General features: G+C 58.2%; 59 protein-coding genes, 2 tRNA genes and 2 pseudogenes (2 of these 63 only partly in view). 34 read left to right on the forward strand and 29 right to left on the reverse strand.

The window, feature by feature from the left end:
* Positions 1–348, forward strand: partial view of a cytochrome c oxidase subunit 3 gene (locus LIX15_RS18010; protein ID WP_227774773.1) — the final stretch only. 489 nt of this gene lie to the left of the window's left edge; only the last 348 of its 837 coding nucleotides appear in the window; its start codon lies beyond the left edge, outside the window; the stop codon is at positions 346–348.
* 9 nt (positions 349–357) lie between these two features.
* Here LIX15_RS18010 and LIX15_RS18015 read toward each other — a convergent pair whose 3' ends face one another.
* Together LIX15_RS18015 and LIX15_RS18020 are read right to left on the reverse strand one after the other, a co-directional pair.
* A complete protein-coding gene (locus tag LIX15_RS18015; protein WP_227774774.1) occupies positions 358–921 on the reverse strand; it encodes a DUF7979 domain-containing protein in 564 nt (187 codons plus the stop codon).
* Positions 918–3,182: a DUF6789 family protein gene (locus LIX15_RS18020; protein WP_227774775.1), complete on the reverse strand. Its 2,265-nt coding sequence runs from the start codon at positions 3,180–3,182 to the stop codon at positions 918–920. Before LIX15_RS18020 ends, LIX15_RS18015 begins: the two co-directional genes overlap by 4 nt.
* Positions 3,183–3,390: 208 nt before the next feature.
* Between LIX15_RS18020 and coxB the strand changes: the two genes are divergently transcribed.
* Positions 3,391–4,209: a cytochrome c oxidase subunit II gene (gene coxB, locus LIX15_RS18025; protein WP_227774776.1), complete on the forward strand. Its 819-nt coding sequence runs from the start codon at positions 3,391–3,393 to the stop codon at positions 4,207–4,209.
* A gap of 7 nt (positions 4,210–4,216) precedes the next feature.
* Here coxB and LIX15_RS18030 read toward each other — a convergent pair whose 3' ends face one another.
* From LIX15_RS18030 to LIX15_RS18050, 5 genes are all read right to left on the reverse strand, one after another.
* Complete coding sequence (locus LIX15_RS18030; RefSeq protein ID WP_227774777.1) at positions 4,217–4,576, reverse strand: hypothetical protein; 360 nt, start codon at positions 4,574–4,576, stop codon at positions 4,217–4,219.
* A gap of 265 nt (positions 4,577–4,841) precedes the next feature.
* Positions 4,842–5,555, reverse strand: a complete 714-nt coding sequence (locus LIX15_RS18035) for a DUF2270 domain-containing protein (RefSeq protein WP_227774778.1) — start codon at positions 5,553–5,555, stop codon at positions 4,842–4,844.
* 136 nt (positions 5,556–5,691) lie between these two features.
* A complete protein-coding gene (locus LIX15_RS18040) occupies positions 5,692–5,937 on the reverse strand; it encodes a hypothetical protein (RefSeq protein ID WP_227774779.1) in 246 nt (81 codons plus the stop codon).
* Positions 5,938–6,136: 199 nt separating this feature from the next.
* Positions 6,137–6,211: transfer RNA gene (locus LIX15_RS18045), tRNA-Thr, on the reverse strand.
* Positions 6,212–6,302: 91 nt separating this feature from the next.
* Positions 6,303–7,283, reverse strand: coding sequence for a class I SAM-dependent methyltransferase (locus tag LIX15_RS18050; RefSeq protein WP_227774780.1), 981 nt, complete (start codon positions 7,281–7,283; stop codon positions 6,303–6,305).
* 81 nt (positions 7,284–7,364) lie between these two features.
* Here LIX15_RS18050 and dph5 point away from each other — a divergent pair, with 81 nt between their 5' ends.
* Positions 7,365–8,171: a diphthine synthase gene (gene dph5, locus LIX15_RS18055; RefSeq protein WP_227774781.1), complete on the forward strand. Its 807-nt coding sequence runs from the start codon at positions 7,365–7,367 to the stop codon at positions 8,169–8,171.
* 198 nt (positions 8,172–8,369) lie between these two features.
* Here the strand turns inward: dph5 and LIX15_RS18060 are convergent, their stop codons facing one another.
* From LIX15_RS18060 to LIX15_RS18075, 4 genes are all read right to left on the reverse strand, one after another.
* Positions 8,370–10,310 (reverse strand): BGTF surface domain-containing protein, encoded by a 1,941-nt coding sequence (locus LIX15_RS18060; RefSeq protein ID WP_227774782.1) that lies wholly within the window; start codon positions 10,308–10,310, stop codon positions 8,370–8,372.
* 498 nt (positions 10,311–10,808) lie between these two features.
* A complete protein-coding gene (locus tag LIX15_RS18065; RefSeq protein ID WP_227774785.1) occupies positions 10,809–11,567 on the reverse strand; it encodes a VOC family protein in 759 nt (252 codons plus the stop codon).
* 165 nt (positions 11,568–11,732) lie between these two features.
* Entirely contained in the window at positions 11,733–12,170 is a 438-nt protein-coding gene (locus LIX15_RS18070) for a TIGR04206 family protein (RefSeq protein ID WP_227774787.1), read from the reverse strand.
* Positions 12,167–13,276, reverse strand: coding sequence for an OBG GTPase family GTP-binding protein (locus LIX15_RS18075; RefSeq protein WP_227774789.1), 1,110 nt, complete (start codon positions 13,274–13,276; stop codon positions 12,167–12,169). Before LIX15_RS18075 ends, LIX15_RS18070 begins: the two co-directional genes overlap by 4 nt.
* Positions 13,277–13,387: 111 nt before the next feature.
* Here LIX15_RS18075 and LIX15_RS18080 point away from each other — a divergent pair, with 111 nt between their 5' ends.
* Both LIX15_RS18080 and LIX15_RS18085 read left to right on the forward strand, forming a co-directional pair.
* Positions 13,388–13,591, forward strand: a complete 204-nt coding sequence (locus tag LIX15_RS18080) for a VNG_1110C family protein (protein WP_227774791.1) — start codon at positions 13,388–13,390, stop codon at positions 13,589–13,591.
* A gap of 124 nt (positions 13,592–13,715) precedes the next feature.
* Complete coding sequence (locus LIX15_RS18085) at positions 13,716–14,192, forward strand: 50S ribosomal protein L11 (RefSeq protein ID WP_227774793.1); 477 nt, start codon at positions 13,716–13,718, stop codon at positions 14,190–14,192.
* Between the two features lie 21 nt (positions 14,193–14,213).
* On the opposite strand, the gene LIX15_RS18090 is transcribed toward LIX15_RS18085, so the two are convergent.
* Positions 14,214–14,921 carry a hypothetical protein gene (locus LIX15_RS18090; RefSeq protein WP_227774795.1) on the reverse strand — a complete coding sequence of 236 codons (708 nt, stop codon included), beginning with the start codon at positions 14,919–14,921 and terminating at the stop codon, positions 14,214–14,216.
* Between the two features lie 165 nt (positions 14,922–15,086).
* On the opposite strand from LIX15_RS18090, the gene LIX15_RS18095 reads away from it, so the two are divergent.
* From LIX15_RS18095 to LIX15_RS18115, 5 genes and pseudogenes are all read left to right on the forward strand, one after another.
* The gene (locus LIX15_RS18095) at positions 15,087–15,725 is read left to right on the forward strand and encodes a 50S ribosomal protein L1 (RefSeq protein ID WP_227774797.1); all 639 of its coding nucleotides are present in this window, start codon (positions 15,087–15,089) and stop codon (positions 15,723–15,725) included.
* 1 nt (position 15,726) lies between these two features.
* Positions 15,727–16,749, forward strand: coding sequence for a 50S ribosomal protein L10 (locus LIX15_RS18100; protein ID WP_227774798.1), 1,023 nt, complete (start codon positions 15,727–15,729; stop codon positions 16,747–16,749).
* A gap of 6 nt (positions 16,750–16,755) precedes the next feature.
* On the forward strand, positions 16,756–17,097 hold the full coding sequence (gene rpl12p / locus LIX15_RS18105; RefSeq protein WP_227774799.1) for a 50S ribosomal protein P1: 342 nt from the start codon (positions 16,756–16,758) through the stop codon (positions 17,095–17,097).
* Positions 17,098–17,230: 133 nt separating this feature from the next.
* Positions 17,231–18,440 (forward strand): annotated as a pseudogene (locus LIX15_RS18110) (tripartite tricarboxylate transporter permease).
* A 59-nt stretch (positions 18,441–18,499) separates the two neighbouring features.
* Entirely contained in the window at positions 18,500–18,721 is a 222-nt protein-coding gene (locus tag LIX15_RS18115) for a hypothetical protein (RefSeq protein ID WP_227774800.1), read from the forward strand.
* 27 nt (positions 18,722–18,748) lie between these two features.
* On the opposite strand, the gene LIX15_RS18120 is transcribed toward LIX15_RS18115, so the two are convergent.
* The 4 genes from LIX15_RS18120 to LIX15_RS18135 all read right to left on the reverse strand — a co-directional run bounded on the left by LIX15_RS18120 (position 18,749) and on the right by LIX15_RS18135 (position 22,896).
* On the reverse strand, positions 18,749–19,117 hold the full coding sequence (locus tag LIX15_RS18120) for a DUF7522 family protein (RefSeq protein ID WP_227774801.1): 369 nt from the start codon (positions 19,115–19,117) through the stop codon (positions 18,749–18,751).
* Between the two features lie 69 nt (positions 19,118–19,186).
* Entirely contained in the window at positions 19,187–20,941 is a 1,755-nt protein-coding gene (gene menD, locus LIX15_RS18125) for a 2-succinyl-5-enolpyruvyl-6-hydroxy-3-cyclohexene-1-carboxylic-acid synthase (RefSeq protein WP_227774804.1), read from the reverse strand.
* Complete coding sequence (locus LIX15_RS18130; RefSeq protein ID WP_227774805.1) at positions 20,938–22,266, reverse strand: isochorismate synthase; 1,329 nt, start codon at positions 22,264–22,266, stop codon at positions 20,938–20,940. Before LIX15_RS18130 ends, menD begins: the two co-directional genes overlap by 4 nt.
* A 33-nt stretch (positions 22,267–22,299) precedes the next feature.
* Positions 22,300–22,896 carry a sulfite oxidase-like oxidoreductase gene (locus tag LIX15_RS18135; RefSeq protein WP_227774807.1) on the reverse strand — a complete coding sequence of 199 codons (597 nt, stop codon included), beginning with the start codon at positions 22,894–22,896 and terminating at the stop codon, positions 22,300–22,302.
* A gap of 238 nt (positions 22,897–23,134) precedes the next feature.
* Here LIX15_RS18135 and LIX15_RS18140 point away from each other — a divergent pair, with 238 nt between their 5' ends.
* The 4 genes from LIX15_RS18140 (at position 23,135) to LIX15_RS18155 (ending at position 26,343) form a co-directional block, all read left to right on the forward strand.
* Positions 23,135–23,425, forward strand: a complete 291-nt coding sequence (locus tag LIX15_RS18140) for a hypothetical protein (RefSeq protein WP_227774809.1) — start codon at positions 23,135–23,137, stop codon at positions 23,423–23,425.
* A gap of 181 nt (positions 23,426–23,606) precedes the next feature.
* Complete coding sequence (locus LIX15_RS18145; RefSeq protein WP_066142210.1) at positions 23,607–23,822, forward strand: ribbon-helix-helix domain-containing protein; 216 nt, start codon at positions 23,607–23,609, stop codon at positions 23,820–23,822.
* Positions 23,823–23,892: 70 nt separating this feature from the next.
* Positions 23,893–24,171, forward strand: coding sequence for a UPF0058 family protein (locus LIX15_RS18150; RefSeq protein WP_227774811.1), 279 nt, complete (start codon positions 23,893–23,895; stop codon positions 24,169–24,171).
* A 222-nt stretch (positions 24,172–24,393) separates the two neighbouring features.
* Entirely contained in the window at positions 24,394–26,343 is a 1,950-nt protein-coding gene (locus tag LIX15_RS18155; RefSeq protein ID WP_227774812.1) for a DUF7527 domain-containing protein, read from the forward strand.
* Here the strand turns inward: LIX15_RS18155 and LIX15_RS18160 are convergent.
* Positions 26,340–26,639 (reverse strand): hypothetical protein, encoded by a 300-nt coding sequence (locus LIX15_RS18160; protein WP_049970978.1) that lies wholly within the window; start codon positions 26,637–26,639, stop codon positions 26,340–26,342. The genes LIX15_RS18155 and LIX15_RS18160 overlap by 4 nt on opposite strands.
* A gap of 376 nt (positions 26,640–27,015) precedes the next feature.
* Entirely contained in the window at positions 27,016–27,432 is a 417-nt protein-coding gene (locus tag LIX15_RS18165) for an EamA family transporter (protein WP_227774814.1), read from the reverse strand.
* Between the two features lie 101 nt (positions 27,433–27,533).
* On the opposite strand from LIX15_RS18165, the gene LIX15_RS18170 reads away from it, so the two are divergent.
* The 8 genes and pseudogenes from LIX15_RS18170 (at position 27,534) to LIX15_RS18205 (ending at position 33,420) form a co-directional block, all read left to right on the forward strand.
* Complete coding sequence (locus LIX15_RS18170) at positions 27,534–27,719, forward strand: methytransferase partner Trm112 (RefSeq protein ID WP_227774816.1); 186 nt, start codon at positions 27,534–27,536, stop codon at positions 27,717–27,719.
* 33 nt (positions 27,720–27,752) lie between these two features.
* Positions 27,753–28,307: a DUF7524 family protein gene (locus tag LIX15_RS18175; protein ID WP_227774818.1), complete on the forward strand. Its 555-nt coding sequence runs from the start codon at positions 27,753–27,755 to the stop codon at positions 28,305–28,307.
* Positions 28,308–28,383: 76 nt separating this feature from the next.
* Positions 28,384–28,881, forward strand: a complete 498-nt coding sequence (locus tag LIX15_RS18180) for a DUF7523 family protein (protein ID WP_227774820.1) — start codon at positions 28,384–28,386, stop codon at positions 28,879–28,881.
* Between the two features lie 43 nt (positions 28,882–28,924).
* Positions 28,925–30,415: a cysteine--tRNA ligase gene (gene cysS / locus LIX15_RS18185; RefSeq protein WP_227774821.1), complete on the forward strand. Its 1,491-nt coding sequence runs from the start codon at positions 28,925–28,927 to the stop codon at positions 30,413–30,415.
* A gap of 53 nt (positions 30,416–30,468) precedes the next feature.
* The gene (locus LIX15_RS18190) at positions 30,469–31,104 is read left to right on the forward strand and encodes a DUF6517 family protein (protein ID WP_227774822.1); all 636 of its coding nucleotides are present in this window, start codon (positions 30,469–30,471) and stop codon (positions 31,102–31,104) included.
* Between the two features lie 51 nt (positions 31,105–31,155).
* On the forward strand, positions 31,156–31,326 hold the full coding sequence (locus LIX15_RS18195) for a hypothetical protein (RefSeq protein WP_227774824.1): 171 nt from the start codon (positions 31,156–31,158) through the stop codon (positions 31,324–31,326).
* A pseudogene (gene corA, locus LIX15_RS18200) lies at positions 31,323–32,290 on the forward strand (magnesium/cobalt transporter CorA). Before LIX15_RS18195 ends, corA begins: the two are co-directional and overlap by 4 nt.
* Before the next feature lie 122 nt (positions 32,291–32,412).
* Positions 32,413–33,420, forward strand: a complete 1,008-nt coding sequence (locus LIX15_RS18205; RefSeq protein ID WP_227774827.1) for a DUF4349 domain-containing protein — start codon at positions 32,413–32,415, stop codon at positions 33,418–33,420.
* Positions 33,421–33,533: 113 nt separating this feature from the next.
* Here LIX15_RS18205 and LIX15_RS18210 read toward each other — a convergent pair whose 3' ends face one another.
* From LIX15_RS18210 to LIX15_RS18220, 3 genes are all read right to left on the reverse strand, one after another.
* Positions 33,534–33,968, reverse strand: coding sequence for a DUF7313 family protein (locus tag LIX15_RS18210; protein ID WP_227774829.1), 435 nt, complete (start codon positions 33,966–33,968; stop codon positions 33,534–33,536).
* Positions 33,969–34,021: 53 nt separating this feature from the next.
* Positions 34,022–34,765 (reverse strand): NAD(+)/NADH kinase, encoded by a 744-nt coding sequence (locus LIX15_RS18215; RefSeq protein ID WP_227774831.1) that lies wholly within the window; start codon positions 34,763–34,765, stop codon positions 34,022–34,024.
* A gap of 138 nt (positions 34,766–34,903) precedes the next feature.
* Positions 34,904–36,214: a M28 family peptidase gene (locus LIX15_RS18220; RefSeq protein ID WP_227774832.1), complete on the reverse strand. Its 1,311-nt coding sequence runs from the start codon at positions 36,212–36,214 to the stop codon at positions 34,904–34,906.
* Positions 36,215–36,446: 232 nt separating this feature from the next.
* On the opposite strand from LIX15_RS18220, the gene pdhA reads away from it, so the two are divergent.
* Entirely contained in the window at positions 36,447–37,487 is a 1,041-nt protein-coding gene (gene pdhA, locus LIX15_RS18225) for a pyruvate dehydrogenase (acetyl-transferring) E1 component subunit alpha (RefSeq protein WP_390184533.1), read from the forward strand.
* Positions 37,488–37,548: 61 nt separating this feature from the next.
* The gene (locus LIX15_RS18230) at positions 37,549–37,785 is read left to right on the forward strand and encodes a hypothetical protein (RefSeq protein ID WP_227774834.1); all 237 of its coding nucleotides are present in this window, start codon (positions 37,549–37,551) and stop codon (positions 37,783–37,785) included.
* Here LIX15_RS18230 and LIX15_RS18235 read toward each other — a convergent pair whose 3' ends face one another.
* Positions 37,786–38,040 carry an MTH865 family protein gene (locus LIX15_RS18235; protein ID WP_227774835.1) on the reverse strand — a complete coding sequence of 85 codons (255 nt, stop codon included), beginning with the start codon at positions 38,038–38,040 and terminating at the stop codon, positions 37,786–37,788.
* 204 nt (positions 38,041–38,244) lie between these two features.
* Here LIX15_RS18235 and LIX15_RS18240 point away from each other — a divergent pair, with 204 nt between their 5' ends.
* Complete coding sequence (locus LIX15_RS18240; protein WP_227774836.1) at positions 38,245–39,294, forward strand: M42 family metallopeptidase; 1,050 nt, start codon at positions 38,245–38,247, stop codon at positions 39,292–39,294.
* A 365-nt stretch (positions 39,295–39,659) separates the two neighbouring features.
* On the forward strand, positions 39,660–40,322 hold the full coding sequence (locus LIX15_RS18245; RefSeq protein WP_227774838.1) for a plastocyanin/azurin family copper-binding protein: 663 nt from the start codon (positions 39,660–39,662) through the stop codon (positions 40,320–40,322).
* Here the strand turns inward: LIX15_RS18245 and LIX15_RS18250 are convergent, their stop codons facing one another.
* Together LIX15_RS18250 and LIX15_RS18255 are read right to left on the reverse strand one after the other, a co-directional pair.
* Complete coding sequence (locus LIX15_RS18250; RefSeq protein WP_227774840.1) at positions 40,323–40,895, reverse strand: FAD-dependent oxidoreductase; 573 nt, start codon at positions 40,893–40,895, stop codon at positions 40,323–40,325.
* A gap of 37 nt (positions 40,896–40,932) precedes the next feature.
* A complete protein-coding gene (locus tag LIX15_RS18255) occupies positions 40,933–41,406 on the reverse strand; it encodes an SRPBCC family protein (protein ID WP_227774842.1) in 474 nt (157 codons plus the stop codon).
* An 85-nt stretch (positions 41,407–41,491) separates the two neighbouring features.
* On the opposite strand from LIX15_RS18255, the gene LIX15_RS18260 reads away from it, so the two are divergent.
* On the forward strand, positions 41,492–42,157 hold the full coding sequence (locus LIX15_RS18260) for an arsinothricin resistance N-acetyltransferase ArsN1 family B (RefSeq protein ID WP_227774843.1): 666 nt from the start codon (positions 41,492–41,494) through the stop codon (positions 42,155–42,157).
* 6 nt (positions 42,158–42,163) lie between these two features.
* Here LIX15_RS18260 and lrpA1 read toward each other — a convergent pair whose 3' ends face one another.
* The 3 genes from lrpA1 to LIX15_RS18275 form a co-directional block, all read right to left on the reverse strand.
* Positions 42,164–42,592 (reverse strand): HTH-type transcriptional regulator LrpA1, encoded by a 429-nt coding sequence (gene lrpA1 / locus LIX15_RS18265; RefSeq protein ID WP_227774844.1) that lies wholly within the window; start codon positions 42,590–42,592, stop codon positions 42,164–42,166.
* A gap of 104 nt (positions 42,593–42,696) precedes the next feature.
* A complete protein-coding gene (locus tag LIX15_RS18270) occupies positions 42,697–43,632 on the reverse strand; it encodes a thiamine pyrophosphate-dependent enzyme (protein ID WP_227774845.1) in 936 nt (311 codons plus the stop codon).
* 1 nt (position 43,633) lies between these two features.
* Entirely contained in the window at positions 43,634–45,523 is a 1,890-nt protein-coding gene (locus LIX15_RS18275) for a 2-oxoacid:acceptor oxidoreductase subunit alpha (RefSeq protein WP_227774847.1), read from the reverse strand.
* A gap of 374 nt (positions 45,524–45,897) precedes the next feature.
* On the opposite strand from LIX15_RS18275, the gene LIX15_RS18280 reads away from it, so the two are divergent.
* Together LIX15_RS18280 and LIX15_RS18285 are read left to right on the forward strand one after the other, a co-directional pair.
* Positions 45,898–49,254 carry a PKD domain-containing protein gene (locus LIX15_RS18280; protein WP_227774849.1) on the forward strand — a complete coding sequence of 1,119 codons (3,357 nt, stop codon included), beginning with the start codon at positions 45,898–45,900 and terminating at the stop codon, positions 49,252–49,254.
* A 475-nt stretch (positions 49,255–49,729) separates the two neighbouring features.
* A complete protein-coding gene (locus LIX15_RS18285) occupies positions 49,730–50,242 on the forward strand; it encodes a hypothetical protein (protein ID WP_227774851.1) in 513 nt (170 codons plus the stop codon).
* 19 nt (positions 50,243–50,261) lie between these two features.
* Here the strand turns inward: LIX15_RS18285 and LIX15_RS18290 are convergent, their stop codons facing one another.
* The gene (locus LIX15_RS18290) at positions 50,262–50,489 is read right to left on the reverse strand and encodes a DUF7976 family protein (protein WP_227774853.1); all 228 of its coding nucleotides are present in this window, start codon (positions 50,487–50,489) and stop codon (positions 50,262–50,264) included.
* Positions 50,490–50,492: 3 nt separating this feature from the next.
* Complete coding sequence (locus tag LIX15_RS18295; RefSeq protein WP_227774855.1) at positions 50,493–51,527, reverse strand: Mrp/NBP35 family ATP-binding protein; 1,035 nt, start codon at positions 51,525–51,527, stop codon at positions 50,493–50,495.
* Positions 51,528–51,717: 190 nt separating this feature from the next.
* On the opposite strand from LIX15_RS18295, the gene moaA reads away from it, so the two are divergent.
* The 5 genes from moaA to LIX15_RS18320 form a co-directional block, all read left to right on the forward strand.
* Positions 51,718–52,677, forward strand: coding sequence for a GTP 3',8-cyclase MoaA (gene moaA / locus LIX15_RS18300; protein ID WP_227774857.1), 960 nt, complete (start codon positions 51,718–51,720; stop codon positions 52,675–52,677).
* 96 nt (positions 52,678–52,773) lie between these two features.
* Positions 52,774–53,556, forward strand: coding sequence for a M99 family carboxypeptidase catalytic domain-containing protein (locus LIX15_RS18305; protein WP_227774858.1), 783 nt, complete (start codon positions 52,774–52,776; stop codon positions 53,554–53,556).
* Positions 53,553–53,834, forward strand: coding sequence for a hypothetical protein (locus LIX15_RS18310; RefSeq protein WP_227774860.1), 282 nt, complete (start codon positions 53,553–53,555; stop codon positions 53,832–53,834). Before LIX15_RS18305 ends, LIX15_RS18310 begins: the two co-directional genes overlap by 4 nt.
* A 78-nt stretch (positions 53,835–53,912) precedes the next feature.
* A tRNA-Ser gene (locus LIX15_RS18315) sits at positions 53,913–53,997 on the forward strand.
* Positions 53,998–54,013: 16 nt separating this feature from the next.
* Positions 54,014–54,487: the 5' portion of a 30S ribosomal protein S13 gene (locus tag LIX15_RS18320; protein ID WP_227774862.1), read on the forward strand. The gene runs 30 nt beyond the window's last position; 474 of the gene's 504 nt are visible here — the first part of the coding sequence; it begins with the start codon at positions 54,014–54,016; the stop codon falls past the right edge of the window.

Below are 54,487 nucleotides of genomic sequence, written 5' to 3' on the forward strand. Positions count from 1 at the left end.
GACCGCCGGAACCGGTTTCTCGCGTTGTTGGGGCTGACGATTCTCCTCGGAGTCGCGTTCGTCGCGGGGCAGATTTTCGAATACTACGAATTCGCCGTTGGTGAAGGATTCACACTCACCTCCGGGATTTTCGCGAGCGCCTTTTATGGTCTCACCGGGCTCCACGGTCTGCACGTCGCACTCGGCGTCCTCCTGCTGGGAATCGTCTTCTGGCGGGGTAGACGCGGCCAGTACGATTCCGATCGGGACACGTCGATTACCACGGTTTCGTACTACTGGCATTTCGTCGATGTTGTCTGGATATTCCTCGTTCTCGTGCTGTACGTGGGTGCCGAGATAACGGTGTGAGTTCGAGAACTATCGGGACGTTCGACCGGCCCGCTCCTCGCGTTCGAGCAATTTTCGATAGAGCGGCGGCGTCAGAATCCCGAGAATTCCGAGCAGGATTGAGACGACACCCAACGGGAACAAAAGCGGGTCGACCGAGAGACACGAGTTCGCCGATGAAATCGTCGCATACCGCACGATTCCGTCTGATGTGACGAGGACGCCGCGTCGGAAGACGTCACGGTGGGCGAACCGCCCGCGCACGTCGGCGACACCTCTGGGGCTTTGGACGGCCTCCTCGAACGCCCGTCGCTCCGCCGGAGTCAGTTCTGCGACGGCGAATCTATCGAGCGCCGGTTGTTCCGGACTCGCCCCTGTGTACTGACCCGTTTCCGCAGGCGAGTAGACGACGATGGTCGGATTTCCGCACAGTCCCAACTCGGATTGCGCAACGGCGTATCCGCCGAGGGTGCCGCCAGCGATGCCGACCGCGACGAGGAGGGTTCCGAGGAACGGCGCGCCGTACGTTAGGATGACCGAACCGTCGGTTCGGTCGTCCGGCAAGGGACTGGTGTATCGTTCGTCCCCGCTCATCCTTCGACCTGCCAGCGTGTACTAAGGTATTCGAACGTGACAGCCAACCCGAACCCGTAGAACCAGTGGGCGATGAGGACGAACACGACGTAGGCGACGAATTGCAAGTCCGTCTGCCCCGTGTAGAACGCGAGCGCGAACCCGACCGAAATGATGGTCGCGAAGGTCAGTCCGGTGATGATTCGCGGACGTCCCGGCAGGTATTCCGCGAAGACGGCGAACAGGAGCGCCCACGTCGTCATGCCCCCCGCGAGAAAGAGGAGATACCCGACGGCGACACCCCTCATGCCGACGAGTTCCGCGAGTTCGGAAAACGACGAGAGGTCGAACGCGCCCAAAACGGTGGCTGTGAACAGAACGCCGGACATGAGCATCGTTCCGACCAGTCCGCCGGTTCCGGCGGCGAGGGCGACGCGCGGAATCGTGGTTAGCAGCGGTTCGACGGTTCGGAGAACCGTCGGACTCCCCTCGCCGGGAACGGTCGTCGAGGACGCGCGCGTCGTTTCGGGTTCGGTCGGCTCGATGCCGTACCGTTCTTCCAATCGTCGTTCGAACCACTGCCATTCGCGGGTAAACTGCTGCGTTCGTTTCAAGCCCCACACGTCCGCGGCCTGTACCGGCGTTCCGCTCCAGAACGACCAGAGCATGTTGTAGAGCCACAACAGGACGCTCAGGCCAATGAGAAACGCGCCGACGGTTGCGATTCGCTGGAACGAAGCGAACTCGGGCGGGTAGAGTGCAAGGCGTCGCGGCAGGGTTAGCAACCCCATAAGAATCAACGCTCCGAAGGTCAGCACGGAGCCAAACACCAACAGGACGGATTGAAACAGCGCGAGTTGGCGGTCGTACAGCCGTCCAGTCAGAATCGGATACCAGTAGTAACTCGCCGCAATCATCATGAACGGGATGATGCCCATGACGATGAAATGGAAGTGACCGACGACGTAGTACGTCCCGTGATAGTAGATGTCCACCGGAATCGTCGCGAGAAATACGCCCGTCACTCCGCCGATGACGAAGGTGCCGATACTGCTGACACAGAGCACCATCGGGGCGGTCAGTCTGACGTTCCCCGACCAGATGGTCGTTATCCAGTTAAACACCTTGATAGCGCTCGGAACGGCGATGGCGATGGAAACGGCCATGAAACTCGCACGGAGTCGCGGGTCGATGCCGGTGGCGAACATGTGGTGGGCCCAGACGCCGAACGAGAGGACGCCGATGGCGAGCGTAGAGTAGACGATGAATTTAAATCCGAACAGCTTTCGCCCCGCGAATTTCGGGAGAATAAAGCTCATCAGCCCCGCCGCCGGGAGGAAGATGATGTACACCTCGGGGTGGCCGAAAAACCAGAACAGGTGTTGCCAGAGTATCGGATCACCGCCCTCCGGCGTGAAAAACGTCGTTCCGAAGTTACGGTCGAGTAGAAGCATGACGAGCGCGCTTCCCAGCAAGGGAAACGCGAACAGGATGAGGCCGCTCGTCGTAAGGATGTTCCAGACGAAGATGTCCAAGTTTTCCCATCCGACGTTCTCCCCGCGTTCGTAGACGATGGTGACGATGAAGTTGATTGCGCCGAGCGTCGTCGCGATTCCGGAGAGGTGTAAGCCGAGGATGAGGAAGTTGACCTGCGGGTTCGGCGATTGTATCGAAAGCGGGGTGTAGAGCGTCCAACCGAGTTCGGGTTCCCTGAGCGTCCAAAAGAACTGAAAGAGGTCGCCCTGAACGCCGAAGAGATGAAACAGTTGGCCGATGACCTGCGCGGGAAGTCCCCCCCGAGCGAGAAGCAGGGAGGGCGGGAGGAGCCAAAATCCGATGGCGTTGAGTCGTGGAAACGCCATGTCGTCGGCGTCGATGAGGAGCGGCACGAAGTAGTTCGCGATGCCGAAGAAAACCGGCGTTACGAAGAAAAACAGCATCGTGACGCCGTGGGCCGTAAAGAGCGCGTTGTAGGTTTCAGAAGACCAGATGTCCGCGTTCGGCGTGAGCAGTTCGGTGCGCATCATCATCGCGTCCGTCCCGCCCCAGAGCGCTGCGAAGGTTCCGAACAGGATGTAGAGTATCCCGATTTCCCGGTGATTCGTGGTGGTCGTCCAATGGATGACGGTTCGTTTGAGCGTCCCGAAATCCACGTTCAACTCGCGCCGCGACCGGTAGCCGCCGTCCGGTGTCGTAGCGTGTTTTCGGGAGAGCCAGAAGACGAACCAACAGGCACAGAGTACCGACCCGAGAACGGTCAGTTCGACCACTGCCCGGTTCACGAATGGTATCCTCCAGTCATCGACGGTGCTCCAGCGATGCGCTCGAACCCGTTCACTCCCCGTTTCACTCCCCGCCCCTCGTACATGCGTACATACTCGCGTCGGGAGCCATCACGATAAAGCCGCAGGCCGAGCTGAATGAATTCCCTTCTGACACGTAATCCAGCGTGCGATAAACTATATCCGACCGTCAGTTGACTCCGGTACAATGCGACTTCGTCGCGGATGGGCGTTCGCCTTTTGCGTGGTCGGAATCGCCGCCATCGAACCAGCGACGGCACAGTCGGTCAACAAACGTCTCATCGACCAGCTGAACTTCCAACTCATCTACGTGGCGCTCCCGCTGACGCTGTTCGTCGAAGTCATCCTCATCTACGCGGTCGTCCGATTTCGGAACAACGACGACCCGCTTCCGACGGCCGAAGATCCGGCCCTCGAAATCACGTGGACGATTGCGACCGCCATCATCCTCCTGTTCGTGGGGCTCGCGGCGTACACGGTTCTCACCAGTCCGTACATCACGCCGAACCAACCCGGCGGCCAAATGAACCAGATGGCCGCAGGCAGCGCTGACAATTCATCTGCGTCGAACACGGTGACCGTGGACGCGCTCGCCTATCAGTGGGGATGGCAGTTCCGGTATTCGGCGACGAATCGAACCACGCAGGACGAACTCGTGATTCCGGCGAACACCGAGGTGTACGTCCAGATGACATCGGCCGATGTCATCCACTCATTGTTCGTCCCGGAACTGGGCGTCAAACAGGACGTGTTTCCCAGTCGAACGACGGTCATCCACACGCGAGTGTACGAACCCGGAACGTATCGCGGCTACTGCACCGAGTTCTGTGGCACAGGCCACGCGCGGATGAAAACGACGATACGGGTACTTCCGCGGGCCGAATATCGACAGTGGCTTCAAGGGAACGCGACCGCGCGGACTGGTAGTGAAACCCGAGGCAGTAACGTCAATTCGGCCGTCCAGGAGAGTTCGGCCCTACGGACGAGTGCGAGCGTCGAAAAGTAAAATTCGTTTAGTTGCCGTTCGAGAGTTCGACGTTCTCCAAGGTGAGTCCGACCTCATCGACGGTGATCTCGATTCGGCAGATTTCGTAGGTTTTCCCGTCTATCGACAGCGTCAGTCCCTCGATGGTCGTCGTGGACTCTTCTACGGTGTAACTCCGGTCTTCGATGGTCATATCCGGTAGCCCCGGCCCTTCGAGGGTCGTGTCGGAGACGGTTATCGTCGCGTCCTGGATGGTTATCTCTTGACTGCCGATTTCGTGAGTGCCGTCCGACGCCTGTCCGTCTGCGAGCGCTACGCTCGTCCCGCCAGCGAGGAGCAGGACGGTGATCAGTATGCTTGCGGTGAGCTGTCTGGGTGTTAGTCGCATTTTACACGTATTCCATTCGTCGGAGAGGGGAAAAACAGCAGAGATAGTTGAAGGTGGTTCGTCCGAATTGTCGTTAGTTTATTTCGTGCTAAAATAATATATGGAAACCCACAAATACCGTTGGAATTGTTTTTCCGCTCCCTGATACGGTTTCAATTTTTGTAAAAATAGGGGTTTGGCTGTGTTAGTTGTCGAACCGTTTCTCTTCGTCGTAGGGCGGCCCAGACGTGCAGTAGGCGGTACCTACACCACTGTTTCCCGTCGATTACTCATCTTCCTTCCACTCTCCCGGTTCCGCACCGTGAAACTCCCCTTTGGCCTCCCGACTTTGCCGCCAGAACGTGAGAAGCATGATGGCGCAGTAGAAGATGCCGACCGCGACAACGACCGTTTCTCCCGGTACGCCGGGCACCGACGCCGTTTCGTGCCACGTTTCTTCCGGAACGAAGACGGTTATCCGAAACAGCCACGCCACGCCGAGGAGGGAAAAGAGGGGAAAGTAAACTCGCTTGAGCCGCCGTGAGAGCGCCTCTCTGTACGATACTTTGAGCATCGGATTTCGAAGGTCGTCGCCGATTTCTTTGCGCCAGTGCTTGAGTGGCGTCTCCGTCGGATCGAACGCGTTCGCGTACACGTTCTCCTCGATGAGGCGAACGCGAGCGCGAATCGCATCGTACATTCGATACCGGCGCACGTCGAACACGAGAAACATCGAGAGAGCCACCATCCCGATGAGCAGTAGGTAGGGGGAGGAGTCGACGCTCTCGAACGCGAGCGCGAGAATCGCCGTGACGAGGGCGATAGCCCAATCGACGGTGAGGTCGAGTCGGTCGAGAAACTTCCCCGAATGCGAAACTTCGCCTCGGTAGTAGTGCGGGACGAGCGAAAGGAATTCCTCGCGGTTGTCCGCGGCGTCCGCTGCGACCTCCCGTGCATCTCTTTGGGTCGAATCGAACTCATCCGAATCTGGTGCAGTCATCACAGACCATAGACTCTCCAGCGTGAAAACGGTATTATTCACCAACACTTCTTAGCAGACGTACCACAACGAAACGTAAACGGACGGCGGGCACAGTCGGGCGAGTGCGTTCCACGTGCCACCTCTTTACGGTGGTTTACAGATAGCCGCGGTATCCACAGGACGTGCAGTGGAGGTAATCCGACGACCGAAAGAGGACTCCATTACTGCATTCGGCACAGATTCCTTCGTACGCGTCGGATTCGCCGCTGTTCGACCGAGATTCCTCCCGAATCAGTTCGAGCGTCGATAGCTTTTCTCGGTGCTGTTCGACTTCCCGCCGGAGGGTTTCTATTTCCTCGACTAACCGACTGCGTCGCTTCCCCATCAGTGGCCCATCCATCGAAATCACCTACAGTGTACGTAGGGGTCGGAAGTATTTAGACTGGCCGTACCGGTTCATCGCGCTATCTCAATAATCGCTGACGGTCCTTCGGTGTTGGAAAGTTGGTTTGGAAAATTGGCATATTATCAATACGTACGTGGAACAGGAACGACGTTCGAAGGATACATCCCATTCACGAATTCGAGGAAAGAGTAAAAGCCGGTGGAGGGATTTGAACCCTCGGCCTATTCCTTACGAAGGAATCGCTCTAGCCAGTCTGAGCTACACCGGCCCGATGTAGCTTACTGCAATACAACGTAGACACCACGGAGTGCATAAGGGTTGCGAAATGCCCGTGGGCTCCCGAGTTAATCCATCACGGACTACCGCGTTAATCGCACGTCCAAGCAGACGTTCAGTTCGTGCGGCGCGTACGACCGCACCTCCCGGCGCGTTTCGACCGACACGTCGTACTCGGGTTCCGCTACCGCGCGAATCGCGTTTTCGCCAGGGCCGAACGGGTCGTCTTCGTGCTGAATGTCGTAGTAGTGGACGACGCAATCATCGCCCGCGAGCGCGACTGCGGTGTCGAGGAACTCCCCTGCGCTGTGCGGGAGGTTCATCACGAGGCGGTCAGCCCAGTTTTCGTATTCCGAAGTTGTCTCCCGAACGTCGCCGGAAATCGCCGTTATCCGGTCTTCGACGCCGTTTCTGCGCGCGTTTTCCCGAAGGTAGTCGATCGCCACGTCGTTTACGTCGGTGCCGACGACCTGCGCTCCGCGCTTTGCGAAGGGGATGACGAACGGGCCGACACCCGCGAACATGTCGAACGCCCGTTCGTCGGCGGCGACTTGCTCCGCGACGCGGTGACGCTCGGTCGCGAGCCGAGGAGAGAAGTACACCCGCGCAACGTCGAGCGAGAACACACAGCCGTACTCGCGGTGAACCGTTTCTGTCTGCTCACCCACGAGCACATCCCAGTCGCGGACGCGGGTTTGGCCTTTGACTTTCGACGCACGGTTGAGCACGGTTTTGACGGGAAGTTCGGACGCCACGATTGCATCGGCGATTTTCCGCGCTCGCGCCGAGTCGTCCTCGTCGATGAGGACGATGTCACCGAGCCGTTCGTAGCTTGGGTCGAATCCGAGGATGTCGGCGGGCGTATCCGGCGTCTGGCGGGTCGGTACGTCGCGTTCGACGACCTCAAAACCGTCCGGAACCGCGTCGGCGTCAGAGACCGGAACGTAGAGCCACCCGTCTTCGACCTCGATTTCGAGGTCGTCCGGTATCAGGTCGGATTCCGCGAGTTCGCGGCGCGTCGCCTCGCCGCGTTCCCGTTCGACGCGCACGCAGGGCGCTTTCATACTTGTTCCTTGCCCGAAGCGGGCGTTAACGCTGACGCTTCGGGTCGCGTCGTTTAAGCGTCCGACCTCCCAAGGGCGGATATGCTCACCTTTATCGGTCTCGGCCTGTACGACGAGCGTTCCATCACCGTCGAAGGCCGCGATGCGATCGCCGACGCGGACGACCTGTTCGCCGAATTCTACACCAGCAAACTCATCGGCGCGGACGTGACCGACCTCGAAGCGTTTCACGGGAAGGAAATCGACGTCAGAGACCGCGCCGGTGTCGAACAGGACCCTGAAGTAATCCTCTCTGCCGCGGAGTCCGATCACGCCGTCTTCCTCACCGCCGGCGACACCATGATTTCCACCACGCACGTCGACCTCCGTCTGCGCGCCGAAGAGCGCGGCATCGACACGAGAGTAATCCACGCCCCGACCGCGGAATCCGCCGCGAGCGGTCTCACCGGTCTCCAGAACTATCGCTTCGGGAAGGCAACCACGCTCCCGTTCGATTACGCACACGGCGCGGACGGCCTCCCGGCCAGCGTGACGACCGTGCTGGACGACAACCGTCAGCGCGGCCTCCACACGCTCGTCTACCTCGATATCAAAGTCGGCTGGAACCCGTCCGGCAAAGGAGACGCCGACGCGGAGGACGAGTACATGACCGCCGATGTCGCCGCGGAGATGCTCGCCGACGGTTACGAGGATGTTCTCGCCGTCGTCGTCGCCCGTGCGGGCAGTCCCGACCCGCTGGTCGAAGCCGACCGACTATCGGAACTCGCGGAGCGCGACTTCGGCGACCCGCTCCACCTGCTCGTCGTTCCGGGCGACCTGCACCACATTGAAGTGGACGCCCTCGAATCGCTCGTGGGCGCGCCGGGCGACCTCCTGACCGTCGAGTAGCCAATTTTTCGGATTTCGTAAAATAGCGTCGTCGCGGGTTTCGATGACTAACCGTTTTCGTCGAATCGCCGTTTACGCCGAACTGCCGTTTTCGCGTCGAACAATCGCGGGTTCTGTATCGTTCGATAGCGCCGTCGCTCACCGGTTGAGTGCGCGAAAAAAGGAATTAGTTATTCGAAGTCGGACTGCGTGTCCGATTTAGTTCTCTCGGCGGAGCGCGAGGAGCGCAGCGGCGAGGAGTGCGACAACGGAGATTGCGACACCGAAGCCGGGCTGACCTTCATCGTTGGTCGTGGTTTCGGTTTCTTCGGTCGTCGTGGTTTCCTCGGTGGTCGTTTCCTCGGAGGTCGTCGTCGTCGTGGTCGTCGTCGTTGGGTCGTCTTCACCAGCGTCCTGGTTCAGGACACCGTCAACAGTGACCGACTCTGCGCCATCAGCGGAAGCGGTGACGCTGAATTCGGTGTTGTTGTCGTATTCGCTGAAGTCGAACATGCTCGAGAAGGAACCGTCCTCCGTGACCGTAACGTCCTGGTTCTTGAAGAAGATACCCGAGGAACGGGCCTGGACGTTCACCGACGTACCGGGTGCGAGGTTGGTCGTACCCGAGATGGACTGGTTGTTCGAGTTCGGAACCTCAACGTTGTTGCCTTCGTTCAGGTCGAGAGTAGCTTCTTCGACGGTGAACGTGGTCGAGACGGACTGCTTCTCGTCGGGCGAGACTGCGTAGTTCTCGTCAACGGAGAAGGTAGCCGTCCAGTCACCCATGAGGTCTTCCTTGCCGATTTCGTCGAGGTTGTCGGTTTCGATGATGAGGTAGAGCGACTCGTTTGCGCCGTCATCAAGCATCTTGACACCTGCGTCGGTGGTGTTGAACGAGTCTGCTTCCGTGTTCGGTTCGGGGTTGTCCTCTTCGACATTCACCGAGAGACCGTCCACGTCGTCAAGGTTATCTGCCCCCGTGAGAGCACCGTAGATACCCGAAGTATCCTTAATCTGGACAACGACCTTGTCACCGAACGCGACGTTGCTTCGCTGGGTGATGAGGTCCGTCAGTTCGGACGGGGTTTCCGCACCTTCGTCGGGCGAAACCCACGTCTGTGCGCTACCGGTGTTGCGCGGTTCGACGGAGAGCGAGCTCACGTCGTCCGGGTTTTCGTCGTTCGTGTAGACTTCCAGCTCGTAGACAGTTTCACCCGAAGTGACTGCGAGCGGTTCGCTGAGGTTGTTGGAGTTCCACGATGCGGAGACACTATCTTCGCTGTCTTCACCTGCGTAGATGACTTTCGAAGAATCGTTGTTGGTCGTTTCGTACGTGTTCACCCAGAAGGTGACCTCGCCGTCGTCGTCGCCGTCGGTGACGTCAACGGACATGTTGAAGTTCGCCTCGTCGCTACCGACGATGGCCGTGGCCGAGTCGGTGTTCTCGAGGTTCACCGTGACCGGCACGATGTCACCGCGCGGAACGCTGTAGACGCTGTTTCCAAAGCTGGACGATGCGGAGCCACCTTCTTCAACGGTAATTTCGAACGTCTGGGACGCCGACGTGTCGTCAACGCTGACGGTCACGTTGTACGTGCCAGGCGAGAGGTCGTGCTCGCTGAAGTCGACATCGAACGTGTGTACTCCGTCGCCTTCCTCGTGCATTCCCGAAACCGATTTAATGGCTTCCTCTTCGTCGTCAGTGATGTCTTCCGAGTAGACGCTGACGTCAAAGTTCTCACGGTTCGAGTCATCGACGGTGAAGGTGACCGTTTGGTCACTGCTGTCGTCCATGATGGTCGTCGAGTCGGCGCTCACCTTGAACGTCTGTTTGACGACTTGGAAGGTGACCGTCGTGTTACCAGCCGAGAGCTGGTAGAATCCAGTCTCGAGTTCGGTGGTGTCGATGTGGAAGCCGTTCTCGTCCGCGGTGTACGAGTCGACGAATCCGTCATCGCCTTCTTTTCCTTCGGAGAGCGTTACTTCGGTACCATTCGAATATTGGTCAACAAGACCGTTCTGGCCTTGGTACACGACGGAGTTGTCCGTAATTGTCTTGTCGTGCTGGGATGCCACAGCTGAACCTGCGAACGCGGTTGCGCCGGCGAAGACCGACATAACCAGTAGCGCCGTGAGGAACAGGCTGCGAACTTTTGTCATATTTCCTGTCATGCTTTCTCGTTAGTTGTTTCTTGGTCGGCGACAGTTCCTTTCCCACGACCACTTTCGTGTTTTGTCCAACTCGGAACCGAACCGGGATGAACGTGGTACTTCATCTGCCACCATGGGTAGGGGGTACAGAAAGAACGTGATGCCGTTGTTATATATGCTTTGTGGTCTGGAAACGGCGAGTCATCCCCTTACACCCGCGAATTTGAGGAGTACTGGTTTCGGCAGGGATTCAATGGAAAGATAAGCAAACAGAACTGAACTGATTTGCGCTGCCAATTTCGGGTGGAGAAAAACGGGTATTAACGAACTGATTCACAGTTTCAGTCTTTAAGTAGTAGCGGAAAACAGAACCAAATGAAGACATGAATCGAAAACGATTATGGGAGATAATTGTCACTGAAATCGTACCGACAATTCAGTGTTTTTCGCGGACGTTTCGGTAAAAATTGCCGCCTTGCGCGATTTTCGAGAAATCGACGCTTTCGCTCAGTTTCGCTCGATAACTTCGATTTCGTGCCCGTCTTGGTCTTTGGTGAAGGCGTAGCGGTCGTCACAGGACTCGGGGTCGCGGTACTCCGCCGCCCCGCGCTCCATCAGCGTTTCCCAATCGTTGTGGAGGTCGTCCGCGCGCACGGCGAAGTGGCCCCACGCGTCGCCCATCTCGTAGGACCGGCCGTCGTAGTTGTACGTGAGTTCGACCGCCATCGTCTCCTCGGCGGCGTCCTCGGGCTTCACGAAGTAGTTGGCGAAGGTGTCCGACTCCCACCGACCGGTGTGTTCGTACTCGAACTTGCGCGTCCAGAAGCCGAGCGCCTCGTCGGCGTCCTCGACGCGAATCATAGTGTGGTCGATACTCCAACGCGCACCGTGGTCGCGTTGGACGATTTCGATTTCGTGGCCGTCCGGGTCTTTCACGAACGCGTAGCGTCCGCCGCAGGAATCCGGGTCGCGGTAATCCTCGACGCCCGCGTCCATCAGTTCCTCGTAGGCGTCGTACACGTCCTCGACGCGAACCGCGATGTGACCCCACGCATCGCCCATCTCGTAGCTTCGGTCGTCGTGGTTGTAGGTGATTTCGAGCAGAGCACCATCGTCGTGAACGTCCGCCGGGCCGAGATAGACGTTGGTGAACGTGTCTGCCTCCCACCGTCCTTTCTCCTCGTAATCGAGGTGTTCACCGTACCAGTCGAGCGTTTCGTCCAAATCCTCCACGCGCATCATGACGTGGTCGATTGTCCCGTTCATACGTACGAAAGCACCCTCTCCGGGGCGAAAAGCGTACCGCTCGCGGAAGTCTCGCTCGGTTTTCGTGATGAGTGTTCTGGCCAATGATTTTTTCTCGCGCGCGTGCGAGCGCGAGGGTACCACCAGTCGTGGTGCGTTGGTTCAAAATTATTGCGTTCGTTCAACTCATCTGCTCAACGCACCGCGCAGGTCGGGCCGGTGGAACCACCACGCGACGCCGAACAGGCCAATCGTCCCGAATGGAACGACCAATCCGCCATACGCCACGAATCGGAAGACGAAGTTCAATTGGGTTACGCCCGCCAGTACCAGGAGTCCGCCAGTCACTCGTCGGTCTTCGAACCGACCCGAAAACGCGCTGAGGAGCGCGAGCAGGTAAAATAGCACGCTCAGCGGCCACGCGAGAAGTCGCGACGGTAATCCGACGGTTAGGACGAACAGATATTTCGGAAGCGTCGTGACGTGCAGCGTCGTCGGATTCACCAGTCCCCACGGAAAAATCAGCGTCGTTCCGCTCGGTGCGACGAGGATCAGCCACGGAAGCGCGAACAGCGCGAGAATCGAGAGTCGGCGCTGCTTCGCGGTAAAATCGAACCGCGTCACTTCCGGAGAATCATCCGGAGCACGTCCTCGTCCGCGAGTTCGTGTTCCACTCCGACCTGCTGTTCGTCGTGTTTCGCGCTCGGGCCGCTGACACGCGCGAATCGGAACCGTTCGAGCATCTCGCCGCCGAGTCGCTCACAGGCGTCTTCGATGGTGCTTCCGTAGGGGAGAACGAGCGGTTCGTCGTAATCGACGCCGCGCCCCGGTTTGTCCATGTAGATTCGCATCAACCCGAGTTTGTCCCAGATTTTCTCGCGCAGTGCATCCAGTCCTTTCTCCTCTTCCGCGCTGATAAACACCGCTTCGTCGGGGTCGATGTCGTGGTCGCGCAGTTGGTCGTACACTTTCTCGGCGTAGTCGTGTTCGATGAGGTCGACCTTGTTTACCGTCACCATCGACGGGATGTAGACGCGGTTGTCCATGATGCCGTCGATGAGGCGGTCGATATCCATCTTCTCCCGGAGCGTCACGTTCGCGTTCACGTAGCCGCGTTCGCGGAGAACTTCCTTGATGACGTTTTCGGAGATGTCTTGGTCGGCGCTAGACGTGACCCTGATTCCGCCGCGTCCTTTCTTCGCAATCGAGATACTCGGCGGGGTAGAATCCAACCGAATCTTGTTCTCGTACAACTCCTTTCGGAGCCGTTCGTACTGGTCGATTTCGAAGACCGAGAGGACGAACACGGCGAGGTCTGCGGCACGGACAACGGAGAGCACCTCCTGCCCGCCGCCGCGGCCGTGGGCCGCTCCTTCGATGAGTCCCGGCACGTCGAGCAGTTGGATGTTCGCGCCGTTGTACTGCAACATGCCCGGATTCACGTTCAGCGTCGTGAACTCGTACGCGCCGACTTCGCTCTCTGCGGCGGTGAGCGAGTTCAACAAAGTGGATTTGCCGACGCTCGGGAATCCGACGAAGGCGACGGTCGCGTCGCCCGTTTTCTCGACAGCGTAACCTTCGCCACCGCCAGCAGAGGACTGGTTTTCCAACTTTTCTTTTTTCTCCGCGAGCTTCGCCTTCAGCCGTCCGATGTGCGACTCGGTGGACTTGTTGTACGGCGTGTTGGTTATCTCCTCGCGGAGCGCTTCGATTTCCTCCTCCAGTCCCATTAGGAACACGTCAGCCGTGATTGCCGAAAAACTTGTTCCTTCGCGCCAACGGAAGGCCGCCGGTGATTTCGGTACGTTAATACGTTTCGGCCATCGTAACGGTAATACGTAATGCCGGACCCTGCCCGCCTCCGCGACAGCACTCAAATCGTCCTCCCACGCGACGCGCTCGGTGGGATTCGACGTGAGTTGGAGCGGCAGTTCATGGTCAGCATCGTCCCGTTCGAAGAAGAATACCTCCGCATCGTCGGCAGTCCGGTCGAAATCAAACAGGCCAGCAAGTTTCTCGGACGGCACGGCGTGACCTTGCCCTGAGCGGCATCATTTCTGCAACAGTTCTTCGGGAGCAGGCACATCACCCGACGATGAACTATCCACGAACCGCTTCCGAACGCCGCAAAAGAAAATCCTTAAAACTCCAGCGAGATTTCGTTCGGGTATGGCTGATACAATCGAAGTCCTCGTACCCGGAGGGCAGGCCAACCCCGGTCCACCGCTCGGCCCGGAACTCGGCCCCACTGCGGTCAACGTCCAAGAAGTCGTCAACGAAATCAACGAACAGACTGCCGCGTTCGACGGCACGGAAGTGCCTGTCACCATCTCCATCGAGGATGACGGCAGTTTCGAACTCGAAATCGGTGTCCCGCCGACGGCGGCGCTCATCAAGGACGAGGCCGGATTCGAGACGGGCAGCGGCGAACCCCAGAAGAACTTCGTCGCCGACCTCTCCGTCGATCAAGTGAAGAAAATCGCGGAACAGAAACACCCCGACCTCCTCGCCTACGACACGAAGAACGCGGCGAAGGAAGTTGTCGGTACCTGTGCGTCGCTCGGCGTCACCATCGAAGGAGACGACGCGCGCGAGTTCAAAGCGAAGGTTGACGCTGGCGAGTACGACGACGCACTCGAAGCCTAATCCGGGTTTTTCGTTTTCGAATCAGACGAACAGCAAGAGGAGCGTGTAGCTTCCCGCTCCGACCGCGAACGCCCAGAAACGGCTTTCGCGCTCCTCGGGAAGTTCTTCTTTGATGATGTTGAGGATGATGCCGCCAGCCAAAAACGCGAACAGCGTGTTCACCACGGCTTCATCGACTTCCGTCGCGTTTCCGACGGCCCATCCGACGACGACCGCTCCGGCGAGAAACCAGCGTCCGAGCCGGTCGTAGGAAGCTTCGTGGAACTCCCTGAGTCCGTAGTCGTTGACGACGAAGTGCAGACCCATCGCGACGGCGTACAGCAGGAGATTTACTTGCCCGGGTTGCTCTCGATGCACGAGGAGATAGCCGATGAGCGCGTTGTACGCGGTGAACGACCCGATGTGAAGCCAGAATATTTCGTCGGCGGTTCGTCGGCCATCGTGTCCAAATTCGCGCGCGAGGACTTCCAATCCGTAAAACAGGGAAAATCCGACCAGTGCGACGATGTAGACGTGGCGTTCGAAAAACCCGACGAGAATCGGGACGGACGCGAGCACCGTCCCGCCTTTGAGTTCCGGAAGGAGGTGAACGAACACGTAGGCGACCGACGCACCGCCAGCCGCCGAGAGCCAGCTGCTTCGTGGAATCGCGCGAAACGACTGCACGTTTCCCGCCACGAGATGCACGAGTGCGAGGAGGAACGCCAACAGACCCGGAAGGAACGTCATGTGGGCGTATCGATTCGATAGCACGATTCAAACCAGTGTCGGCGGCTACCACGATGCGTATTGGTTCGACGGGTTTAAGTTCGACATGCGTCAATTTCCGGTGAGACAGGCATCGCCTGTTTCACTGACCCGTAGGAGCATTCCTGCGTACTACGGAGGTGAACGATGGCAGATAATGAGATAGAGCAAGCAGTCTCTCGCGCACTCGAGGACTCCCCGGAGCGGAATTTCCGCGAAACGGTTGACCTCGCGATTAACCTGCGCGACCTCGATTTAAACGATCCGTCGAATCGTGTCGACGAGAGTATCGTACTCCCGTCCGGAACTGGACAGGAAACCCAAATCATCGTGTTCGCGGAGGGCGAAACCGCCCTCCGCGCCGAGGATGTCGCGGACGACGTTCTCTCGGGCGATGAGTTGGAAGAACTAGGTGACGACGACGACGCGGCAAAAGACCTCGCCGACGCGACCGACTTCTTCATTGCCGAAGCGTCGATGATGCAAGACATCGGTCGATACCTCGGTACCGTTCTCGGTCCGCGCGGTAAGATGCCGACGCCGTTGCAACCCGACGACGATGTCGTCGAAACCGTCAACCGCATGAAAAACACCGTCCAGCTTCGAAGCGGTGACCGACGCACGTTCCACACGCGCGTCGGCGCGGAAGACATGTCCGCGGAGGATATCTCGGACAACATCGACGTTATCATTCGGCGTCTTCACTCCAACTTGGAGAAAGGCCCGCTCAACGTCGACACCATCTTCGTGAAAACGACGATGGGACCGTCCGTGGAGGTGGCCTAAGATGTCCGCAGAACGTAAGACCGAAACGATTCCGGAGTGGAAGCGCGCGGAAGTCGCTGAGCTGACGGATTTCGTCGACAACTACAGCAGTGTCGGCGTCGTCAACATCACCGGCATTCCGAGTAAACAGCTCCAGAACATGCGCCGCAGTCTCCACGGTAGCGCGGAACTCCGCGTCAGCCGAAACACGCTGGTGGAGCGCGCTCTGGATTCGGTCGGCGGAGGCTTCGAAGACCTGAAGGAGTACATCTCCGGACAGGTCGGCCTCATCGGAACGAACGACAACCCGTTCGGTCTGTACAAGGAACTCGAAGCGTCCAAAAGTCCGGCACCGATTTCGGCGGGCGAAATCGCCCCAAACGAAATCACCATCCCAGAAGGTGACACGGGCGTCGATCCCGGCCCGTTCGTTGGTGAACTCCAGCAGGCTGGTGCCGCCGCACGAATTATGGACGGCTCCATCCACGTGACCGAGGACAGCCTCGTCGCGGAGGAAGGCGACGAGGTTTCGCCGGAGCTGGCGAATGTGCTCGCCGAACTCGGTATGGAGCCGAAAGAGGTCGGTCTCGACCTGCGCGCCGTCTACTCCGACGGCGTGATGTTCGAGTCGGACGAACTCGCCATCGACGTGGACGAGTATCGCGCGGACGTCGAGCGAGCGGCCGCCTTCGGTCGCGACCTCTCTGTCAACGCGGTGTACCCGACCGAACAGACCGTACCCCTGCTCGTCTCGAAGGCGACTGGCGAGGCCAAGAGCCTTGGTCTCCAAGCCGCCATCGAGAGCCCGGACATCGCTCCGGATCTCGTGAGCAAGGCGGACGCGCAAGTTCGCACGCTGGCCGCACAAATCGAGGACGAAGACGCATTGCCCGAGGAGCTTCGCGGAATCGAAGCGCCTGCAGCGGGCGGTGCTGACGAAGAAGAATCGACTGACGAAGAAGCAACTGACGCCGAGCCTGAAGACGACGATGACGACGATGACGAAGACGCGGGCGGAGAAGGCCTCGGCGCAATGTTCGGATAACTACCAATGGAATACGTTTACGCTGCACTCATCCTGAACGAATCGGGCGAAGAACTGAACGAAGAAAACCTCACCAACGTGCTCGACGCCGCCGGCGTCGATGTCGAAGAATCGCGTGTCAAGGCGCTCGTCGCCGCACTCGAAGACGTCGACATCGACGAGGCCGTCGAACAGGCCGCCGCCGTCCCCGCCGGTGGAGCCGCCGCAGGCGGTGCAGGCGGTGCCGCAGGTGGCGACGAGGGTGGCGACGACGAAGGTGGCGAAGAGGAAGAAGCCGCGGACGAGGACGACGACGAAGAAGAAGAAGACGACGCCAGCGGCGAAGGCCTCGGCGAACTCTTCGGTTAAACGACGGCGCCACACCGGTCAAACCAGTTTTTCTTTCGCGCACGAATCGGACAGCGACCGCGCAGCACCGCCCAACATTTAAATACAAGAACGGAACCACTCCGGCTCGATGGAGGTGTTCGGAACGCGGTTGGTGGTTGCGCCGGCGACGACGGCGACGGCGCTCGCGTTCATTCTCGGCGGCGTCGCACTCGGAACGGTAAGCGGACTAACGCCTGGAATTCACGTCAACAACCTCGCACTACTGCTCGCGTCCGTCGCCCCCGCGGTTCCCGGTCCACCTGAACTCGTCGATGCTGGCCGCGGGTGTCGTTCACTCGTTTCTCGATGTCGTGCCGACGCTCGCCTTGGGCGTCCCCGACCCGGTGATGGCGGTGTCGGCGCTCCCCGGGCATCGACTCGTCATCGAGGGGCAGGGCCGAGAGGCGATTCGCCTCTCGGCGTTGGGAAGCGGTCTGGCGGTCGCGTTCGCGGTTCCGCTCGCAATTCCCGTGACGGAGGTGATGACTACCGCGTATCCGTTCATCAGGGAAAACATGCCGTTCGTTCTTGCCGGAGTTGCAGGTTTTCTCATCGTCACCGAAACCACGACGCGCTCGCGGGTCGGTGGCCTCATTTCCTTCTGTGCGAGCGTGCTACTTGGCACCTGCACGCTCGACCTTTCGCCCGCCGCGCCGCTGGACGCGGGCGGCGTGCTGACTCCCCTCTTTGCCGGGTTGTTTGGTGCGCCGGTTCTGGTCGATGCGATGGACGGAGCGGGCGTGCCGGAGCAGTCGGCGGCGACGGTTACGACTTCGCGACGGGACGTGGTTCAAACTGCGCTCGCGGGTGCGGTCGCCGGCGCAATCGTCGGCTATCTCCCCGGCGTTTCGAGCGCGATTGCGGCGGTCATCGCGCTCGCGCTCGTTCCGGGGCGAACCGGCGGAAGAGGGTTCATCGTGGCAACCAGCGGGGTCAACACGGCGAATACGGTTTTCGCGCTGTTCGCCCTGGTGGCCCTCGGCACGCCCCGAACCGGCGTGATGGTGGCGCTTCGGGAAACGAACACGCCGCTTCACCTGCCGACGCTGCTCGCCAGTGTTGCGGTCGCCGGAATCGCCGGATTCGTCCTCGTTCTGGTGCTGGGTGATACCTATCTCGGGACGGTCGGACGGACGGATTACCGAAAACTCTCGTTCGGCGTGCTTTCCCTGTTGGTCGTGGCGTCGTTCCTGTTCGCGGGAATCGTCGGTATCGGCATTTTCCTCGTGAGCGTCCTCCTCGGTCTGGTTCCCCCGCGAGTCGGCTGTCGCCGGGTGCACCTGATGGGCGTGTTGATGGGGCCGCTAGCGCTCGGCGGATGATTGAGAAAACTCGGCTGGCGACCACGAGACTTTTGCCGGAGGGTTGTCAATTCGTTTGTATGATTCCCCTGTTCGGTTCAGTTCCCCTGTTCGGACCGATTCCCGGCGGCATGGAACTGTTCGTCATCTTCATCGTAGCCCTCATGATGTTCGGCCTGCCGCTCACCATCTTCGGCGGACTGTTCTTGGCGCACAAACGCTCGAAGGAGAATGTGGAGGAACTCAGGCGGGAAGTGTCGGAACTGCGTAAGCAGGTCGAAGAGAACGACCGAGGGCGATGATGCGGTATCTCTGTAACTACTGGCCAATCACGCCGAGACAGTGTCCAACGAACGTGTTGTGAACGGCGAACACTTCGCTGTCGAGTGCGACCGGGTTCCGCACGTCTCGCCGTGGATGAAATGCATCTCGACGGCGTCGTCGAAACACCGAATCGTACAGTCGAGCGACCCGTGGATGTAGAGGTCTTCTTGATGGGCTTTCTCGATGGCTTCGAGGCGCATATCGCGGAGAACGTCCGCACGTCCCCGTTCGTCGTATGCGTCGGCAACGCCGTCGCGGATGTACAGTAAATCGCTGGTGTCGTCGTCGTGGTATTGTACGCTTCGAAGGTGGTCGCCGACTTTGTCCCGTAAAAATGCGACTAGTTCTTTTGATTCGGTAGCTGTACCGGCCATACAAACCTTCCCATCTCGTTTTTCGGAAGACGATGTATTTAATCTTGTTGAGATTATTTACGATGAAAATTAACCCGACAGTTCGTGAATCAGGGTATTTTGTAATGACTCCCGTGCTCGGTGACTGGTTTCCGCATCGGTTACGACCTCAACGACCTGCGTTCCCGGCGTATCGAGGGATGTCGAAAATCGCTTCCGGAACGCTGAAATCGTCTCCACGCGGTCGAAATCGAGGTCGTAGAGGTCACCCGTCGCCTCGAAATCGAGTCCGTGTGGCGTTTGAAACTGGCCAGTAAACGGCGGGTCGAACGACTCGATGGGGAGCATGTGGAAGATTCCCCCGCCGTCGTTGTTGATTTCTACGATGGTCGCATCGACGCCGCAGCGCGCGAGCGCGAGCAGTCCGTTCATGTCGTGGTAGTACGCGATGTCGCCCGTGACCAGCACCAGCGGGTCGTCGGTCGCACTGCCCGCCCCGAGTGCGCTACTGACGATGCCGTCGATACCGCTCGCGCCGCGATTGCCGAGCATGGTCACGTCGGCGGAGCGCGGTTTCCCAAACCTATCGACATCCCGAACCGGCATGCTGTTCGAGACGAACAGAGTCGCCGGGTCGGGAACGAGTTCGGCGACCGAAGCGAGAACGCCGCCTTCGAAGTGGGCGTCCGATTCCGAAACCAGTTCCCAGTGACGCGATTCCGCGTGTTCGAATAGGGACGTCCACTCCTCGTCACAGACCATTTCGCCCGCGAGTTCGTCCGCTAACCGGCGGGCGAATCGCGTCGGGTCTGCCACGACGAGGTCGGTCGCGGTGAACTTCGCTTCGCGCCACCCGCCCGCGGAATCCACGAGGAACTGCCGTGCACTGGTTCGTTCGAGATAGTTCCGCAGAACCTTCGAAGTCGGCGAGGCTCCGAATCGCAGGACGACGTCCGGGTCGGGCCATCCGTCGGTCGTCTCCGGAACGAGGTAGGAATCGTAACCGCCAACGACGGGGCGGTCGTGGCCGAATCGGTGACCCGACAGCGGGTCGGCGAGAATCGGAAAGCCGGTCTCGTCGGCCAACTTCGCAAGCGCAGTTCGCGTCGGTGTCGGCGCGTCGGCGGGGCCCGCGACCAGCAGTCCACGCTCCGCGTTCGAAACGGTATCCGCGATTTCTGTGCGGGTTCGAGAATCTAGTTCCGGAACGCCCTGCGACACCCGGACGAACGGGCCGTCACGTCCCCGGCCTGCGAGCGGGTTTTCGGTCTCGAAATTCTCCGGAACGTCGCCCGGAACCTCGGTCGGTTCGAGCGGTTTCCGGAACGGGAAGTTGAGGTGCACCGGTCCCGGCGGCGTTCCGGTGGCCGATCCGAGTGCGCGGGCGGTCGTCGTCCTGAGGTAGCGGAGTTTGCGCGCGTTCGCTTCCGGTTCCGCGAGGTCGGCATACCATCGAACCGCGTCCCCGTACAGTTTCTCTTGGTCGACCGTCTGGTTTGCACCGCTATCCCGAAGTTCCGGCGGGCGGTCTGCCGTGCAGACGAGCATCGGAACTCGCGCCCTGTCCGCCTCGATAATCGCAGGGTGGAAGTTCGCCGCCGCGGTTCCGGAGGTGCAGACGATTGGCGTCGGTTTCCCCGTGCGTTTTGCCCGCCCGAGCGCGAAAAAGGCGGCAGATCGCTCGTCTAAATGCGAAAACACCTCGATGTCGTCGTGGGTCGCGAACGCGACCGTCAGCGGCGTCGAGCGACTGCCGGGAGCGAGACACGCCGCGTCGATGCCTGCCTCGGCTAGTTCGTCCACGAACGTCTCGGCCCACAGCGTGTTTCGATTCGGATGGCTCATTCGAGTTCGTCCAAAATCGGCAGGAATTTCAACTGCACTTCGTCCCACTCGTCGTCCGGATCGCTGTCGGCGACGATGCCGTTGCCGCCGAACAGCGTCACGCGCGAGTCGGCGGTGACGCCGGAGCGAATCCCGACGGCGAACTCTCCGTCGCCGTTTGCGTCGAACCATCCGATCGGCGACGCGTACCATCCGCGGTCGAACGTCTCCGTCTCGCGGATTGTTCGCTTGGCCATCTCGGGCGGGAGACCGCCGACCGCGGGCGTCGGGTGGAGTGCCTCGACAACCGACAAAACGTGTTCGTCGCCGTCGAGTGTCGCCGAAATCGGCGTCTGAAGGTGTTGAATGTTCGATAGCCGCTTGACCTTCCGACTTGCGACGATTACCGTCTCCGCGAGCGGTTCGAGTCCGTCGCGGATGGTTTCGGCGACGAGTTCGTGTTCCTCGCGCACCTTGTCGCTTTCGGCCAGTCGTTCCGCCAGTTCGTCGTCTTTCTCGGGGGTTTCGCCCCTGGCAATCGACCCGGCGAGGGCCTCCGTCTCGACCGTCTGGCCGCGGAGCGAAACGAGACGCTCTGGCGGCGCGCCGAAAAATCCGCCCGCCGCCGTGGGTTCGAAGAGGAACCGATAGCACTCCGGGTAGGAGGTTCGCAGTCGTTCGAGCGTGTTCGGCACGGCGACGGGATTGTTCAGTTCGACTTCGAGCGCGGTCGCCAACACGACTTTCTGTAGCTCGCCGGTGCGAATTCGTTCGGTTGCCTGTCGAACTTGCTCACCCCATTCCTCGCGCGCGGTGGTGTGGCGAGTCGCTTTCACGCCGGGGGAATCCCCTCGTGGGCGCATTCCCGGCAGTTCGTTCAATTCGGCCCGCAGGTCTGCCAGCGTTTTTTCGACTTCGTCGGGTGACTCGTCGCGGGCGGAAACCGTGAGCCACGTCTCCGTGTCCGTTCGGGTCAACTGAATTTCGGGAAGGACGAACTCCGCGCCCGGAAAACCATCCCACGGTGCCCCCGGTTCGTGTTCGGCGTGAAACGAAAATCCGCCGAACAAGCGCGGGCGAGTCGCATCCGTTCCACCCTTGGTATCGACCGAAGCGAAGCAGTCGTTCGCTCGCTCGCGGACAGTTTCGAATCGATCGGTACCGTCCGCTGTAACGCGGGTGACAGCACCGCTCGCGGCAATTTCGAGGCCGTCGGGTGTCGTCCAGTAGATTCTCGGTGCCGGTCTACCGGCGAGAAACGCACGAAACGAAACGTCGGATATTCGGCAGGTTCGAGTTACGAGAGAACTTCCCGCCGACAGTTGACCGTCACGGTGCGGTGGCATTGAGAGAGAACTCAGGAGCGGTAGCCCTTCAGCCTAACTATATCGCTCCTCATTCCACGGATTTGCGGTGTTAGAATAACCCCGTTTCTCCCAGTATCCTCGTTTCAACTCGGTGAGAAATTCGACCCTGTTCACCCACTTCGCCCCCTTGTAGGCGTATTTGTGTGGGGTGAGTACTCGAAGCGGGCCGCCGTGTTCGCGCGGAAGCGAGTCGCCGTCGAATTCCCACGCGAAGAGCACTTCATCGCGCATGCAGTCGGAAAGCGGGAGATTCGTCGTGTAATCGTCGAGCGCGGAGAACATGACGTGAACCGCGTCGTCTTCGACACCCGCTAGTTCAGCGAGAGTAGGGAATGTGACGCCCGTGAACGCACAGTCGAACTTGCTCCAGCCCGTGACGCAGTGAAAATCCTGCTTCTGCGTTTCGCTCGGGAGGTCTCGGAACTCGTCCCACGAGAAGGTGAGTTCGTTCTCGACCGCGCCAGTCACCGAAAACTCCCACGTTTCCGAATTCCAATCGGGGGTGCTTCCCTTAGAAAGGACGGGAAACTTGCTCGTCTCGCGCTGTCCGGGCGGAAGTCGCTCGCCGCCGAATTCCTGGTGGAGGTGCGTAACGTCCGTGATGCTCATGGACGAACACAGCGGACGCGATAACGTCAGTGTAACGACTGCGGAGCGAACGCGGAAATGGAACGAGCGTGCAAATAAATGCGCGAGCGGAACGAACGCAGAGGTACCGCAGGAGTAGAATAACCGCGATTACGATTCCGGAAAGCAGTCCTTATCCTTGCGTAACCGCTGTATCGAAGTCTGATGAGCCGGTACTCGCTGAATAACAAAGGACGATGTGACGCATAGCAATTGACGCATGTCCGAGTCAGAACAACAGACGAGAATGCGCGAAGGTCCGACGATGGAGGCAGCGGAGGAATCGACACGCGACGTAGCGATACTCGCATCTGGCGCCTCCGTTCTCCTCGCGTGGCACCAGTATTTCCTCAGAGGGAACAAAGAACGGGGCCTCTTTATCGGTTTGTGGCCGCCGACCATCCTCGCGTTCGCTAGCTACTTCAACCAGAAGCGGATGGAACAGCGCCTCGAATCCATGAAACCGAGCAGTATCATCGATTCGATCGACCAGATGTTCGGTAGCCGCTAAAACGTAGACGGAAAATTTTCCTTTCTTCAGCGCCATAGCGGCGCGCTATTTCTAAAATTACAACCTTTTACACGCATTTTAAGAAAATGAATTTATAGAATCGTAATTTCTGTTTCACAACCGTCGTACTATCTACCCGTCAGACTTAAGAACACCCCTCCCGAAGCCCTCAAATGTTCCAATGCCAAAGGTAGAGATCACCGTCCCAGAGCACCTCGAAATGCAAATCGCCCAGATGGTCGAACAGGGTGAGTTCGTCAACCGTGAAGAAGCAATCGAGGATTTGCTTGCAACCGGTCTCAAGGCATACAAGACGAGTGGGCCGATGGACAACGACCGAGAACCGGGTCTCGAAGACGAGGGGATGATGGGTCACGAAGACGAGTACGTCTTCTAACGCCGTTTTCACCTCGACGTGTGAATAGTTCTCAGAAACTCTTAAACCGCATAGCTACCAATTTGAGCCTATGCATAAAGACGACCTCCTCGAGCTCCACGAACAGATGGTCACCATCATGGAGTACTTCAAGGAACAAGACGACATTCCGAGCGGCGCGTTCGACGCGTACGATCAACTCGACGTGGATCCCTCGCACGTTCACAAATCCAAGAGCGAACACAAACACGCGGTCTTCGTGCTCGGAAACTCGCTCGCGAGCGTGATGAGCGAGGACGAGTTCAGCGAGGCCGGTCGAATCGGCAAGCGAATGGAAGAACTCGCCGACGACGCCGAGAGCAAAATCTGATCTTTCAAACGACGCGACGTGCCGTTTCGAGAACTCGAAACGGCACAGCACGCAGGTATCCCTCGACCGAACTGTGAGTGCAATCCGTCTACGTCGGAGCGCAGAACCGTGGTCGAACGCGGATTCGATGTGGGCGACTGCAGGTATTTTTCCTGAAACTCCCACGACGGATGCGTTCCGGCAACCCGAAAGTATTTGAGGGGGATTCCGTTTTGACGTAATATGGATGCGCGCACGGTCGAACAGATAACCGAGTGGGACTCACGCCCCTTTTCCGGAGGCTTCGAGGCACTGAGAGACCTCGCCGACGCCGACTTTTCCGGTGCAGTCAAAGCGGATGGCGCGTGGCTGTTCATGTTGAACGGTCGCGTCGTCGGCGTTTTCGGTGGAAATCTCGACAGCTTCGAGGATGCCAACGGAACGGCGTTCGAAGCCCCACACCCCTCGCTTCCGCTGTTGTTCAGCATGCAGGAGCGAGGCGGAAAGACGCAGGCGAAATACTACACCAACGACACGTCGCTCGACGAGGCGTGCAGTACGCTCGCCTCGAACAATTTCACGGGGTACGTCGAACTCAGCGAAAACGTCCTGAGCGGCGACTACTACGTCGTTTATCACGGTGGCCGTTCGATGAACGTCGCCTACGTCGGCGAAAGCGAGAAACTGTTGACTGAGGACGAAGCGTTCGAGCGCGCGAACGACGAAGTCGGGATTTACGAAGTCGTCGCCGCGGACGTGGACATCATCGACGTTCCGGAGCCGGAAACACCGCCGGAACCCGAACCGACGCCTGCTCAGAGCCAACAATCGGAGTCTGACTCCGGTTCGAAAACGGAATCCGAACCAGAGCCAGTTTCCGACTCGACACCGAAATCCGCCGACGATTCGGCGGCATCCGCTCCGAGCGACAGTCAGCCTGCCCAGTCATCGCAAGCGTCCTCTCCGCAGACGCCGGAGGGCGAATCGGCGCAAAATCAGAAATCCTCCAGACGAGCGTCTTCGGAAGCAGACCGGGAAACGAAGCAGTCCCAACCGACCAAGTCAGCTCAGTCGTCCGGCCCCGCGGGCGAAACGAAGACGCCTGCTTCCTTTTCCGACGAACAGCAGTGGCGGGAGACGACGACGATTCCGTCGCTCGACCCCGAAAAAAGCAGTTCCTCGAAACCCCGCGAAACGGGCGTCAAACAGCGGCGAAACACGCGACAGTCACCTCAGCGCCAGGCGCAGAATCGAACTCCCAGCGGCGCTTCCGCTTCCAACCGTGCGAAGGAACTGGAAGCCGAACTGTCCGCGCGCGCGGAGAAAATCGAGGCCCTCCAGACAGAACTCAAATCCGTCGAAGTGGAGCGCGACGAGCTAAAACAGGAACGCGACCGATTGCAGAACGAACTCGACCAACTGCGAACCGAACTCCAAACGGTGCGACAGAGCAGTCCCGCCGCGACTGCGGAGCGACAGATTACGCCACAGCAGGCGTTTACCGAAACGAACCTGTTCGTCCGCTACGGGTCGAAAGGCAAAGGAACGCTGGCCGACGCGGCGGCGGGCGAGGCGAATCGGGAGACAATCGAATCCAATCTGAAACTCGAATATCACACGCGGTTCGACGTGGACGGCGTCGCGGTTGATGGCAAAGAGTACGAAACCTTCCTCCACGAGTCGATGGAGTATCAGTTCGTCTCCTGGCTGGTCGTTGACCTACTGTACGAAATCATCGAAACCGGCCACCAGCGCGGACTCAAAGACCTCTTCGACGCGATTCAGGAAATCGACCGAGCGGAACTTCAGGGCACACTATCTGTGGAGGCCGAAGAAGGCGACGAACGCGAACTGTCGTTCGACATTATCCTCCGCGACCGAATGGGCAATCCGCTCGTCGTGGCGAACATCAACGATTCGCGCGACCCGGCGACCGGAGAGATGCTCGGGTCGCTCGTGGACGCATCGAGCGACGTTGCCAGCGCGAACAACGAACTCAGCGCGGCGTTCCAAGTCACGAAGAGCTTCTTCGAACCGGCGGCGCTGGAGACGACGGAGGACGCAACCAGTGGCGGACTGCTAACGCGAGAAAAACGAGAAAGTTTCGTCAAGCTATCCCGCAAACGGGGATACCATCTCTGTTTGGTCGAATCGCGTAACGGCGAATTCCACCTAACCGTTCCAGAACTCTAAGCTTCGGGTTTTTCGCCGATTTTCATCGTGTCGAGTTTGTCGGTGATTTCCGTCAATTTCTCGTCGAGTTCGGCGACGAACTCCTCGGTTCGGTCGGTCGTGATTGCGCCCTGATTCGAGGGCGAGATGAGATTTTCTTCTTCGAGGACACGGAGAGAGTATCGAACCTTGTGGTGGGGATAGCCCGTCTCGTTCGACATCTTGACGATGCCGATGGGCTCGTTTTCGATAACCATCTTCAGGACCTGCAAGTGGCGTTCCAGCATATCGACTTCCTTCTCCAGTCGATCTATCATGGCATGTGTTAACTTGTCTTTGAACCTTTTAAAGGTTGTTGTCCGCATCGCATGCAAAAGTGCAGATAAGGGATTTTTAATGAGACGAGTTAACACTTCCGGCTTGCGTGCGATAGTATCGCCGAATCTGCAACAATCGGGACGAATCGAACTCGTTGTATACACGTTCGTGTGTTATACCTCTTCGAAGACGGTGATCGATTGGGTGATGCGAGAAAAATAACCGTGGCTATCGTCGGTTCGCGACTCGGCGACGAGAGCAAAGGCCGCGTCGACGACGCCGTCTACGCCGTCAACCCGGTGCGAGAGAAAACCGTCCTACCGGCGAATCCGCTGGAGTGAGCGAATTTCTGCTTCCAATTTTCACTCTCGTTTCTTATTCGACCGCCGTGAGGTAGATTGCGACCAGCGCAAATCCGATTCCCGCGACCTTTCGCGCGGTTAGCGGTTCGTCGAGAAACGCGATGCCGAGAACCGAACTCGTCGCGATGAACAGGCCGAAAATCGGTACGACGATGCTGACCGGGCCGGTCGCTAACGCGCGATAGTATGCGAGAATACCGATTGCCAGAAACCCGCCAGCGAGGTACATGTACGGTGCTTTGTCGCTCACGAGATACGGAACGACCTGCTCGCCTTCGTACATCGTCACCGCGAGGGCCGCGACGACGAGCATACCGTTCGCAACCAGCGCAGCCACAGTATCCGGAATGTCCTGCGTTGCGATGCTGACCAGCGGTGGCAGTGCTGTGTAGCCGACGAGGGCGACGATCGCCCACCCGATGTAGTTCATGAAGGTGCGTTTCGCGCAGGGGGAAAGCAACGTTTCGAAAGCGGAAATGCCGACCCGTCGAACCCGTCACGTTTTTGCCCCGTCCCTTCGTGCACCTGGATATGAAGAAATCCCTGATGGACATCATCTGCTGTCCGCTGGATAAACAGGAACTCGAACTCGACGCCCGGCAGGAAGAAGCGGAGGAAGTCATCTTCGGAACGCTCACCTGTACGCAGTGCGGCGAGCGCTATCCCATCGAAGACGGGATCCCAAACCTCCTCCCGCCGGACATGCGCGAAGCCTGAACATTTTTATAACTTTAGTGAAAGGAGAGAATCGTGTCGGAAACCCTGTCTATTCACGTCAACCGCGATGGTTTGCACCACATCGACGTAGCGCAGTCGTTCGAAACCGACGACTCGTTCACCATCGCGCTCAAAAATCACGGAGCGCCGATTCACGCCCATCTCCATTTGGACGATGACCTCTCGGAAGCGGCCTCGCTCGGCGCGACGAACCACTACGTCAAGGCGGACGACACCCGCCACGTCACCGTTACAGTTCGGGATGCACCCGCTAGCGGCAAACTGAAAATTGTCACCGGCTACGGTGCCGAAACCGCCTACGTGGACGTGGAGATTCACGAACTCGACGAACAACAAGATTCAATCCCGGTTGACGAATCACTCTCGAAACCGCAGCGACGGCATTCAGCGAGAACCGAATCGGCGAGTTCGAACGTGGTGAAAAATCTCCCGCTCATCCTTCTCGGCCTGTTCGCGGTGGTGCTGGCGTTCGGCGCGGGATTGGTCGTGGACGGCGGCGTCGCGCTATTCGGCGCGCTCGTCGTGTTGGCCGGTCTCGGGGCGGCGGCCTATTTCCTGCTTCAGTAACCGTCTCTCCATCTGACAACCGTACTCCTACCGGCAACCGTATTCCTTTTGCGCGTACGCTTCGTCCGCGTCTGTAATGTCACTCGCTGAAACCACTCGGGAAGCGGTTCGCCGCCACCCCTTCCTCTATTCGGCGCTTCGCGCCGGCGTCCTGAACTACACCGCGACCGCCCGATTTCTGTCCGACGAAATCGGCGACGACACCGACGCGATTGCGACCGCACTGAACCGATTTTCGGACGACGTTTCCGCGTACCGTACCGACGCGCGGGACGTTCGCGTCACCATGCGGAGCGGATTCGGGGAGTCGGACGAGAATCCACTTCTCACGGTCGGCGATGCTGAATTCTCCCCGAATTCGGGGTCCCTGACCGCGGTGCTCGTCACGGGGACCGTCGATGCGACCGTCCTCTCTCACGTCCTCTCTCGACTCATTACCGTCGGGATTTCCGTCGTCGCCGCCGCCGTCGCCGACGAATCGCTCGTCGTCGTCGTCGGACGCCGGGACGGCGCGAACGCGGTTCGCGCCGTCGAGAACGCGCTCGATTCGGTTCCGGAACTCGGCGGGCGATGACGCTTCCGACGATTTAAAACGGTTGCTCATTCTACGATTCCCCATGACACTCTCCGTAAGCAACACGCTCTCGGGTGAGCGAGAACCGTTCGAACCGGGGGATCCCGATTCGGTTCTCCTCTATTACTGCGGGTTGACCGTCTCGGATTACGCGCACCTCGGCCACGCGCGCGGATGGGTACACACCGACGTGATGCACCGGTGGTTGGAGTACATCGGCTACGACGTGCGCCACGTCGAGAACTTCACCGACGTGAACGAGAAAATCACCGCACGTGCGGGTGAGGACGACCTCGGCGACGACGAGGCCGAAGTCGCAAACACCTTCGTGACCGAGGTCATCCGCGACATGCGCGATTTGAATCTGAAGCGCGCGGACGTGTACCCCCGCGTCAGCGAACACGTTCCGGAAATCATCGAACTCATCGAAACGCTGGTCGAGAAGGGGTACGCCTACGAATCGAACGGGTCGGTCTACTTCGACGTGACGACGTTCGAGGAGTACGGCAAACTCTCGAACCAGAACGTAGAGGAGATGGAATCACAGGACGACGATTCGGATGACCGGGGAGAAAAGCGAAACCACGCCGATTTCGCGCTCTGGAAGGCCGACGGCGTGAGCGAAGAGGCCGTCGAGGAACACCGAAAATCCGACACCGACTACGCCGTCTCACACCCCTCCGGCCGGACGTGGGAATCGCCGTGGAGTGAGGGACGTCCGGGCTGGCACATCGAGTGCTCGGCGATGAGCATGAAACACCTCGGCGAGACCATCGACATCCACGTCGGCGGCCAAGACCTCGTCTTCCCGCACCACGAAAACGAGGTGGCCCAGAGCGAGGCCGCGACCGGCCACCAGTTCACCCGATACTGGTTACACGTCCGTCTGCTCGAAACCGACGGCGAGAAGATGAGTTCGAGCCTCGGAAACTACTCCACCGTTCGCGGCGCGATGGCCGAAATCGGCGCGAACGCGGTGCGGATGTTTCTGCTTTCGACAGCCTACTCAAACCGTCAGACGTTCAACGACGAGACGGTCGGCGAGGCGGTCGACCGCTGGGAACGGCTTTCCGGCGGCTACGAGCGCGCGGTGGACGCACTCGACAGCCCGGATGCCAGAACGAAAGTCGAAGACGACGAGCTACGCGAGGAAGTCGAGACGACCCGTGCGGAGTTCGAATCCGCGATGAACGACGATTTCAACACGCGGCGCGCGCTGGCGGCTCTGCTCGACCTCGTGACCGCGGTCAACCGCCACGCGGACGAACACGACGAGTACGACTACGACGGTCTCAAGCGGGTCGTCGAAACGTTCGAGGAGTTGGGCGGCGGCGTCCTCGGATTCGCGTTCGGGGGCGAAACCGGCGGCGACGTGCGACTCGCCGAGGACATCGTTGAACTCGTCCTCGACCTGCGTGAACAGGAGCGCGAAGCGGGCAACTACGAGCGCGCTGACGCCCTTCGGGACGAACTGCAGGAGCTCGGCGTCGAGGTGCAGGACACCGATTCTGGCGCTTCGTTCACGCTTCCGTAGCAGTTCCAACAGTCGGCGGATTTATACCAACGGATCGTGTATCCGTTTTCGACATGGCACGCAAACTATTGGCTGGCGCGCTTCTGGCAGTTCTCGTCGTAACGAGTGGCTGTCTCGGATTTATTCTCGGAGATACGCTCTCATACAGCGCCAATAAGGCGACCGTCGCCGACGACGCGCTCTCGGGGACGGACTACGAGAAGGCCAATGAAAAACAACTGAACACGAAACGGTCGTTCGAAGTCGCCGGGGAAAATCGCGATGTCAAAGTGACGAATTGGGTGACCCAGTACGAGAAATCCGTCGGAATTTCGGGAGTTGCGGAGGGAACGATCGCGAAGTTTACCGTGCTTAGCAGTCCGAGATTCGAACTTGCAGGCGAATCAGTCAATCCGTTGGCTCGCTACAACAACAGACAGTTGGTGGAGAAGTTCGTCTCGGGTTACGGAAACGTTAAAGACGTCCGTGAAACCGACGCGAGGAACGTGACCATGCTCGGTTCGGAAACGAAAGTTTCGACGTTCTCCGCAGTGGCGCAGTCGAACGGCGCGAGCGTGGAAGTGAATATCCACGTCACCAAAGTCGAACACGGTGACGACGTGGTCGTCGCGATGGCCGTCTATCCGAAGCAATTGGACGAATCCGAAACCGTCTACCGACTCATCGAAGGCGTCGAACACGAAGCATAATCGTTCGCTTCCCCGGGCAACACTTTTTCTTCTCGCTGTCGGTATGAAAGTATGGACCGTACCCTCATCGCCGGAATCGTTCTCACGGTTCTCGGATTGTCGGGCTATCTGGTCGGAGTGGTCGCGCCGTATCCGGGTCGGGCGTTTTCGATTACCGGCGTCATGGTCGGCATCACGTTTCTCGCCATCAGCAACGCGACGCAACCGGGGGAGTCGGCGTGACCGTCTCGGCGCTCGCGTTTTCGGACGAAGACGACACCGTCGAAACGTTCACCGACATTCGAACCGCCCACAGCAAACCGGGCACGGTGTGGGTGCGAGCGAGCGATGCGACTCCCAGCGAACTGGAACACGTCGCCGAGGTGTTCGATATTCACCCGCTCTCCGTCGAGGATATTCGAAACGGCGTTCGACCGAAGACCGAGGAATTCGACGACTACACGTTCGTTCTGATCAAAACCGCGGCACTCGTCCCCGAGGATACGACGTTTCAGGAAGAACTCGACGTCAAACCGGTTGGTCTGTTCATCGGCGACGATTGGCTTGTAAGCCTCTCGGAACACGATATCGACGCAGTCGGCCGCGTCTGGCGGGCCGCACTCGACGGCGAACGGCGCATCCTCCGCGGTTCGGACTTCATCGTCTATCGAATCTGTGACGGCCTCGTGGACGGTTTTTTCGACGTTCTCGACCAAATCGAAACCGTGGAGGACTCTGTCATCGCGGATACGAGCATCGGGACGTTGGAGTCGATAAACAACGTGCGGCGGGAACTGCTCTCCTTTCGCAAACTCGTCTGGCCCACTCGCGAGGCGGTGGGGTATCTCGCGCGCGGCGACCCGGCGGTCGACCTGAGACGGAGAAATACTTCCGCGACGTCCACGACCACCTGTTCCAACTCGTCGATTTGACCGAAACGTACCGGGATTTGGCCAGCGGCGCGCGCGACATCTACCTCAACTCGCTCTCCGTTTCGACCAACGAAGTGATGAAAAAGCTCACCGTGGTCGCCACCATCGTCTTGCCCCTCACCTTCGTCGTCGGACTGTACGACATGAATTTCAGGAACAGTCCGTACAACATGCCCGAGTTCGCGTGGACGTACGGCTATCCCGCCGTGATGGTCGGAATGCTATCGGTGACCGTGATTTTGCTGGCCTACTTTCGGAAGATGGAATGGTTATAGTGACACGAACCAGTCACGACTGAGGACGACACTGCTCGGATTCGATTTTCACCGCCGGAGAAGGGTGAAACACCTCTTTCACCCTACCTAATACATATGTCGGGAAAAAACTATTATCTCATATGATAGCGCGAAAACGACTGCTCGTCCTCTCGCTGGTCGTCCTCGTTTCCCTCGCCGGTTGTGCCGGAATGGGCGGAAACAACGCCGACGGTTCGAATGATGGCGCACCGAACGCGGGAACTAGCGGAGACGGCGGAAATCCACAGTCCGCGGATTCGGCGACGGCCGGCGGTCAAGAGCGAAGCGCGCTTGCGGTTCAACAACGTGCGCTCGTCCGGACGGGGAACGTCACGGTTGAAGTCGAAAATTTCGAGACGGCGAACGCAAATCTCACCCGACTGGCCAACGCGCGAGGTGGTTTCGTCAGCGATTCGAGCGAGCGCGTCCACCGAAGCGGAAACCGAACGTGGACGACCGGAAAAATCGTCTTCCGAATCCCTGCGGAGAACTTTTCAGCGTTCTTCGAGCGGGCGAAGCGGGTCGGCGAGGTAGAGAGATCCGATACCGGGGCGAAGGACGTAACCGACCAACTCGTCGACATCGAAGCGCGACTGACGAACCTTCAGTCACAGCGCGAGAAACTCCGCGGTCTCTACGAAAACGCGAACGACACTGAGGCGGTGCTTTCGGTGCAAAAACGACTCTCCGACGTGCAGGGCGAAATCGAGCGATTGGAGGCGAAAAAGCAGTCGATCGAAGACCGAGTCGCCTACTCCACGGTCACGGTGCGGATGCAGGAACCGCGACCCGATGCCGAGACGAAAACGCCCGAACAGAAATCGTGGCACGAGAGGGGCGTGTTGGCCGCGTTCCTCGATTCGGTTGACGGAGCCCTCGTCATGCTTCGGGCAATCGTCGTCGGAGCGGCGTATCTTCTCCCGTATCTCGCCGTCCTCGGCGCACCGGTCGCTGGCGTCTTCGTCTGGTGGCGACGAAGAGCGAGCGCACGATCGTCGGTCAAATCAGTCGAAGCGGGCGAAAGCGAGGAGTTGGACGGAAAAGTGGCTAAAACCGAAGAAACGAACGGAAATCGTAAAACAGGTGAAGACGATGCAAGCGACGAGTAGTTCCGCTCTCCCGTCGCTCGATTTGCCCTTTGCTCCGGTCTCGGTTTACCCGCTGTCGGCACTGATGTATTCGAAATGAGAATGCAGAAGGAAATCGACTCGTCCGAACCCGCTTAAACGATGGCGCTCCAGAACGGTTCGATGAGGAAGAAGACGCTCTGGTAGGCCGCGTAGAGGAAGACAACGAACGATGCGGTAACCGCCGCCTTCGGTTTGTCCAACGGGACGCCGCGTCGCATTTCGACGGAGCGCGCCTCGACTTCAAAGAAGTCGGTGATGAACAGTCCCAGAACGAGCGTCGAGAGGACGATTCCGGCGTGGTGGTGGAGCGTCAGGAAGTAAAACGACGCGAGGACGAGAACCATGTTAGAGAGTTCGTGCGGAACCCAGCGGTTGAGCGTCTCGCGGTCGTCATCTCGCGCTTGCTTCCTGTAGTTCCGGAACGCGAGCATCCGAGTTCCCATGTTGACCAACACCAACACGAGTATGAGGTATCTCACGATAGGTTCGAGCGCGTCGAGCGGCCCGAGCAACGATAGCGCTTGCATGTTCGAAACTCAGTAGGACAGCGTATTATATTCTTTCCAATTCGCTCGCCAGCTCACGGCTCGAAGAAACTCCGTTCGGATGACACGGCGGGTACGAGAAACACATCGTCGCACGCCAGTTCGACAGGTTCGTGTGGTTCGACAGGACACACCTCCCGATCGTCCGCGAGCAATACCACCGCGTCCTCGTCGCGTTCGACCGAGAGGGTGACCGGCCCGCGAAGCACCCAGTTATCGACGTGGATGGCGAACGGAGCCACCGGAACGACCGAAACGACGCCGGAGTCGGGTTGCACGACGGGGCCGCCCGCATCGCGCGCATACCCTCGACTTCCGGCGGGCGTGGCCGTGACCACGGCGTCGGCTCGAAATTGGGCGACCGGTTTGCCGCCCGCTTTCACGGCGTATTCGGAGATTCGCGCGGGTTCGCTCGTCACGAGGGTCGCGTCGAACAGCGCGTCGGCGACGTGTTCGCCGTCGACCGACGCCGACAGCAGAGGTCGCTCGGTCGTCGTCCAGTTGTTCGACAGCAGGGTTTCGACGGCCGGTTCGATGCTCCCCGCGGGAACACTTTCCAGTCCCGCTCCGGCATCGACCGGAAGGACTGGAACCGACACGCCAGCGCGGACGAGGTCGGTAACCGCCGATTTGCCGACCGCGACGACGACAGCGGAATCCGCGTCGAGTACGGCTCGGGCGTTCTCGTCAATCGTGCTGGTTTCCTCCGCCAGCAGGGTTTCGATTCGCGCGACGAGCGATGAGTCCGCGTTTTCGCTCGGTACGACGCCTATCCGCATCGGAGTCCCTCCGCTCGATTGTCGCCAGTTTCGGTCATTACCTGAACACTCTCGGTCTGTCTTGAAAAGGATACCGCGCTGGTCGTCGCGCTGGCCATTGCTCGAGGTCGTTGCCGGGTGGTTGCTCCTTGAGGCGGTCTACTCGTCGTAGGGCCAATCTCCGATGATTTTCATGCCCGCCGCCTGATTTTCGGCTTCTAATGCGGCCGCGATTTCTTTGGGTTCTTTGTGGGACACTTCGAAGTCGTCGCTTGCAATGTGAACCGTGAGTTCGGTGAGTAAGATGGCCTGTTCGCGAAGGTCGCGAACCTCGACTTTGTCCAGCGTATCGGCGAACGTGTGACCCCATCCCCTGCCCTCGTCGCCCGTTTCGCTCATGACGTGATAGCCCGGAACGCCCCACTTGACGAACGGCCAGTGGTCGCTGTGTGGCCCCTGTTCGGGAATCGTCGTGACAGGGTGGCCGAACTCGCCCGCGATTTCGTTCGCGGCTTCCTTCAACTCGTCAAAGCCGTGGGTGAAAAACGAGAGGGTGCGGCCGCGGGCGACGCCGTCGTTGTTCACGATTGCCTTGACGCTGTCGTGGTCGGTTTCTCCGGCCATGTATCCCGACCCGACGAGGCCGACTTCCTCGGACCCGAAGGCGACGAAGTGAATCCGCGTTTCGAGTTCGTCCTCGCGTTCCGCGAGTGCGCGGGCCAACTCGACGACCATGGCGCTCCCGGCACCGTTGTCCATCGCACCCTCCGCGATGTCGTGGCCGTCGATGTGGCTGGTGACGAGTACCTGTTCTTCGGTGTCCGGGCCGAGTTCCGCGTGAACGTTCTGACTCGTCGCGTCGTGGATGTTCGCCTCGACTTCCACGGTCACGTCGTCACCCTCCCATCGTCGGGCGAGACGCGACCCGACTTCCTTGCTGACGCCGACCGCCGGAATATCTCCAATCGGGTCTGCTTCGGTACCGACGCTCCCGGTGGGTGGCAGACAGCCCTCCACGTGGTTTCGGAAGACGAACGCCGCCGCGCCGCCTTCGACCGCGTAGTAGTATTTTTCGCGTCGGTGGATGAAGCGGTCGTAGTACCCCGGAACGTTTGAGGCGACCATCACGACTTTTCCCCCGATGTCGGTTTCCTCGAAATCGGCGGGCAATCCGTAGCCAAGATCGACGAACTCGCCGTCCGCATTTCCGGACGGACTGCGCGGAAGCGCGATGGAATCCTGGGTCGTGTTCTCGGCACGAATCGCGCTCGTGCCGCGTTCCCAACCCTGAATATCGTATTCGTCCAGTCGCACGTTTCGCACGCCCACCGATTCGAGCGCATCGCGGGTCGCTTCCGCACCGCGTCGCTCGCCGTCGCTCCCGGCCATCCGGTTGCCGATATCGACTATCGTTTCGAGGTAGTTCCATCCTGCATCGCTCGTGAACGTACGGCCAATCCATTGTGACATACGCAGACACGTCTCGTGGTGTCAGCCTAAGTGTTTCGAAACGTAACATCTCGATAAATCGTCGGAAATTCACCCTTGCTCGCCGACAATCTCGTCGATTTGCAACTAAGGTATTTAAGGAACCTTCCGAACGTTCTGGATATTTCTATTGTAGCGATGTTTTATAATGAAAGACGTTGTCTCGCCGATAGACGTTCGGAGTTACACAAACATGGCTTCACAAGCACCAGATATGACGCGCGTGGTTGGGCTCGATGGAAGTGTCGAAGAGGACGTGAACCTCTCGACATCCGACGTAGAGAGCATGTACCGCCTGCAGGTTCTCGCACGCACGTTCGACCAGAAAGCCGTCTCGCTTCACCGACAGGGGCGCATCGGAACGTATGCGCCCCTCCAGGGACAGGAAGCGGCACAGGTCGGTGCGGCGTACGCACTCTCACCGGACGATTACTGTTTTCCGACGTATCGCGACCACGCGATATATCTCACCCGAGGGCACGCGATGCGGGACATCCTCCTGCATCTCTCGGGCGCAGGGAACTACGTTGACCGCGAGGACGCCAAGGGGCTTCGAACCTTCCCGCCGACGATTCCGATCGCCACACAACTGCCCCACGCGGTCGGCGTCGGCATGGCTTCGAACTACAAGGACGACGACTGCGCAGTCTTGGCGAGTTTCGGGGACGGTGCGACTAGCGAAGGGGATTTCCACGAGGCGATGAACTTCGCGGGCGTGTTCGAGACGCCGACGGTGTTCTTCTGTCAGAACAACCAGTGGGCGATTTCGGTGCCGCGCGAGCGCCAAACCGCGAGCGCGACCATCGCGCAGAAGGCACACGCGTACGGTATCGAGGGCGTTCGCGTGGACGGCAACGACGTGGTCGCGGTGTACCGAGCGGTGACCGACGCACTCGAACGAGCGGACGACGGCGAGCCGATACTCATTGAAGCGGTCACGTATCGGCAGGGCGCCCACACCACGACCGACGACCCGACGAAGTACCGCGACGAGGCGGAAGTCGAAGCGTGGGCGAAAAAAGACCCGCTCGACCGAACTCGCGAGTATCTCGAATCCGAACACGGATGGACCGAGGAGGACGAGGAAGAACTCCGCGAGGAAGCGAAAGAGCACGTCGCGGAGGCGGTTCGAGCCGCCGAAGCCCACGAGGGGTACGACGCCGACGCCATCTTCGACCACGTGTACGCTGGCGAACACCCGCGATACGAACGACAGCGCGCCTCGGTTCCGGAAAATCCGCAAGTCGAACGATAAAGGACAGTCGTCGCCAGCACAGTTATGTGTCGGCCTGTGGTATCCGGGACGGGGTGTTTCGATGGAACGTCACGATACACGTACGGGGGAGTACGGAACCGAATCCACGGAAATCGCGGATATCGCCGAGATGGAAATAACGGAGCCGACGCTGACGTGGCTCGAACTGTCGCGCCCGCAACAGCCGATTCCGATCGGCGAAAACGACCGGGTGCTCGACAGCAAATTCAACGAACAGCACGACGTGTGGGAAGTTCTGCTCGTTGCATTTCCCGAAGAAGAATCGGACGAAGAGTAGTTACAGCATATCCTTCTGTTTCAGCCCTTCGATGAGGTCATCGACGAGGGTGTCAACGTCGTCGTAGGGGAAGTCCTGCGCGTCGTTCATTTTCGTCGCCAGTTCCATCGCGGTGAAACTCGTGTCGCCGGATTCGAAACGTGTTCCCGGTCCGTTCGGGAGCGCCGGAACGAGATCCATCGGACTGCTTACCGGGTAATCTGCACCTTCGAACGCATCGTGAAACTGCTCTCGAAATTCTGCTTCGTCAGCCATGTCAATGCCTGTGTGTGTAATCGGCAAAAACGTTCCGGAACCACGATAAACAAGTTGTGAGTTTTATCGCTGCGTCGTCAGTTCGCAGTTCATCGGTTTCTCGGTTGTTCCGACTCATCGAGTTATCGATTCACTCCCCGTTTCGCTCGGTTTCCGATTCACCGGTTCAGCGGGTTTTATACTATGATGCGCCCGAGGGACGATATGGCGTTTGATTTCGATTTCGAATTGCTGTGGGAACTAAGCGAAACGAGCGGTGCACCGGGGTACGAAGACCGAATCCGGAGCATCGTCCACCGAGAGTTGGAGGGCGAAGTGGACGAAATCCGCACCGACGCGATGGGCAACGTCGTCGGGACGCTGGAGGGAAAACGCGACTACGAGGTCGCCGTTCCGGCCCACATGGACGAAATCGGGTTCATGGTCACCCACGTGAACGAGGAGGGCTTTCTTTCGATTGACTCGCTGGGCGGGTGGGACTCCCGAATCCTCCGAGCACAGCGCGTTACGGTTCACGCCGAGAACGAGGATTTGACCGGCGTCATCGGTTCGACGCCGCCGCACCTGCTGGACGAAGACGAGGACGAACAGGACGTTTCGGACGTGTACATCGACCTCGGTCTTCCCGTCGAAGAAGCGGAATCCCGCGTCTCCGTCGGCGACATCGTCACAATGGAGCAGACGACGACGCGAGTTGGCGACCACATCACCGGGAAGGCGCTGGATGACCGCGTCTGTCTCTTTGCGATGCTCGAAGCCGCGAAACGGATCGAAAATCCGGAGGCGACGATTCATTTCTGCGCCACGGTTCAGGAGGAAGTTGGTCTTCGCGGAGCGGAAGCGCTGGGCGTCGATATCGACCCCGACCTCGCCGTCGCGCTCGACGTGACGGTCGCAAACGACATTCCCGGCGTCAAATACGAGAAGGACTACGTCACTCGCCTCGGCGAGGGAACCGCCATCAAACTCAAAGACGGAAGCGTCGTCACGTCGCCGAAAGTTCACCGACGAATGCGCGACCTAGCCGAGCAACGGGACATCGCACATCAACTCGAAGTGCTTCCGTCCGGCGGCACCGACACCGCCGGATTTCAGAACACTCACGGTGCGAAGCCGGTCGGCGCGATTTCCATTCCGACTCGCTACCTGCACACCGTGACCGAGAGCGCCCACGGCGACGACATTTCGGCGACTATCGACCTGCTCACTGCATTCCTCGAAACTGAAACCGGCGAGCACGATTATTCGCTTTAGTCTCGACTATCTTTTAGCAACGCATCGACGAGCAAAGTGAGTCGATTCGATCGACAGGCTGGTGACACGACCGCGAGAAAGCAGTGGACGACACGGCGACAGAAATCGGAATGGACACGATCTCCGGACACAGCAATCAACACAACCGCTAGCGCCCGGCTCATCCTCCACGAACGAGAAGCGGCAGCGACGAATGAGCGGACTCGACTCGGACTGAGAGGAGCACCGAGGTTTTGGTTCAGATTTTTCCAGGGAGGTAGGTCGAATCCGGCGTCACAATGGCGCCAGATTCGGCTCCCGACCGCAGAAAAAGGTGGCGGTGGCAAACCAAAGTATTCAGTACCCACCGGTGCCAACCCTCGTGCATGACAGATGGGGAAGCGGACGAATTAGTCACCCGACGCGGATTTCTCCTCGGTTCTGCGGGCGTCGCGGCTGCCGGCGCGGCCGGAACGGCCGCGGCGCAGGATGGTACGACCACCAGCGGCGGGACGACTACCGGTGGAGAGGGAACCACGACCGGCGGTGGCAACGGCACCTCCGGCGGAGAGGGAACGACCACCAGCGGCGAAGGCGGCGGCGGTGGCGGCGGTTCGGAGACGGTTACCGTCGGACCGGGCGGCGAGCTCGTTTTCGAACCAGCCGAGCTCCAGATTTCGCCGGGCACCACCGTCGAGTGGGTCTGGGAATCCGACACCCACAACGTGATTCCCACCAGCCAACCCGACGGGGCCGGCTGGGAAGGAAGCGGCAGCGAGAGCGAAACCTTCGACACGGGCCACACCTACAGTCACACCTTCGACACCGAAGGCTCCTACGAGTACGTGTGCATCCCCCACGAAAGCGCCGGTATGGCCGGCACCATCACGGTCGGTGGCAGTGAGGGCGGCGGTGAGTCGGCCGGTCCAGCGATTCCCGAAAGCGCGAAAACGCTCGGCGTCGCAACCTCCGGCGCGATGGTATTCACCCTCGGACTGGCGTACTTCTTCATGAAGTTCGGCGGCGACTACGGCGAGTTCGACGAGTAACTACCCCTTTTCCGGCGTATCGAAGTCGTGGAACGCCCGCCCCTTTTCCACGCTCAAAATATCTAGCGCGGCGGCCGCTCCTCCGCCCACCGAAATGGCGGCTTGGATTTTGTCCGCGCGCGCCGTCCACCCGGCGGCGTAGGCGTTTTCCACCGTCGTTGCGTTGTCCACGTCGGTTTTCACGGTTCCGTCGTCGTCTAACTCACAGCCCACTGCTTCGGCCACCTGCCGAGCGCGGCCGGTCGTGAACACGACGTATTTGGCGTCGTATTCGTTGGATTCGTCGGATTCGTTGGATTTCGCCGTAATCGTGAATCCATTGTCCGCCTTCTCGACACCGGTTACTTCCTCGCCCTGCTTTCGTTCTGCACCTTGTTCATCGACCTGTTCGCGCGCGATTTCCATGTATTCGCTGCCGCCGATGCTTTTGATACCCAGGTAGTTCCACAGATGAGCGGCGTGCATCGCGGTGTCGTCCGTATCGAAGACGGTCGTATCGAGGCCGTTTTTCGCCGTGAACAGTGCCGCGCTCAATCCGGCGGGGCCGCCGCCGATGATAGCTACGTCTGGCATGCGCTATCTGATAGCGCACTATCCGGTATAAATCTCGTCACTCCAGCAGTTCCTTCGTCTTTTCGTGGCGATACCGGAACATTGGTTCGAACCCGACCTTGGCGAGCGGACTTCCCGTTTCGCCGAGCGCCGGAAACTGGTACGTTACTTTGTCGCGCACGAGCGTCTTTCCGTCTCCCGCGTAGAACTGATGGGTGTGCGTCCACTTCGGAAACGGGCCGTCGCTCATTTCGTCTTCGAACATCGCGGATCCGTTTTCCTCTTCCCGTCGTACAATCGTCGAAATCCATCGCTGGCGCGGCCCGACGCCGAACGGTCGAAGCGACAGACGAATTTGCGTTCCCGTCTCCAACACGTCCGGATTCGGGTCGCCGTTCGGCCCTTTTACGCCCTCAACGCGGAGGTTCATCCACTCGGGGGTGAGCGCTTCCAATCCACCGGTACTGGAGTAAAACTCCCACACCGCATCGAACGGCGCGTCGACCCAGACCGCTCGCTGGTACGTTGCCATTGTCCGATTTTCTCGTGCTAGCGTTAAGATTCTTCTGCGCAACCAGTGAGACGGTTTATTTTGCTTCGAAACGGACGTCGAGACGATGACGACCATTCGTCTCGCGGAGGCAGACGACGCCTCGCAAATTGCGACCATCTACGCTCCCGTCGTCGACGATACGATCATCTCGTTCGAGACGACTCCACCCGACGACGAGGAGATGGCGAACAGGATTCGAAAGACGCTCCCGAAATACCCGTGGATCGTTTGCGAACTAGAAAACGAAATTCTCGGCTATGCCTACGCGGCGAGTCATCGCACCCGCGATGCCTACCAGTGGTCGGTGGACGTATCGGTGTACGTCCACGAGAACCATCGTCGCTCCGGCATCGGGAGCGGACTGTACGAATCGTTGTTCGAACTCCTTCGAGCGCAGGGGTTTTACAACGCTTACGCCGGAATCGCGCTTCCAAATCCGACCAGCGTCGGCCTCCATGAATCGCTGGGATTCGAACCGGTCGGGGTGTACGAAGCTGTCGGCCACAAACACGGTGCGTGGCACGACGTCGGGTGGTGGCATCTCCGACTCGATACTCCCGCGGACAGTTCTAAATCACCTGCATCGAGCGATCCACCGGGATTACCGGAATCGTCGGAACCTCCTGAACTACCGAAACAGCCGAAGCCACCAAAACCGCTGTCGGCACTCGCAGCCGAGGAGATTGACGACGGAATAGAACGCGGATTGAATTCGATGCGGATTTCGTGAATCGATTTATTTGAGACGCTCCTGAAGAAACGATGGATGCGCCGCGGAAACCCCGTTAATGGAGAGAATCTCGTTGCTGATAACGTCGCCCACCGCGCCGCCGTTCGGCGCACGAACTTCCGCCATCAGCATGTGGTCACCGCTGCACGTGTAGAGTGTTTCGATGTCCGACAGTTCTTTGAGCGCCCGCGTCGCTTCCACGTATCGTTCGCTTTCCACGTCGATTCCGACGAGCGCGATACTCTGACTCGAAAGCTTCTTTGGGTCGATTTCCGCCGAGTAGCCGACGATGACGCCATCGTCTTCTAACTTCTCGATATACTTTCGAACCGTCGGTTTCGAAACGCCAGCACGGTTCGCGATTTCGGAGTACGATGCCTGTGCATCGCTTTCTAACACCCGAAGGATTCGATCTTCTGTCGATTCAGTACTCATGTTATCGGTGTGTTTCACTCACAGGAAAAAATACCTTGCGAAGTGGAAAACACATTGTCAGCTGCGAAAAGGTTGGTCAAATCGGCGGAAGCGGTGAAACGAGATTACTTGTGGCGGTCGAGCAGGTCGTAGCTTCGTTCCCACTCGTAATCGTCGTCGAAGTACCGTTCCGCGAGCGGCGTTTCCGGCATATCGCCGGTTGCCTGCTTTTCTTCCTGGTAGGACGGCCGGTCATCGTCGATGTAGAATCGACCGGTGAGCACTTTGCCCTCGTACAGCGAATCTTCCGCTTCGTGCATCGCTTCGGCCGCCTCACGTCGGTCGTGAACGTCGAAGTCGTAGTCGTCGCTGTCCTGCACGTCGATGTACGGGACGTACTGCTTTGCGTCCTTGTTCCACGTCGGACACTGCGTCAGGAAGTCAACGTGTGCGAACCCGTCGTGTTCCATCGCTTCCGCGAGGATTTCCTTCGCCTGATTCGGGTTGACCGCCGCGGTTCGGGCGACGTAGCTCGCGCCCGAGGTGAGCGCGAGCGACAGTGGCCGAATCGGACTTTTCGCACTGCCGTGCGGTTGCGTCTTCGATTTGTGTCCCTTCGGCGACGTGGGCGAGGTCTGCCCCTTCGTTAGGCCGAAGATTTCGTTGTCGAAGACGATGTAGGTCATATCGTGGTTCTCGCGGGCGGTGTGCATGAAGTGGTTGCCACCGATGCCGTACCCGTCACCGTCACCGCCTGCGGCGATGACTTCGAGGTCAGGGTTGGCGAGTTTGGCCGCGCGTGCGACCGGCAGGGAACGCCCGTGAATCGAGTGGAAACCGTAACTTTGGAAGTAGCTGGACAGCTTTCCGGAACAGCCGATACCCGTGACGAGAAGCGTCTCGTCCGGCGTTCGACCGACCTCCGGCATTGCCTGTTTCAGCGCCTTTAGGACGCCGAAATCACCACAGCCTGGACACCACGTCGCTTGTGGTTCGAGGCTGGGCGTGAATTCGTTCACGTCGATGTCTCGTTCTTCGTCGATTGCGTTGAATACACTCATTTCAGTCACCCGTTGCGGACTCTATCCGCGTGTTGTACGTCGGCTCAGCACCGTCGTCGAGCCGTGCCTCGAAACCGTCCACGATTTCGGCGGGCTCGAACGGGTTGCCGTCGTATTTCAGTAGGCTGTACAGTTTGTCGCCGTGGCGACCTGTTTCTCCCTGGATGTGCCGACGGAACTGTGCCGTGGAGTTCATCTCGACGACCAGCGCCTCGTCCACGTCTTCGAGGAATGAATTGACTTCATTCGTCGCGAACGGAAGCATGTTGCTGACGTTCATGGCCTTGACCGAGTGACCGTCGTCGTTCAGCACGTCCACGGCTTCTTCGACGGCACCTTTCATGCTCCCGAAGCTGAGGATGGCGTAGTCGGCATTCTCGTCGCCGTACACCGTCTGGTAGGACCCGTCCATCGCGTCCAGTTCGTCGCTGATGGCGTCGAGTTTGGACATCCGACGGTTCATCTGCGCGATGCGGTTGTCCGCGTCTTCGCTGATGTGTCCGGCCTCGTTGTGTTCGTTACCGGAGGCGAGGTAGTTGCCGCCCTTCTGTCCTGGCAGGGAGCGTGGGCTGACACCGTCTTCGCCGTCGTAGCGGTAGCGCTTGAATCGACCGGCGAGACGCTCTCCGTTCTCGATATCCTCCTCGGTGACGACCTTTCCGATGTCCGGGTTCGGGTCGCGGTCGAAGACGGATTCCGGAACCGTTTCGTGGCCACCGGAGAGCTTCTGATCGTAGAGGACGATGGTTGGTATGTGGTAGTTGTAGGCGATTTCGAACGCCTTTCGCGTCTGAATGTACGATTCGCGCGCGTCACCCGGTGCGAAGACGACGCGGTTCGAGTCGCCCTGGCTCGTGTACAGGACGTGCTCTAAGTCGCCCTGTTCCGGCTTGGTAGGCATTCCCGTCGAACCACCCGCTCGCATCGATTCGACGAGCACTATCGGCGTTTCGGTCATCTCGGCGAGACCGAGTGGTTCGGACATCAGCGCGAATCCACCGCCGGACGACCCGCTCATCGCCTTCGCGCCCGCGTGGCTCGCACCGATTGCGAGCGCGGCGGCGGCGATTTCGTCCTCGACCTGCTCGGAGATTCCGCCGAGGTCGGGGAGATGTTGGGTCATGATGGTGAACACGTCGGTCCACGGTGTCATCGGGTATCCGGCGATGAACCGGCATCCTTCGTCAATGGCACCGTATGCGATACCGTGACTGCCGGAAATGAGCACGGGTTCTTCTTCGTGCTCGCTCTCGGGAACAGTCACGCCGACGTCGGTGTCGTAGTTCTCCTTTACGTCCTCGTAGGATTCGCGGAGAATTTCGAGATTGGGTTCGAGGATTTTTTCCGGCATTGCGTTGGTCATCAACTCCTCGACCACGTCGAGGTCGAGGTCGATGATGGCGCAGGTCGCGCCGATACCGGCCGTGTTCCGCATGATTTCACGACCGTACTCCTTAGCCAGACCGCGAAGGTCTAAGTCGAAGACGTGCCAGTCGTTCTCCTCGACGCGTTCCTCGAAGTTCGGAACGTCGTCCGTGTCGAGCAGTCCGGAGTCGTAGATGATGACACCGCCCTCGCGGAGTTCGTCCAAGTTCTCCGTCAGGGGTTTGATCTCCTCGTTACCGTAGTAGGCTTCTTCCTGTGGGTTTCGAGCGAAACTGTCACCCAGTGCGAGGAGGAAGTTGTAGTTGTCCCCTCGTGATTTTACTTCTTCGTCCGACGCGCGAATCTCCACGTACGTGTGGCCACCGCGGATGCGCGACGGATAGTGTCGATGCGTGAATACGTCCAGCCCCGACCGCATCAGGGCTTTTGCGAAGTTCTGGCTCGTCGAGTCGATTCCGTCCCCGGAACCCCCTGCGATTCGCCAGATTAGTTCGTCATCCGTCATAAGTGTAGCTCCTGGCCTCCCTGGCCTAGTGTTTATTCGTAGTGACGCAAGGGGGTAAAGCCTTTGCCATAGATTAGCAAGGAACTATTGTGATAGATGGCGTCTGGCGGCTGGTTTCGGGAGTTTGGCTGAAGAATAGTAACTACTAATACTTATTCGATATATTAAATATAGGTAATGTATTAATATGTATTCTAAATCAATAATTCTATAGAACTGTCTTCGTTTTTGTGTAGTTAACGTCCAGCGTTTCCGGCTTTTCATCCGTACTTCCGTTTTTGTACCGAGCGGTAGATTGAAGCAGTGGTCGTATATTTTTAACCGACTTATCAGATAACTTTTTAAAGTAGAGAGAGACAAAACCTGCTAAACCCATGAACCGAGCCGTTGCTAGCATACTTGTATTCCTCCTCATTACATCGCTCGTTCCTCCGACGACGGCGGCGAACGAATCGCCGCTTGCAGACGCTGGACTTGACCAAACTGTTACCCGAGGCGCAACTGTACTGCTCAACGCGCAGGGCTCTTACGACCCCGACGGAGAAATCGAACGATACAAATGGTCGATAACGACGCCAGATGGGACGACGACGGTCCCCGATTGTGAAACTTGCCCACGAACACGGTTTCGACCGAACTCGGTCGGTACTTACACGGTTTCTCTAACCGCGACTGACGAAGACGGAGCAAGCAGTCACGACACACTGTATGTCTCCGTTTCACCCGGCGAAAAGCCGGAAGTCACCGTTTCCGGGGCACAAGAACCTCGTGTCGGTGAGGAGTCGATATACTCCGCCAACATCCGCACCGGTGCCACACGCTTAGACCGCATCGTCTGGTCAGTTGACGGCGAAAAGGTCGAAGCACGTTCGCTATCGAACGTCGACTCCGCTGATACGATTTCTCAAACGTTTGCGAGTACTGGTTTACGGACAATCACCGCGACGGTGACCGATACGGATGGTCAAACAGCATCCGATACGTTCGACGTTTCGGTGCAACCTGCTCGAAACGCTCCAGCCGAAAATACACTTGCAGACCAGTACTCTCCGACGGTTACAGGAGATGACCTCGTCACCGGTTCTTCACCGCTTCGCAGAACCTACAGTTTGCGGTCGTCAGCGAGTTCGAGTCAAGTACGCTCTATCAGCTGGGTTGGAGATTCAAGCACCCTCGGAAGCGGACGGACAGTGACGACGAACTGGAAACCCGGCGATCACACACTCTACGCCATCGTTACGTACGCCGATGACTCCCGTAACGTTGCCCGATTTTCCGATGGATCGACCACGGTCATAGCCGACCCGAAACCGGCGGTCGAGCTGTTGTCTTTCGACAGCCACACTTCCGTCTCTGGCAGTGTAATCGCAACTGACCGATATGAGAATTTACGCTCGATAACCGTCCGACTTGATGGGACGGCTATCGGCCGCTTACAGATGGACGGAACTCCCGGAGAGATGCAACGACGACAAGTGTCGTCGTTCGATTACTCTGATTTCGACTCCGGTGAAACGTACACGCTAACCGTCACTGCGGTTGATGCTCGTGGGCAAACAAGTGTATTGGAACGAGAGATTACGCCGACGAAGGAACCGGAAATCATCGAGTCAGGGTTCGTCAATGACCCAGTGGATTCATACCACGAGCGGATTGATCCCGAACGATACACAGCACATCATGTGCTGAAAATCGATTTGAATGGGGTTGATCCGAATGATGTGGAAGTGAAACCTGGAAGATTAGATAATTTCGCGCAGAAAGTCCATCAGGACAAAAAACTCAAAGAGGAGATGTTACATTTAAACACTTATTGGAGAGCTCAAGAACCAGGAAATTATATTATAAATCAGAAATTATTATTTAACGATAAAAATTATGAGAGAGCTATTGAGAGTGAGAAAATATATTCAAACCTCCGAGTAGAACCTAGTCCACCAGAACTTCGAGTGGATGTAATAAATGATGGAACAACCGGCCATTTAAAGTCGAAATGGGGTATTGTCGTTGACGCAAGCGATTCTTTTGATCCAGATGGAACCAAGCTCAAATATACATGGCAGAAAGGTGCAAATCCAATTTCTCCAGATAACAAGACTGGAAAGTTTAGATCTGTCAAGTTTGCTAGGCTAGTAATTGAGGACAAATATGAACTAAAATCGTCAAAAGAATTTAACTATTTGAAAGAATATATTCCAGGAATAAATAATGTGGAAGTTCTGTCAGAAGGCCCATACAAACCAAACGATACGGTACGTCTTCGAGTCACTACAAATGGATATAGATTTGCGAAGAATACCTATCACAACCAGTTTGAGTTGGGAATGACACCAGTAGGTGCGAAAGGAAACATCGTTGAATGGGATGAAATAATAACACAAAGACTAGAAAATGGAACTCATGCTGATGATCCGAGAATATATAAGGGAATTATTGATTTCGAAGCATCTGAATTAGCGAACACGGTAGAGAATCCAAAAATACGCGTATATAACAAGAAAAAGATAGCAACGTACGAAGAAGCATTGATACCTGATTTAGAGATATATCGACAGTACGGAACGATTTGGACGAATATCTCTATCAAAGACACGAAGTACAGAGTAGAACGACCGACGTACGATTGGGCGCGTGCCACGTCAGAGGCAGAACGCGACCGTTATCTCGCAGATGGGTACTCGGTCGTGGATACGGAGCGCGACGGATTCGAATACACGCTCGAAGAGCGCGTCAAAGTTCGAGATGCACAGTACGAAATCAAATCGAAGACGTTCCCGACGAAGCTCCAACACTCCGCATTTCTCCAAACTCATTCAGATTGGTGGTCCGGAGGGCGCGAAAGCGAGAAGCAGACACGAACCAGAACCGAACAGGAGTGGCGAGATTCGAAAACCGGCGACGGAACGTTCCTCGGAGAGACTCGACGCGTAGAAACAGAGCCAGCGCGGTATCAAACCCAGAAGCAGTACGCATACGAGTACGATGTCGAAAAAACGCGGACGAGAACGGTGACGAAGACAAAAGAAGTCGAAGTGACTAAAACGGACACGAAGTACGTCATGAAATGCGGATTCGAGGGAATCTGTTTCGAAGTTCCGAAAACCTATACGTACACGACGACTGTCGAAAGAACGTACACGACGACAGAGGAGTACACCTACACGGTTACTCGAACGGCGACGTATTGGGCGCCTCAAAAACTCGGATGGGATCACTGGTCTACCGGTAAGCAGAAACAAGTGAAAATCAGTAATGCCGAATACAAGACTCAGTATCTATACGAGTATCAAGAAGAGTACACGGATGTCGTTCGCACATACGAAGTGAAAACCCGCGAAAAGGTTAGCGATGCAGAGTACGAGTGGCAAGAACGGATGACCACGACAGATCGGATGGACGTCGAATCACTCATATCGGCAGACAATTGGCGTATCGGAAGCTATGGAGCGAATCTCAAATGGGATATGCAAAAGCGGACGGGGAGTAAGACTACCACCGTCGATATTCGATTTGCGGGAGATACAGTCCTAAACACCTATGTGACTGCGGATGTCGATGCCACTCAACAGTATGTTCTCGGAGAGACAGTGAAAAACGAAACCACAGATACCAAAACCGTCGACAAGTCGTATTCGGGGTACGTAAGCGCATCAGAAATCAAGAACAAGCTTCGAAAGCAGAGCGGAGAAATCGAAGAAGACTGCGAAATTAAATTCCATTGTATAATATAATAAATTATATTTAAATATTAGTAGGGTAGAAAACGGTTGTGTGAGAAGAACACTATCGCTCGTATTTGCCGTTCTCATCGTGGTACCCTCGGCGGTCGTTCCCGTGGTAAGTGCCGATACAAGCGGTTCAAATGCGTCTGATTGTCCCGCCTCAAAAGAAGGTACGACTAGAGCTATCGAATCGTTTCAGGGAGTGTGTATTGAATCTCATTTTGAGAATGAAACAGTAGATTTGGTTGTTAGTAATCCTACTTCGAAATATATAGAAAATTCTGGACTACTTGTTAAAATAGGCCGCCATCAATATTACAAGAAGCTATTCAACATCTCACCTGGTGAATCATTCCAAAGAGAAGTTAACATCACGCAGGGCCTACACGCATTCCAAGATAACCACTCCGTTTTCGTCTCAACGTTCGGCGATAACACGACCTACAACTTCACCAGAGAAATCGATGCTTCGAACTCTCCCGAAGTGCTGACCCCGTATATCAAAAACGTCACCGTAGCCAACGGAACGATAGACGGAGATAAATCCGCAGTCGCATATGTTACGCTTGCGAATCCGTCAATTCAGACGTACTCTTCGAAACTGTTCGTCCACACACTCGGTACTGAAGGGAGTTTCTATCCCGTCTCTATCCGACCAGGAGGAACGCGAACAATAAAAGTCGAACTACTGGATGACGATGGGCAAGAAATTGCGGGCGAAGCACGACTGTATTCGGGAAACCTCACAGAAAGCGATGGCGGCCTCGACCAGATGGGATTCGTCGGAACGGCCGGTGAACAGACCGAAACGTGGAACGAATCGTTCGAACCGGTGCGGCCGACGTGGATGGATAACCATTACGAGTATAAAAACAAAACCTATGCGCCGAGTTTCGGCGAAAAGCTTAGTGGAGGATACGAAATCGGAGGAATTCCGATCGCATATCTCGTGCTTTCGCTGTTCGGTATCTTCGTCGTTGTCCGCCGATTCCGGTGAGAAAGCCGAATATTTGTTCTTAGTTACCTTCCCCCCCGGCGTTTTTCGTCCGGATTATCTCGCGCATGTTGATATAGATATCCTTCGGAGAGGTGTCTTCGTTCGGGTCGTAGAGATCGCTGATTCGGTAGAGAATCGCGGCGACGAGTCTGCTTTCACTGCTGTCGCCGCGGATGTCGTCCGCGATTTCGCGCAACGTTTCGACTCGGTCGGGGTTCGGTTCAAACGTCTCGGGGTCGCCCGCCATGGGTTACTTCTGTCTACGCCGGTTGATAATCCCGACGTTGTTGGCGACGTTTTCGGTCAGGACGCGGAAGGAGTCCCCGGTTTCGCTTTCCTCGTCGAGAACGATTGGGGTGCCCTCGTCACCGCCGGTTCGAACATCGGGATCAAGAGGGACGCCGCCGAGGAATGGCATGTCCTGCTCTTCGGCGAACGCTGCACCGCCACCGTGGCCGAAGATGTCGTGTTCACTGCCGCAGTCGGGACACCTGAACGAACTCATGTTCTCGGCGATCCCGAGAACTGGGGTTTCGTGCTTGCCGAACATCTGAAGCCCTTTTTGCGCGTCGTCGAGAGCGACTTGTTGTGGCGTCGTAACGATGACCGCGCCGGTGACGGGAACGCTTTGGAGCAGTGTGAGTTGCGTGTCTCCGGTTCCCGGTGGAAGGTCGACGACCATGTAATCGAGTTGGCCCCACTCCACGTCCTCCCAAAGTTGGGTGAGAACTTTGTGAACCATCGGACCGCGCCAGATGACGGGGTCGTCCTCGCCGACGAGGAAGGCCATGCTCATCAATTTCACGCCGAATTTCTCGGGCGGAACGAGTTTTCCCTCCTCTGTGGCTTGCGGTCGCTCGTTTGCGGCGACCATCCGCGGGACGTTCGGACCGTACACGTCGGCGTCGAACAGGCCGACACGGGCACCGAGCTTGGCCAGTCCGGCGGCGAGGTTGACGGCGACGGTGCTCTTTCCGACGCCACCTTTTCCGGACGCGACGGCGATGATGTTCTTTACGCCGGGAAGAACCTGCTCTTCGGGTGAGTGTTGGCTATCGACGCGAGCCGACAGTTCAGCGTCGAGGCCTTCATTTCCGAGCACCTCGCGAACGCGATTTGCGATTGCAGTTTCGTGGGGTGCGTACGGTGCCCCGAGTGCGAGCGAAATATGTACAGTGTCGTCATCGACCGTGATTTCGTTCACGATTCCGAGCGAGACGATATCCTCGTCGAGGTCGGGGTCTTCGACCCCGCGAAGGAGGTCTCGAACGTCAGCTTCGTCCATGCGTTCGGCTAGGGCGTGTCCCGTCGATAAGACTTATGAACTGGGCGACCCGGCGGACGTTGGGATTTGATTTGGGTCGCCGTTCGTTACGGAGCACAATTTCCTCGGCACTGCCGCGTAACCATATCTGATTACATCCGTGTTGCTGGCTCCCACGAGTTTAATAATACCCATTCGAAAGGTACGGACGATGCTCGAAGATTCGTTCGGGCGCGAGGTCACGGGGGTACGAATCTCTCTCACCGACCGGTGTAATTTCGATTGCGTCTATTGTCACAACGAGGGCCTCGGGGACACGCGCGGCCCGATGGATCCGCAAGACGACGAAATGAGCGCCGACGACGTGGTTCGGTTTCTGGAAGTGGCCCGCGAGTTCGACGTGCAGAAGGTAAAGTTCACGGGCGGAGAACCGATGCTTCGGCAGGATTTGGAGGAAATCATCCGTCGAACACCGAATGAGATGGAAACCTCGCTGACGACGAACGGAACCTTCCTGCCGGGCCGAGCGGAGGAACTCCGCGAGGTGGGACTGTCACGGGTGAACGTTTCGCAAGACGCGCTCGACCCGAAAGCGTTCGCGGAGGTGACGAAGAGCGGAGCCTACGACAAAGTGATGGAAGGTGTCGAGGCCGCACTTGACGCCGGACTCGACCCAGTGAAGCTCAACATGGTCGTCTTCGAGGCGACGGCAGGCTACGTTCCGCAGATGGTCGAACACGTCGCCGAAAACGACGGGCTTCAGCTACAACTCATCGAGTACATGCCCGAACTAACCGGAAAACCGGAATGGGCAATCGACATCCAACGCGTCCACAGCTGGCTCGAAAAACAGGCCGACGAAGTCGAAATACGGGAGATGCACGGGCGCAAACGATACTGGGTGAACGGCGGAATGGTCGAAATCGTCGATCCGGTCGAAAATCCGAGCTTTTGTTCGAATTGTCATCGCGTGCGCGTGACGCACGAAGGATACCTAAAGGGATGTCTGAACCGCAACGACGACCTGCGACCGATGGGCGAAATGACGAAACCCGAAATCAGGGAGACATTCCGCGAGACGGTCGCAAATCGAGTTCCGTACTACGGTGAGTACATGATTCGAAACGGCGAGGACGAGTGGGAGATAAACGACCGTTACATCGATGCCTGAATACGGACTCTCTCACTGAAATCGATTGGCGGTCGCGAAACGAACGTCGTCCGAACGGTAACAAAGTTAATACGGGCTGGCTACTCGCCTTCTCGTATGCGACGACGGGCATTCTTGACGAAAGTCGGCGCGCTTTCCATCGCTGGAACGAGCGTTTCTACGGTTGGCGGTGGTCGGACAGAGCAATCCGCAACCGAGCCTGCGTACACTATTCTTTCGGAGACGGAACACGCGACGGACGTGTTCGTCCGAGAGGGAGGAAGCGGCCCGACCGCCTTGATCGTCGGCGGAATGCACGGTGATGAGAAAAGTGGCTACCGCGCCGCAACTGACATCGCGGAGTGGCGGATTTCGGGTGGAACGCTCGTCGTCCTCCCGAAAGCGAATCAAGTGGCTATTCGAGCGAACAGTCGGGAGGGAAAAAACGGCGATTTGAATCGGCAATTCCCGACCGGCGAACAGCCGGAGACGGAACTGGCGCAGGCAATCTGGGGCGTGGTTTCCCGCCACGACCCTGACGTGGTTCTCGATTTGCACCGCTCCATCGGAATTTACGGCTATCACGAATCGTCGGTCGGGCAGGTGATTTGGCCGACGAATGCAGAGGGAGCGAGCGAGTACGCGAAGCGAACGGCGGAGTATTTGAACGAATCGGTGGTGCCGTGGTCGATGCCGCTTCACGCGTTTCGACGCGGCGGCGAGATAACGGGGTCGCGTCCGATGCTCGTTCACAGAGTCGCGGGTGAGCTAAACCGGGCGGGGTATCTCTTCGAAACGACGGAATTTTTCATCGACTCCAACACAAGAGTTCGCTGGACGAAGAAGGCCGCCGAAGATTTGCTCTCCCGACACGGAATCGAGCGGAGTGTGGAGAGATGAACGTCAGAAACGTGCTCGCAGGGCGGGCAGTGTGGGGGTGGTATCTCTTGTTGGTCGTTCCGGTCGTCATCGGTGCGCTGGACACCCGATTTATGACGCCACTCGCACTGCCGGGATACCTCGTTCTCACGCTCGGGAGCGCCTCTGGGAGCCATCTCTTTCCGACGTTCGAGCTATGGGTGTTCTGGGTGCCGTTTTTCCTTGGAATGTACGTCGTCTCGGTGGGGCTTGCGGCGGTGTATCGTGCAGTTCGAGGGACATTCGTTGCGTTTAAATAGTAACCACCGGTAGGTTGAATCGCAGACAACTGTAGGGACGCGCGTCCCGAGTCCGGAAGGGCGAACATATGAACGCGTGTCGAGGTAGCCTAGTCTGGCCCACGGCGCAGGGTTGCTAACTCTGTGGCGTCAAGCCTCGAGGGTTCGAATCCCTCCCTCGACGCTCCAAACTATCAACCATGAGTACGGAACAACCAGAGGACGAAGACGACGACCTTCGGTACTTCGTCCGCATCGGGCAAACAGACCTCGATGGGACGAAAACCGTAGAGCGGTCGCTTTCCGACATGAACGGAATCGGTCGTCGCACGGCACGACTGCTCGCCGAGAAGGCGGGCATCGACCGAACCGCAACGTTCGGCCGACTCGACGAAGACGACATTCAGAGCGTCGTCGAGGCCGTGGAAAATTACGCCGACGAAGTTCCCGAGTGGCTCGCGAACCACCGAGACGGGTACTTCTCGGGTGAGACGACCCACGAAACCGGCAACGACCTGTCGATGTCGCGGCGACAGGACATCAACCGGATGAAGATGATTAGCTCGTACAAAGGCATTCGCCACAAGCGCGGACAGAAAGTTCGCGGACAGCGAACCAAGTCCACGGGTCGTACAGAGGGTACGATCGGCGTGAACGTCGAAGCTATCAAGGAA

The sequence above is a fragment of the Haladaptatus pallidirubidus genome (genome assembly GCF_020700235.1).
GTDB classification, from domain to species: Archaea; Halobacteriota; Halobacteria; order Halobacteriales; family Haladaptataceae; genus Haladaptatus; species Haladaptatus pallidirubidus.

Bases quoted from the DNA above. Each gene is read 5' to 3' on its own strand.
- LIX15_RS18160 (WP_049970978.1), bottom strand. From the start codon at position 26,639: ATGATAGATCGACTGGAGAAGGAAGTCGATATGCTGGAACGCCACTTG.
- menD (WP_227774804.1), bottom strand. From the start codon at position 20,941: ATGAGCCATCCGAATCGAAACACGCTGTGGGCCGAGACGTTCGTGGAC.
- LIX15_RS18210 (WP_227774829.1), bottom strand. From the start codon at position 33,968: ATGCAAGCGCTATCGTTGCTCGGGCCGCTCGACGCGCTCGAACCTATC.
- rpl12p (WP_227774799.1), top strand. From the start codon at position 16,756: ATGGAATACGTTTACGCTGCACTCATCCTGAACGAATCGGGCGAAGAA.
- LIX15_RS18140 (WP_227774809.1), top strand. From the start codon at position 23,135: ATGTCCGAGTCAGAACAACAGACGAGAATGCGCGAAGGTCCGACGATG.
- LIX15_RS18305 (WP_227774858.1), top strand. From the start codon at position 52,774: ATGCGACGACGGGCATTCTTGACGAAAGTCGGCGCGCTTTCCATCGCT.
- LIX15_RS18295 (WP_227774855.1), bottom strand. From the start codon at position 51,527: ATGGACGAAGCTGACGTTCGAGACCTCCTTCGCGGGGTCGAAGACCCC.
- LIX15_RS18195 (WP_227774824.1), top strand. From the start codon at position 31,156: ATGGACCGTACCCTCATCGCCGGAATCGTTCTCACGGTTCTCGGATTG.
- LIX15_RS18280 (WP_227774849.1), top strand. From the start codon at position 45,898: ATGAACCGAGCCGTTGCTAGCATACTTGTATTCCTCCTCATTACATCG.
- LIX15_RS18205 (WP_227774827.1), top strand. From the start codon at position 32,413: ATGATAGCGCGAAAACGACTGCTCGTCCTCTCGCTGGTCGTCCTCGTT.
- LIX15_RS18095 (WP_227774797.1), top strand. From the start codon at position 15,087: ATGGCAGATAATGAGATAGAGCAAGCAGTCTCTCGCGCACTCGAGGAC.
- LIX15_RS18015 (WP_227774774.1), bottom strand. From the start codon at position 921: ATGAGCGGGGACGAACGATACACCAGTCCCTTGCCGGACGACCGAACC.
- LIX15_RS18245 (WP_227774838.1), top strand. From the start codon at position 39,660: ATGACAGATGGGGAAGCGGACGAATTAGTCACCCGACGCGGATTTCTC.
- LIX15_RS18190 (WP_227774822.1), top strand. From the start codon at position 30,469: ATGGCACGCAAACTATTGGCTGGCGCGCTTCTGGCAGTTCTCGTCGTA.
- LIX15_RS18115 (WP_227774800.1), top strand. From the start codon at position 18,500: ATGATTCCCCTGTTCGGTTCAGTTCCCCTGTTCGGACCGATTCCCGGC.
- LIX15_RS18290 (WP_227774853.1), bottom strand. From the start codon at position 50,489: ATGGCGGGCGACCCCGAGACGTTTGAACCGAACCCCGACCGAGTCGAA.
- LIX15_RS18240 (WP_227774836.1), top strand. From the start codon at position 38,245: ATGGCGTTTGATTTCGATTTCGAATTGCTGTGGGAACTAAGCGAAACG.
- dph5 (WP_227774781.1), top strand. From the start codon at position 7,365: ATGCTCACCTTTATCGGTCTCGGCCTGTACGACGAGCGTTCCATCACC.
- LIX15_RS18060 (WP_227774782.1), bottom strand. From the start codon at position 10,310: ATGACAAAAGTTCGCAGCCTGTTCCTCACGGCGCTACTGGTTATGTCG.
- LIX15_RS18215 (WP_227774831.1), bottom strand. From the start codon at position 34,765: ATGCGGATAGGCGTCGTACCGAGCGAAAACGCGGACTCATCGCTCGTC.
- LIX15_RS18065 (WP_227774785.1), bottom strand. From the start codon at position 11,567: ATGAACGGGACAATCGACCACGTCATGATGCGCGTGGAGGATTTGGAC.
- LIX15_RS18100 (WP_227774798.1), top strand. From the start codon at position 15,727: ATGTCCGCAGAACGTAAGACCGAAACGATTCCGGAGTGGAAGCGCGCG.
- LIX15_RS18085 (WP_227774793.1), top strand. From the start codon at position 13,716: ATGGCTGATACAATCGAAGTCCTCGTACCCGGAGGGCAGGCCAACCCC.
- lrpA1 (WP_227774844.1), bottom strand. From the start codon at position 42,592: ATGAGTACTGAATCGACAGAAGATCGAATCCTTCGGGTGTTAGAAAGC.
- cysS (WP_227774821.1), top strand. From the start codon at position 28,925: ATGACACTCTCCGTAAGCAACACGCTCTCGGGTGAGCGAGAACCGTTC.
- LIX15_RS18035 (WP_227774778.1), bottom strand. From the start codon at position 5,555: ATGACTGCACCAGATTCGGATGAGTTCGATTCGACCCAAAGAGATGCA.
- LIX15_RS18275 (WP_227774847.1), bottom strand. From the start codon at position 45,523: ATGACGGATGACGAACTAATCTGGCGAATCGCAGGGGGTTCCGGGGAC.
- LIX15_RS18255 (WP_227774842.1), bottom strand. From the start codon at position 41,406: ATGGCAACGTACCAGCGAGCGGTCTGGGTCGACGCGCCGTTCGATGCG.
- LIX15_RS18135 (WP_227774807.1), bottom strand. From the start codon at position 22,896: ATGAGCATCACGGACGTTACGCACCTCCACCAGGAATTCGGCGGCGAG.
- LIX15_RS18310 (WP_227774860.1), top strand. From the start codon at position 53,553: ATGAACGTCAGAAACGTGCTCGCAGGGCGGGCAGTGTGGGGGTGGTAT.
- pdhA (WP_390184533.1), top strand. From the start codon at position 36,447: ATGACGCGCGTGGTTGGGCTCGATGGAAGTGTCGAAGAGGACGTGAAC.
- LIX15_RS18130 (WP_227774805.1), bottom strand. From the start codon at position 22,266: ATGCCACCGCACCGTGACGGTCAACTGTCGGCGGGAAGTTCTCTCGTA.
- LIX15_RS18220 (WP_227774832.1), bottom strand. From the start codon at position 36,214: ATGTCACAATGGATTGGCCGTACGTTCACGAGCGATGCAGGATGGAAC.
- LIX15_RS18235 (WP_227774835.1), bottom strand. From the start codon at position 38,040: ATGGCTGACGAAGCAGAATTTCGAGAGCAGTTTCACGATGCGTTCGAA.
- LIX15_RS18030 (WP_227774777.1), bottom strand. From the start codon at position 4,576: ATGCGACTAACACCCAGACAGCTCACCGCAAGCATACTGATCACCGTC.
- coxB (WP_227774776.1), top strand. From the start codon at position 3,391: ATGCGACTTCGTCGCGGATGGGCGTTCGCCTTTTGCGTGGTCGGAATC.
- LIX15_RS18145 (WP_066142210.1), top strand. From the start codon at position 23,607: ATGCCAAAGGTAGAGATCACCGTCCCAGAGCACCTCGAAATGCAAATC.
- LIX15_RS18075 (WP_227774789.1), bottom strand. From the start codon at position 13,276: ATGGGACTGGAGGAGGAAATCGAAGCGCTCCGCGAGGAGATAACCAAC.
- moaA (WP_227774857.1), top strand. From the start codon at position 51,718: ATGCTCGAAGATTCGTTCGGGCGCGAGGTCACGGGGGTACGAATCTCT.
- LIX15_RS18165 (WP_227774814.1), bottom strand. From the start codon at position 27,432: ATGAACTACATCGGGTGGGCGATCGTCGCCCTCGTCGGCTACACAGCA.
- LIX15_RS18250 (WP_227774840.1), bottom strand. From the start codon at position 40,895: ATGCCAGACGTAGCTATCATCGGCGGCGGCCCCGCCGGATTGAGCGCG.
- LIX15_RS18180 (WP_227774820.1), top strand. From the start codon at position 28,384: ATGTCACTCGCTGAAACCACTCGGGAAGCGGTTCGCCGCCACCCCTTC.
- LIX15_RS18040 (WP_227774779.1), bottom strand. From the start codon at position 5,937: ATGGATGGGCCACTGATGGGGAAGCGACGCAGTCGGTTAGTCGAGGAA.
- LIX15_RS18090 (WP_227774795.1), bottom strand. From the start codon at position 14,921: ATGACGTTCCTTCCGGGTCTGTTGGCGTTCCTCCTCGCACTCGTGCAT.
- LIX15_RS18170 (WP_227774816.1), top strand. From the start codon at position 27,534: ATGAAGAAATCCCTGATGGACATCATCTGCTGTCCGCTGGATAAACAG.
- LIX15_RS18120 (WP_227774801.1), bottom strand. From the start codon at position 19,117: ATGGCCGGTACAGCTACCGAATCAAAAGAACTAGTCGCATTTTTACGG.
- LIX15_RS18080 (WP_227774791.1), top strand. From the start codon at position 13,388: ATGCCGGACCCTGCCCGCCTCCGCGACAGCACTCAAATCGTCCTCCCA.
- LIX15_RS18050 (WP_227774780.1), bottom strand. From the start codon at position 7,283: ATGAAAGCGCCCTGCGTGCGCGTCGAACGGGAACGCGGCGAGGCGACG.
- LIX15_RS18270 (WP_227774845.1), bottom strand. From the start codon at position 43,632: ATGAGTGTATTCAACGCAATCGACGAAGAACGAGACATCGACGTGAAC.
- LIX15_RS18260 (WP_227774843.1), top strand. From the start codon at position 41,492: ATGACGACCATTCGTCTCGCGGAGGCAGACGACGCCTCGCAAATTGCG.
- LIX15_RS18155 (WP_227774812.1), top strand. From the start codon at position 24,394: ATGGATGCGCGCACGGTCGAACAGATAACCGAGTGGGACTCACGCCCC.
- LIX15_RS18150 (WP_227774811.1), top strand. From the start codon at position 23,893: ATGCATAAAGACGACCTCCTCGAGCTCCACGAACAGATGGTCACCATC.
- LIX15_RS18230 (WP_227774834.1), top strand. From the start codon at position 37,549: ATGGAACGTCACGATACACGTACGGGGGAGTACGGAACCGAATCCACG.